The sequence below is a fragment of the Amycolatopsis sp. cmx-11-32 genome (assembly GCF_047608695.1).
In the GTDB taxonomy this organism is placed as follows: domain Bacteria; phylum Actinomycetota; class Actinomycetes; order Mycobacteriales; family Pseudonocardiaceae; genus Amycolatopsis.
Window position 1 is genome coordinate 1 of sequence record NZ_JADNQN010000021.1, and the last position, 56,955, is coordinate 56,955.

53 protein-coding genes and 1 pseudogene (1 of these 54 only partly in view) are annotated in these 56,955 nt (G+C 68.1%); 31 read left to right on the top strand and 23 right to left on the bottom strand.

The features are described 5' to 3' along the window. A pseudogene (locus ACM6LR_RS37415) lies at window positions 1-149 on the top strand (C4-dicarboxylate transporter DctA); the annotation flags it as partial. A 38-nt stretch (window positions 150-187) separates the two neighbouring features. Further along, the gene (locus ACM6LR_RS37420) at window positions 188-955 is read left to right on the top strand and encodes an IclR family transcriptional regulator (protein WP_414941521.1); all 768 of its coding nucleotides are present in this window, start codon (window positions 188-190) and stop codon (window positions 953-955) included. Between the two features lie 480 nt (window positions 956-1,435). Here ACM6LR_RS37420 and ACM6LR_RS37425 read toward each other — a convergent pair whose 3' ends face one another. Together ACM6LR_RS37425 and ACM6LR_RS37430 are read right to left on the bottom strand one after the other, a co-directional pair. Beyond that, the gene (locus ACM6LR_RS37425; RefSeq protein WP_414945480.1) at window positions 1,436-2,743 is read right to left on the bottom strand and encodes a serine hydrolase domain-containing protein; all 1,308 of its coding nucleotides are present in this window, start codon (window positions 2,741-2,743) and stop codon (window positions 1,436-1,438) included. Window positions 2,744-2,949: 206 nt separating this feature from the next. Further along, window positions 2,950-3,492 (bottom strand): hypothetical protein, encoded by a 543-nt coding sequence (locus ACM6LR_RS37430; protein WP_414941676.1) that lies wholly within the window; start codon window positions 3,490-3,492, stop codon window positions 2,950-2,952. A 315-nt stretch (window positions 3,493-3,807) separates the two neighbouring features. Between ACM6LR_RS37430 and ACM6LR_RS37435 the strand changes: the two genes are divergently transcribed. From ACM6LR_RS37435 to ACM6LR_RS37445, 3 genes are all read left to right on the top strand, one after another. Beyond that, window positions 3,808-4,599, top strand: coding sequence for an ArsR/SmtB family transcription factor (locus tag ACM6LR_RS37435; protein ID WP_414945481.1), 792 nt, complete (start codon window positions 3,808-3,810; stop codon window positions 4,597-4,599). A gap of 41 nt (window positions 4,600-4,640) precedes the next feature. Further along, on the top strand, window positions 4,641-5,411 hold the full coding sequence (locus ACM6LR_RS37440; protein WP_414941525.1) for a DUF3800 domain-containing protein: 771 nt from the start codon (window positions 4,641-4,643) through the stop codon (window positions 5,409-5,411). A 105-nt stretch (window positions 5,412-5,516) separates the two neighbouring features. Further along, window positions 5,517-7,760, top strand: a complete 2,244-nt coding sequence (locus ACM6LR_RS37445) for a terpene synthase family protein (RefSeq protein WP_414945482.1) — start codon at window positions 5,517-5,519, stop codon at window positions 7,758-7,760. Here ACM6LR_RS37445 and ACM6LR_RS37450 read toward each other — a convergent pair. After that, a complete protein-coding gene (locus ACM6LR_RS37450) occupies window positions 7,757-8,944 on the bottom strand; it encodes a beta-1,3-glucanase family protein (RefSeq protein ID WP_414945483.1) in 1,188 nt (395 codons plus the stop codon). The two genes, ACM6LR_RS37445 and ACM6LR_RS37450, sit on opposite strands and share 4 nt — an antisense overlap. 300 nt (window positions 8,945-9,244) lie before the next feature. Here ACM6LR_RS37450 and ACM6LR_RS37455 point away from each other — a divergent pair, with 300 nt between their 5' ends. Then, window positions 9,245-9,868, top strand: coding sequence for a sigma-70 family RNA polymerase sigma factor (locus ACM6LR_RS37455; protein WP_414941528.1), 624 nt, complete (start codon window positions 9,245-9,247; stop codon window positions 9,866-9,868). A 259-nt stretch (window positions 9,869-10,127) separates the two neighbouring features. Next, entirely contained in the window at window positions 10,128-11,027 is a 900-nt protein-coding gene (locus ACM6LR_RS37460) for a LysR family transcriptional regulator (RefSeq protein WP_414941529.1), read from the top strand. A 313-nt stretch (window positions 11,028-11,340) separates the two neighbouring features. On the opposite strand, the gene ACM6LR_RS37465 is transcribed toward ACM6LR_RS37460, so the two are convergent. After that, window positions 11,341-12,327, bottom strand: a complete 987-nt coding sequence (locus tag ACM6LR_RS37465) for a small ribosomal subunit Rsm22 family protein (RefSeq protein ID WP_414945484.1) — start codon at window positions 12,325-12,327, stop codon at window positions 11,341-11,343. Between the two features lie 152 nt (window positions 12,328-12,479). Between ACM6LR_RS37465 and ACM6LR_RS37470 the strand changes: the two genes are divergently transcribed. Next, entirely contained in the window at window positions 12,480-12,896 is a 417-nt protein-coding gene (locus tag ACM6LR_RS37470) for a YciI family protein (protein WP_414941531.1), read from the top strand. Window positions 12,897-12,926: 30 nt separating this feature from the next. Further along, window positions 12,927-14,195, top strand: a complete 1,269-nt coding sequence (locus ACM6LR_RS37475; protein ID WP_414945485.1) for an RNA polymerase sigma factor — start codon at window positions 12,927-12,929, stop codon at window positions 14,193-14,195. 180 nt (window positions 14,196-14,375) lie between these two features. Here ACM6LR_RS37475 and ACM6LR_RS37480 read toward each other — a convergent pair whose 3' ends face one another. The 5 genes from ACM6LR_RS37480 to ACM6LR_RS37500 form a co-directional block, all read right to left on the bottom strand. Continuing rightward, window positions 14,376-14,771, bottom strand: coding sequence for a sigma factor-like helix-turn-helix DNA-binding protein (locus ACM6LR_RS37480; protein ID WP_414941534.1), 396 nt, complete (start codon window positions 14,769-14,771; stop codon window positions 14,376-14,378). Window positions 14,772-14,892: 121 nt separating this feature from the next. After that, entirely contained in the window at window positions 14,893-15,765 is an 873-nt protein-coding gene (locus tag ACM6LR_RS37485) for a nuclease (protein ID WP_414941535.1), read from the bottom strand. A gap of 236 nt (window positions 15,766-16,001) precedes the next feature. After that, a complete protein-coding gene (locus tag ACM6LR_RS37490) occupies window positions 16,002-16,784 on the bottom strand; it encodes an IclR family transcriptional regulator (RefSeq protein WP_414941536.1) in 783 nt (260 codons plus the stop codon). Between the two features lie 281 nt (window positions 16,785-17,065). Further along, window positions 17,066-17,473 (bottom strand): CoA-binding protein, encoded by a 408-nt coding sequence (locus ACM6LR_RS37495; RefSeq protein WP_414941537.1) that lies wholly within the window; start codon window positions 17,471-17,473, stop codon window positions 17,066-17,068. A 366-nt stretch (window positions 17,474-17,839) separates the two neighbouring features. Then, window positions 17,840-18,412, bottom strand: coding sequence for a hypothetical protein (locus ACM6LR_RS37500; protein ID WP_414941538.1), 573 nt, complete (start codon window positions 18,410-18,412; stop codon window positions 17,840-17,842). A gap of 130 nt (window positions 18,413-18,542) precedes the next feature. Between ACM6LR_RS37500 and ACM6LR_RS37505 the strand changes: the two genes are divergently transcribed. Then, window positions 18,543-19,340, top strand: coding sequence for a 2-keto-4-pentenoate hydratase (locus tag ACM6LR_RS37505; protein WP_414941539.1), 798 nt, complete (start codon window positions 18,543-18,545; stop codon window positions 19,338-19,340). Further along, complete coding sequence (locus ACM6LR_RS37510) at window positions 19,337-20,098, top strand: 2-keto-4-pentenoate hydratase (protein WP_414941540.1); 762 nt, start codon at window positions 19,337-19,339, stop codon at window positions 20,096-20,098. The genes ACM6LR_RS37505 and ACM6LR_RS37510 overlap by 4 nt, the downstream gene beginning before the upstream one ends. Here the strand turns inward: ACM6LR_RS37510 and ACM6LR_RS37515 are convergent. Together ACM6LR_RS37515 and ACM6LR_RS37520 are read right to left on the bottom strand one after the other, a co-directional pair. Further along, window positions 20,079-20,963 (bottom strand): alpha/beta fold hydrolase, encoded by an 885-nt coding sequence (locus ACM6LR_RS37515; protein WP_414945486.1) that lies wholly within the window; start codon window positions 20,961-20,963, stop codon window positions 20,079-20,081. The two genes, ACM6LR_RS37510 and ACM6LR_RS37515, sit on opposite strands and share 20 nt — an antisense overlap. 13 nt (window positions 20,964-20,976) lie before the next feature. Beyond that, window positions 20,977-22,878, bottom strand: a complete 1,902-nt coding sequence (locus ACM6LR_RS37520) for an ABC transporter ATP-binding protein (protein ID WP_414945487.1) — start codon at window positions 22,876-22,878, stop codon at window positions 20,977-20,979. Between the two features lie 192 nt (window positions 22,879-23,070). Here ACM6LR_RS37520 and ACM6LR_RS37525 point away from each other — a divergent pair, with 192 nt between their 5' ends. From ACM6LR_RS37525 to ACM6LR_RS37540, 4 genes are read left to right on the top strand one after another with little or no spacing between them, the layout of a single operon-like run. Next, window positions 23,071-23,508 (top strand): hypothetical protein, encoded by a 438-nt coding sequence (locus ACM6LR_RS37525; RefSeq protein ID WP_414941543.1) that lies wholly within the window; start codon window positions 23,071-23,073, stop codon window positions 23,506-23,508. 32 nt (window positions 23,509-23,540) lie between these two features. Next, window positions 23,541-25,133 carry a 2,3-epoxybenzoyl-CoA dihydrolase gene (gene boxC / locus ACM6LR_RS37530; protein ID WP_414945488.1) on the top strand — a complete coding sequence of 531 codons (1,593 nt, stop codon included), beginning with the start codon at window positions 23,541-23,543 and terminating at the stop codon, window positions 25,131-25,133. Between the two features lie 4 nt (window positions 25,134-25,137). Beyond that, window positions 25,138-26,559: a benzoyl-CoA 2,3-epoxidase subunit BoxB gene (boxB, locus tag ACM6LR_RS37535; RefSeq protein WP_414941545.1), complete on the top strand. Its 1,422-nt coding sequence runs from the start codon at window positions 25,138-25,140 to the stop codon at window positions 26,557-26,559. Between the two features lie 19 nt (window positions 26,560-26,578). Further along, window positions 26,579-28,186, top strand: coding sequence for a benzoate-CoA ligase family protein (locus ACM6LR_RS37540; protein ID WP_414941546.1), 1,608 nt, complete (start codon window positions 26,579-26,581; stop codon window positions 28,184-28,186). Between the two features lie 146 nt (window positions 28,187-28,332). Here the strand turns inward: ACM6LR_RS37540 and ACM6LR_RS37545 are convergent, their stop codons facing one another. Beyond that, the gene (locus ACM6LR_RS37545) at window positions 28,333-28,782 is read right to left on the bottom strand and encodes a MarR family winged helix-turn-helix transcriptional regulator (RefSeq protein WP_414941547.1); all 450 of its coding nucleotides are present in this window, start codon (window positions 28,780-28,782) and stop codon (window positions 28,333-28,335) included. Window positions 28,783-28,881: 99 nt separating this feature from the next. On the opposite strand from ACM6LR_RS37545, the gene ACM6LR_RS37550 reads away from it, so the two are divergent. The 4 genes from ACM6LR_RS37550 to ACM6LR_RS37565 are packed head-to-tail and all read left to right on the top strand — an operon-like array spanning window position 28,882 to window position 32,038. Continuing rightward, window positions 28,882-29,841 (top strand): ring-cleaving dioxygenase, encoded by a 960-nt coding sequence (locus ACM6LR_RS37550; RefSeq protein WP_414941548.1) that lies wholly within the window; start codon window positions 28,882-28,884, stop codon window positions 29,839-29,841. After that, window positions 29,838-30,452 (top strand): alpha/beta hydrolase, encoded by a 615-nt coding sequence (locus tag ACM6LR_RS37555; protein ID WP_414941549.1) that lies wholly within the window; start codon window positions 29,838-29,840, stop codon window positions 30,450-30,452. The genes ACM6LR_RS37550 and ACM6LR_RS37555 overlap by 4 nt, the downstream gene beginning before the upstream one ends. 36 nt (window positions 30,453-30,488) lie before the next feature. Beyond that, window positions 30,489-31,637 carry a dipeptidase gene (locus tag ACM6LR_RS37560; protein WP_414941550.1) on the top strand — a complete coding sequence of 383 codons (1,149 nt, stop codon included), beginning with the start codon at window positions 30,489-30,491 and terminating at the stop codon, window positions 31,635-31,637. Between the two features lie 38 nt (window positions 31,638-31,675). Continuing rightward, window positions 31,676-32,038, top strand: a complete 363-nt coding sequence (locus tag ACM6LR_RS37565) for a LapA family protein (protein WP_414941551.1) — start codon at window positions 31,676-31,678, stop codon at window positions 32,036-32,038. A gap of 6 nt (window positions 32,039-32,044) precedes the next feature. On the opposite strand, the gene ACM6LR_RS37570 is transcribed toward ACM6LR_RS37565, so the two are convergent. Then, window positions 32,045-32,971 carry an AraC family transcriptional regulator gene (locus tag ACM6LR_RS37570; protein ID WP_414941552.1) on the bottom strand — a complete coding sequence of 309 codons (927 nt, stop codon included), beginning with the start codon at window positions 32,969-32,971 and terminating at the stop codon, window positions 32,045-32,047. Window positions 32,972-33,053: 82 nt separating this feature from the next. Between ACM6LR_RS37570 and ACM6LR_RS37575 the strand changes: the two genes are divergently transcribed. Next, the gene (locus tag ACM6LR_RS37575; protein ID WP_414941553.1) at window positions 33,054-33,464 is read left to right on the top strand and encodes a pyridoxamine 5'-phosphate oxidase family protein; all 411 of its coding nucleotides are present in this window, start codon (window positions 33,054-33,056) and stop codon (window positions 33,462-33,464) included. Here the strand turns inward: ACM6LR_RS37575 and ACM6LR_RS37580 are convergent. After that, on the bottom strand, window positions 33,427-34,287 hold the full coding sequence (locus ACM6LR_RS37580; RefSeq protein WP_414941554.1) for a maleylpyruvate isomerase family mycothiol-dependent enzyme: 861 nt from the start codon (window positions 34,285-34,287) through the stop codon (window positions 33,427-33,429). The two genes, ACM6LR_RS37575 and ACM6LR_RS37580, sit on opposite strands and share 38 nt — an antisense overlap. Before the next feature lie 88 nt (window positions 34,288-34,375). Here ACM6LR_RS37580 and ACM6LR_RS37585 point away from each other — a divergent pair, with 88 nt between their 5' ends. The 8 genes from ACM6LR_RS37585 (at window position 34,376) to ACM6LR_RS37620 (ending at window position 46,291) form a co-directional block, all read left to right on the top strand. Further along, on the top strand, window positions 34,376-35,158 hold the full coding sequence (locus ACM6LR_RS37585) for an Abi-alpha family protein (RefSeq protein WP_414945489.1): 783 nt from the start codon (window positions 34,376-34,378) through the stop codon (window positions 35,156-35,158). A gap of 7 nt (window positions 35,159-35,165) precedes the next feature. Further along, a complete protein-coding gene (locus ACM6LR_RS37590; RefSeq protein ID WP_414941557.1) occupies window positions 35,166-36,410 on the top strand; it encodes a DUF445 domain-containing protein in 1,245 nt (414 codons plus the stop codon). 227 nt (window positions 36,411-36,637) lie between these two features. After that, window positions 36,638-39,607, top strand: coding sequence for a patatin-like protein (locus ACM6LR_RS37595; RefSeq protein ID WP_414941558.1), 2,970 nt, complete (start codon window positions 36,638-36,640; stop codon window positions 39,605-39,607). A 214-nt stretch (window positions 39,608-39,821) separates the two neighbouring features. Further along, window positions 39,822-40,313: a diaminobutyrate acetyltransferase gene (ectA, locus tag ACM6LR_RS37600; protein WP_414941559.1), complete on the top strand. Its 492-nt coding sequence runs from the start codon at window positions 39,822-39,824 to the stop codon at window positions 40,311-40,313. 38 nt (window positions 40,314-40,351) lie between these two features. After that, window positions 40,352-41,602: a diaminobutyrate--2-oxoglutarate transaminase gene (ectB, locus tag ACM6LR_RS37605; protein ID WP_414941560.1), complete on the top strand. Its 1,251-nt coding sequence runs from the start codon at window positions 40,352-40,354 to the stop codon at window positions 41,600-41,602. 34 nt (window positions 41,603-41,636) lie between these two features. After that, window positions 41,637-42,026 (top strand): ectoine synthase, encoded by a 390-nt coding sequence (locus ACM6LR_RS37610; RefSeq protein WP_414941561.1) that lies wholly within the window; start codon window positions 41,637-41,639, stop codon window positions 42,024-42,026. 23 nt (window positions 42,027-42,049) lie between these two features. Next, window positions 42,050-42,949, top strand: a complete 900-nt coding sequence (gene thpD / locus ACM6LR_RS37615; RefSeq protein WP_414941562.1) for an ectoine hydroxylase — start codon at window positions 42,050-42,052, stop codon at window positions 42,947-42,949. A 552-nt stretch (window positions 42,950-43,501) separates the two neighbouring features. After that, complete coding sequence (locus ACM6LR_RS37620) at window positions 43,502-46,291, top strand: BTAD domain-containing putative transcriptional regulator (RefSeq protein ID WP_414941563.1); 2,790 nt, start codon at window positions 43,502-43,504, stop codon at window positions 46,289-46,291. A 276-nt stretch (window positions 46,292-46,567) separates the two neighbouring features. On the opposite strand, the gene ACM6LR_RS37625 is transcribed toward ACM6LR_RS37620, so the two are convergent. The 6 genes from ACM6LR_RS37625 to ACM6LR_RS37650 all read right to left on the bottom strand — a co-directional run bounded on the left by ACM6LR_RS37625 (window position 46,568) and on the right by ACM6LR_RS37650 (window position 51,240). Next, on the bottom strand, window positions 46,568-47,218 hold the full coding sequence (locus ACM6LR_RS37625) for a DUF4190 domain-containing protein (protein ID WP_414941564.1): 651 nt from the start codon (window positions 47,216-47,218) through the stop codon (window positions 46,568-46,570). Between the two features lie 162 nt (window positions 47,219-47,380). Further along, window positions 47,381-48,265, bottom strand: coding sequence for a hypothetical protein (locus ACM6LR_RS37630; protein ID WP_414941565.1), 885 nt, complete (start codon window positions 48,263-48,265; stop codon window positions 47,381-47,383). Further along, complete coding sequence (locus ACM6LR_RS37635) at window positions 48,262-48,738, bottom strand: DUF6932 family protein (RefSeq protein WP_378242244.1); 477 nt, start codon at window positions 48,736-48,738, stop codon at window positions 48,262-48,264. The genes ACM6LR_RS37630 and ACM6LR_RS37635 overlap by 4 nt, the downstream gene beginning before the upstream one ends. A 91-nt stretch (window positions 48,739-48,829) precedes the next feature. Next, on the bottom strand, window positions 48,830-49,258 hold the full coding sequence (locus ACM6LR_RS37640; RefSeq protein WP_414945490.1) for a hypothetical protein: 429 nt from the start codon (window positions 49,256-49,258) through the stop codon (window positions 48,830-48,832). Between the two features lie 7 nt (window positions 49,259-49,265). Then, window positions 49,266-49,994, bottom strand: a complete 729-nt coding sequence (locus tag ACM6LR_RS37645; RefSeq protein WP_414945491.1) for an OmpA family protein — start codon at window positions 49,992-49,994, stop codon at window positions 49,266-49,268. Between the two features lie 406 nt (window positions 49,995-50,400). After that, the gene (locus tag ACM6LR_RS37650) at window positions 50,401-51,240 is read right to left on the bottom strand and encodes an SGNH/GDSL hydrolase family protein (protein ID WP_414941568.1); all 840 of its coding nucleotides are present in this window, start codon (window positions 51,238-51,240) and stop codon (window positions 50,401-50,403) included. Between the two features lie 273 nt (window positions 51,241-51,513). On the opposite strand from ACM6LR_RS37650, the gene ACM6LR_RS37655 reads away from it, so the two are divergent. Beyond that, entirely contained in the window at window positions 51,514-52,218 is a 705-nt protein-coding gene (locus tag ACM6LR_RS37655; protein WP_414941570.1) for a DUF3159 domain-containing protein, read from the top strand. Between the two features lie 107 nt (window positions 52,219-52,325). Here ACM6LR_RS37655 and ACM6LR_RS37660 read toward each other — a convergent pair whose 3' ends face one another. Beyond that, complete coding sequence (locus tag ACM6LR_RS37660) at window positions 52,326-53,276, bottom strand: N-acetylglucosamine kinase (protein ID WP_414945492.1); 951 nt, start codon at window positions 53,274-53,276, stop codon at window positions 52,326-52,328. After that, window positions 53,273-54,316 carry an SIS domain-containing protein gene (locus ACM6LR_RS37665; RefSeq protein ID WP_414941572.1) on the bottom strand — a complete coding sequence of 348 codons (1,044 nt, stop codon included), beginning with the start codon at window positions 54,314-54,316 and terminating at the stop codon, window positions 53,273-53,275. Before ACM6LR_RS37665 ends, ACM6LR_RS37660 begins: the two co-directional genes overlap by 4 nt. Before the next feature lie 140 nt (window positions 54,317-54,456). Between ACM6LR_RS37665 and ACM6LR_RS37670 the strand changes: the two genes are divergently transcribed. Next, entirely contained in the window at window positions 54,457-55,236 is a 780-nt protein-coding gene (locus ACM6LR_RS37670; RefSeq protein WP_414941573.1) for a GntR family transcriptional regulator, read from the top strand. A 67-nt stretch (window positions 55,237-55,303) separates the two neighbouring features. Further along, window positions 55,304-56,839 carry an MFS transporter gene (locus ACM6LR_RS37675; RefSeq protein ID WP_414941574.1) on the top strand — a complete coding sequence of 512 codons (1,536 nt, stop codon included), beginning with the start codon at window positions 55,304-55,306 and terminating at the stop codon, window positions 56,837-56,839. Window positions 56,840-56,937: 98 nt separating this feature from the next. On the opposite strand, the gene ACM6LR_RS37680 is transcribed toward ACM6LR_RS37675, so the two are convergent. Then, window positions 56,938-56,955 carry the 3' portion of a threonine ammonia-lyase gene (locus tag ACM6LR_RS37680; RefSeq protein ID WP_414941575.1) on the bottom strand. Its footprint extends 921 nt past the window's final position, so the window shows 18 of its 939 coding nt (coding positions 922-939); its start codon lies off the right edge, out of view; it ends in the stop codon at window positions 56,938-56,940.

Sequence of the window (56,955 nt, forward strand, 5' to 3'; positions counted from 1 at the left end):
TGTCCGAAGCCCGCGCCCTGACCAACTTCGCCGGCAACGCCGTCGCCACCATCCTCGTCGGAAACTGGACCAACGAATTCGACCGCGAACGAGCCAACCAGGTCTTCAACGGACAAGCACCGTTCGAGGAGGCGCCGGACGGGTCGTGAACTTCCAGTCGCGCTGGCGGCATCGTTAGGGTGGCAGCGTGCCAGAACGGATCCAGTCGGTCGAACGCGCGGCCACCATCCTGCGACTGCTCGCCTCAGGGTCGCGCCAGCTCGGCGTCGTCGAGCTGGCCCACGCGATGAACCTGCCCAAGGGCACGGTGCACGGAATCCTGCAGACGCTGCAGTATGTCGGGTTCGTCGAACAGATCGGCGCCGGCGGGAAGTACCGGCTTGGTCCGACGCTGCTGCACCTGGGCAACGTCTACCTCGACGTCAATGAACTGCGCTCCCGAGCCCTCAGCTGGGCGGATTCCCTGGCCACTCGCTCGGGTGAAAGCGTCCGGATCGGCACCGTGCACGAGAACAAGGTGCTCGTCATCCACCATGTCTTCCGCCCGGATGACAGCCTCCAGATCTTGGAGGTCGGGGCGCTGCTGCCGCTCCACGCCAGCGCGCTGGGCAAAACCCTGCTCAGCTTCGACCTGCGCGGTGACGTCCTGGCCGGCAGCATCGACCTGCCCGGCAAGACACCTGCCACCATCATCCAGCGCGACGAACTGCTCCAGCAGATCACCCTGATCCGGGCAGCGGGCTGGGCGATGGATCGCGATGAACTCGTTCACGGGGAAGCTTCCATCGCCGCGCCCATCCACGACGAGCGCAACCTCACAGTGGGCGCGATCGCGATTACGGGCGCCATCGAGCGGATCTGCGACGAAGACCGACAGCCCCGTCGCGACCTCGTCGCGACCGTTCGTGAGACCGCCCGCTCGATCTCCCGCAGCCTCGGTGCCCCGACCTGGTGACCAGCACGCACGCCAAGACGGTTTTCGCGGTGAGTCTCGGCTCCCGTCCGCGACCGAGCTTCCGACGTCGCTCGCGATCTCCGGTGCCCATCAGGAAAACACCGACGGCCAGTACGTAGATACCAGGACAACAGGTTCCCGCCGTCGCAGGGAGCCTTGGGCGATAGGGGTACTCGCAGGGACCCCACGACCAGCGAACCTTGGCGTCGATGCTCGGCTTGTGGCCCGACGGCGACGAACAGCCGGTGAGGGTTAAGATCCCGGGCCCGTGGGGTAGGCGAGCTTCGAGATATGAGGTCCAATCGTGTGCCGCCCGTTGATTCCACTTCACGACGGTCGCCTTGGCGGGTCGGTCGACAGGCGAGCGGCCCGGGTCGGTTGCGCTCGAGAGGTCCGGCCCAGAAGATCGCCGCCTGGACCGGACCTGACAGTCCTAACAGGACATTCAGTGCTCGTACTCAGTTGTCGGGTAGTCGCCTGTCAGCCGAGGCAGGCGCGGACGGCCTTGGCCAGGTTCGCGGCCCTGGGGTCGTCGGGGCGGAAGTTCCACAGGTTGGTGACGTAACCGAAGCCGACACCGGCGTCCGGGTCCGCGAAGCCGATCGATCCGCCGGAGCCCGGGTGGCCGAACGAACCCGGTCCGGTCATCGGCATCGGCGGGCATGCCCGGTGGAATCCGAGTGACATGTAGAAGGAGCGGTCAGCCGGGATGTTCAGTCCGGGTGGCAGTCCGTGCATCGGCGTCTTGTCGGTCTGGACGGTGGTCATTTTCTTGACGGTCGCCCGATTCAGCAGGCGGACCCCGTCGACGGTACTCACCGTGGCGGCGTACATCCGGGCTACCGATCGGGCGTCGGCGAGCATGTTCGCGGCCGGGAACTCCGCGGCGCGCCAGGCGCGGGAGGTGAAGTAGTCGGTCGTGGGGTCGAGGGCGCCGCCCAGTTCGCCTGCCCGGGCTTGCACGGAGCCGGGCTCCCAGAGGGCTTTGACCCACCTGGTGACGGTGTCCGCGTCCAGCCCGGTCAGTGTGATCATGCCGGCGATCAGCTCTTCCAAGGTGAACGGGGCGGCGTAGTGGAGTTTGGCCACCCGGTTCTCGTGTTTCTCGGGCAGCCCGATCCAGGCGCTCAGCCCGAGCGGACGGGCGACCTCCTCGGCGAAGAACGTCCCGAGTGACTTGCCGGTGATGCGACGGACGACTTCCCCGACCAGGAATCCGTAGGTGACGCTGTGATAGACGTGTTCGGTTCCCGGCTTCCACAGCGGTTTCTGCGCCTCGAGTGCCCGGATGACCGGGTCCCAGGCGCAGGCCTGCTCGAAGGTCAGGGGTCCGTCGACGATCGGCAGCCCGGCCTGGTGAGACAGCAGCCAACGCACCGGGATCTGCTCTTTGCCCGCGTTGCCGAATTCCGGCCAGTACCGGGCGACCGGGGCGTCCAGGTCCAGTTCACCGCGTTGCGCCAGCATGTGCGCGCAGATCGCGGTGGCGCCCTTCGTGGTGGACGCGACCTGGACGATGGTGTTCTTACGCCACGGCCGGTTCGCCTCGCGGTCGGCGAGGCCGCCCCACAGGTTGACGACCTGGCGGCCGCCCACGTAGACGCTGCACGCGGCGCCGACTTCGCCGGGGTTTTCCTTGAAGTTCCTGCGGAAGACGTCGGCTACCTTGCCCCAGCCGTGCTCGACGCCATTGCCGTCATGGCTGTCCTCGGCCGCGTTGCCATGCCCGGCGAGGCCGACGAGCGCGCCTGCGGTCAGTGCTCCGGCCAAGACTGTCCTGCGTCGCACGTTCCCCTGCTCGGATGTTCCGTCCACCATGTCGTGACCCCTTCTGGTGAAGACCTGTGCTGATGACTTGCGGGGATCACGATCGCCGAATGTGCTGACGCGGCACTGACACCACCCTGACACGGCCTGGATGTCGGCTACCTGGGAACGGATCGGCGCGTCGGCCGGCAGGTCGACTGACGCTGCCGAGCACGGGCAAGGGGGAATCAGACTGGGCTTTGTGGAGCGTTGGTCACTCCGTGTACGAGCAGGTCCGCGAGGCCGAGCCCGGTGACGATGGTCGCGCTCTTCTCCGCGTCAAGGAAACGCAGGCCCATGAAGTTGTCGCCGACCGTGAAGCCCGGTAGTGCCCACACGTGCTCGTAGGGGATCGCCGTCGGATGATAGGTGTGGAAGGTGTAGACGTTGCGCCACAAGCAGCGAGCCGGGTCCGGGTTCCACAGTCGGCGGGCCAGCTCGTCGTTGCGCAGGCAACGGCCTACGGTCCCGGCCGCGCGTACGTGCTTCTGCCCGGTGAGGAGCACGAAGTCACTTGTGTCGAGGTTGTCCATTTTTCTGTCGTGCTGTGCGGTCGCACCCCAGAAACGGGCCTCACCGCCCGGGTGTGCGGCTATCAGCTCGGCACGCTCATCCGCGCTCAGCGCCTCGGCATACCGGGGTCGCAGGAACGATATCGGCCGGTCCAGCGTCTCCGCCCAGTGCCGCCGCGCCTCCTTCGTGCCGTAAGACGGTTGAATAATCACGCGCATAACCGTGGCTGCCCGCATCGTGCCCTGCCGAAACCGGGTACTGCCGCGGCAGGGACTCGTCGAAGATCTCGGCAGGCTTCGCAACCTTCAGACGCGGGGATTCGCCAGTGACGGTTCCCTGGTCTTCGCCGAGGTCGTGGTGCGCAGACGGCCATGCGGGCGACGATGATCACCGCTGTCGTGGGCACGGTCCAGTTGATGGCTTCGCCGAGCAGCAAGCCGTAGCCCCTGTCGAGGACGGCAGCGCTTGACATGCACCCGTACGGCTGCCTAAAGTTAAAGGCAGCCGCGAGGCTGCATATCGAGGAAGGCGACATGGACGAGGTCTTCAAGGCACTGGCCGACCCCAGTCGCCGCCGGTTGCTCGACGACCTGAACGCCCGCAACGGGCAGACCCTGCGCGAGCTGTGCGCGGGGCTGGAGATGGCGCGGCAGTCGGTCAGCAAGCATCTGGCCGTGCTGGAGGCGGCCAATCTGGTGACCACGGTGTGGCGTGGCCGCGAGAAGTTGCATTACGTGAACGCGGAGCCGATCAACGCGATCGCCGAGCGCTGGATCGACCGGTACCACCAGGGCCGGGTCGGCGCGCTCGCTGGTCTGAAGCAGGCATTGGAGCAGGAACCCATGAGTACCAACGAATTCGTCTACACCAGCTACATCAAGACGACGCCGGAGCGGCTTTGGCGGGCGCTGACCGACCCGGTCTTCACGAAGCAGTACTGGGGCTGCGAGTTCACTTCGGACTGGAAGCCAGGGTCGACGATGGCCTGGGAGCAGCACGGCGTGAAGCAGGAGGACGCCGAACAGGTCGTGCTGGAGTCCGACCCGTACCGGCGGCTGTCCTACACGTGGCACACCTTCACCCCGGAGTTCGCCAAGTCCGTGGGGCTCGACGACGACGTGTCGGCGAAGGTTCAAGCCGAGTCGCGGTCGAAGGTGACATTCGACCTCCAGCCGGTCGGTGACACGGTGAAGCTGACCGTGGTGCACGACGGTTTCGACGGGGGCAGCACGGTGCTGGAGATGGTCCAGGGCGGGTGGCCGTCGATCCTGTCGAGCCTCAAGACGCTGCTCGAGACCGGCGAGCCACTGCCCGAACCCGCGTAAGTGGGTCGACGCCGTCGATCTCATCAGGCAGTATCCGCGGCGTGCCCCTGGAGATCGCTTGCGACGAGTCCGGGTCCGAGGGCGAGAAACTGATCGGCGGGCAGACCGACGTGTTCGCCCACGCGGGAGTCCGGCTGAGCATCGAGGACGCCGCGGCCTGCCTGGTCGAGCTGCGGCGCAGGATCCGCTCGCCGGCGGTCGAGTACAAGGCCAACCACCTGCTCCGCACGAAGCACCGGCGGGTCCTCGAATGGTTCCTCGGCCCGTCGGGCCCGGTCCACGATCGCGCGCACGTGTACCTCGTGGACAAGAAACTGCTCTTGGCGAACGAACTCCGCACGCTCGTCGGCCGGGGCGTCTCGCCGGACGGCGAACTCCTGGCCGCGTTCAACGACGTGTTGCGGACCAGGAACCGGCGGGATCCGGCGGCGGGGTCGTTCTACGCCCTGGTCGGCGACACGGCACAGCTGCGGGCGAAAGTGGCCGGGTTGCGGGCCGCCAAGGTCCTCGATCCGCTGGTCCCCGCGATCCTCCGCGCCGTCGGACGCTGGAGCGAGGACGGCGAGCCGGTCTTCCTCGTCCACGACGAGCAGCCGTCGCTCAAGGGGGAACGGCTCGCCGAAATCGAGGCGAATCCAGGCCTTGCCGGGCTGGAGTTCGTGGACTCGCGGACCGATCCGCGAGTACAGGTCGCCGATTTCCTGGTCGGTGTCGCCCGGCGGATCGCCGAGGACGAACTGAACGGGAACGGTGACGCGGTATTGACCGCGTTGCTCGCGCCCTACGTCGACTCGGCGTCCCTCTGGGACTGATTCACTCCTTGGTACGCCGAATCGCTCAGGTGGCTGTTGCCCCGCGCACCGGTCGGCTGGAAATGTCGAGTCTTATTCGACACCGCGTACGGGAGGCACTCGCAGATGCAGGCTTTCACCTTGCCCGAGTTCTACGTGCCGCATCCGGCGCGGATAAACCCGCACTTGGCAGCGGCGCGGACGCACAGCATGGCTTGGGCAAGGCAGATGGGCATGCTCGATTCGCCGGCCCCGTCCGGCGACGTCGTCTGGACGGAGCAGGCGCTGGCGAAAATGGATTACGCGCTGCTCTGCGCGCACACTCATCCGGACTGTGACGGCCCGTCCCTCGATCTGGTCACGGACTGGTACGTCTGGGTGTTCTTCTTCGACGACGATTTCCTCGCGCAATTCAAGTACACCCGGAACACCGAAGGCGCCAAGGCCTATTTGGACCGGCTGGAACTGTTCATGACCGGGCCAGGGGAAACGCCGCCGGAACCGGAGAATCCCGCCGAAGCCGGGCTCAAGGACCTTTGGGCGCGCACCATCCCGTCGATGACGGAGGCCTGGCGGCGGCGTTTCGTCGTCAGTACGCACAACCTGATGGTCGAATCGCTGTGGGAACTGGACAACATCGACCGCGGCCGTATCGCGAATCCCATCGAGTACATCCAGATGCGCCGCCGCGTCGGCGGGGCACCGTGGTCGGCCAACCTGATCGAGTACGCGGTCGGCGCCGAAGTGCCGGACAAGGTCGCGGCGACCAGGCCGCTGGAGGTCCTGCGCGACACCTTCGCCGACGCCGTCCACCTGCGCAACGACCTGTTCTCCTACCAGCGCGAAGTCCGTGAGGAAGGCGAGAACTCCAACGCCGTCCTCGTCTTCGAGAAGTTCCTCGACTGCTCGACGCAGGAGGCCGCCGAACTCACCAACGACCTGCTGACCTCGCGGCTGCAGCAGTTCGAGAACACCGCGCTCGTCGAGGTGCCCGCGCTGCTGGCCGAACACGACGTCCCGCCGCCCGAACAGATCGGGATCGGCCGGTACGTCAAGGGCCTGCAGGACTGGCAGTCCGGCGGCCACGAATGGCACGCGAAGTCGAGCCGGTACATGAACGAGGGCCCGGTCTCGGGCGCGAACGGCGTCGGCGGCGTGCTGGGCGGCCCGACGGGACTCGGCACGGAGTCGTTGCGTCTCTCGCCGAACAGGCTGGGCCTGGTCCAGCGGACGCGGCAGCAGGCGCCAGCCCCGTTCGCGCCGGTGGGACATCTGCCGCTGCCCGAATTCCGCATGCCGTACCCGGTCCGCACCAGCCCGCATCTCGCCGCCGCGCGGGAGTACGCCCCGACCTGGGCGCGGGCGATGGGCATGTTCGACGCGGTGCCGGGCCTCGAACAGGGCGGGGTCTGGGACGAACGCCGGTTCCGCGGTTTCGACTTCCCGCACTGCGCGGCGATGATCCACGCGGACGCGGACTTCGAACGGCTGAAACTGTCGTCGGACTGGCTCGCTTGGGGCACCTACGGCGACGACTACTTCCCGCTGCTCTTCGGGCTGCGGCGGGACCCCGCCGCGGCGAAGCTCTGCAACGACCGGCTCTCCCTGTTCATGCCGCTCGACGGCGAACCGGTGCCGGAGCCCGCGAACCCGGTCGAAGTCGGCCTCGCCGATCTGTGGAACCGCACCGCGGGACCGCTGAGCCCGCACGCGCGCGCGGAGTTCCGGGTGGCGATCGAGAGCATGACCGCGAGCTGGGTCTGGGAGGTGCTGAACCAGGCGCAGAACCGCGTCCCCGACCCGGTCGACTACGTGGAGATGCGGCGGCGGACGTTCGGTTCCGACCTGACGAAGAGCCTCGCCCTCCTCGAACTCGGGGACGTCGTGGCGCCGGAGATCTTCCAGAACCGGGTCCTGCACGAACTCGACACCGCGGCGCAGGACTACGGGACCTTCACCAACGACCTGTTCTCGTACCAGAAGGAGATCGAATACGAGGGCGAGGTGCACAACCTCGTCCACGTCGTCGAGCGCTTCCTCGACGTGGACCGGTTCCAGGCCAGGGACTACGCCGCCAAGCTGATGAACGCGCGGATGGAACAGTTCGAACAGCTCGCGGACGAGGACCTGCCGCGGATGTGCGACGACCTCGGGCTCGACGACGACGCCCGCGCCTCGCTGACCGGATACGCCGACCACATGAAGTACTGGATGTCGGGAATCCTGGAATGGCACCGGAAATGCGTGCGGTACATGCCGCACGAGCTGGAACGCACCCGCACTCCCGAACCGCCGGTGTTCTCGTTCAAACCGAGCGGTATCGGCTTGTCGGCCTGGCGGATCGGGAGCGGGGCGGGAGTGAACTCCTAGAACGCGGTCAAGGCGATCCGCGCGGCGCGCGGATCGCCGTCGTGTACCAGCGACTCGAAGTGCCCGACGTCGTCGAAGGCGAATCCGTACGCCTTCCCGTCGACCATCTGCTCGTGGACGATCCGCGAGTAGTGGTCGGTGACGGACTGCTTGTAGAACTGGCCGGCATCGTAGGTCGGCTGCGTGTGCAGGGAACCGAGGGTCGACCGGTGCAGCGCCGCGCACAGCGTCCGCGCGATCGGGCCGACGACCTGGTCGTTCGGTGCCTGCAGCCTGCCGTCGCAGTCGAAGACGTCACGAGTGCTCGGCTTGCCGAACGACGCCACCGTCGCGCCCGAGGTGTTCGTGAAGCGCATGACATCGTCCCCGCCGGTCCGGCCGGTGAACTTCCTGCCGGGTTCGGCCTCGAACGGGACCACGGTCAGCGGTGTCGACTTGTAGGTGTTCCAGGCGTTCGTGACGTAGCCGTCGAGGTAGCTCCCGCTGAACTTGCCGGAGTCGAGACCCTTGCCCGGCGCGAGGACCCGCAGCCGGTTGTAGGCCAGGTTCGAGAAACCGGACTGGCCATGGACGGCGTTGAAGATGTTCTCGCGGCCGCCCGCCTTGAGGCGTCCGGCCTCCTTGTTCACGCCGGCGCCATTGGTCAGCCCGACCGCGTGCGGAACGCTGAACATGTCGACCTGCGAGCTGTTGATGAACAGGCCGCCGTTGTCGTAGGTGAACTCGCTCCAGTCGAACAGGATGTCCCGGTTCGGGTCACCACCCGCCCACGGCGCCGGCTGCACCAGCCCGTCCGGGGTCAGGAAGAACTTGATCTTCTGCCCGAACGACAGGTAGACGCGGCCCGAGAGCATCCGCGGGATCTTGATCGTCGTCGAGCCACCGTTGCCGGGGCCCGCGATCGCGACGTCCGGGGCTGGGCTCGGCGGGTTCGCGCCGGGTGGCCACGGGGTGAAGGCGCCGCCGGCGTCGACGTAGCCGAGCCTGCCGGTGTTGAGGTTCGTGCCGAGCACGTAGAGGTAGACCGCGTCCGAGCGGTTCGAATCGTTGATGACGGTCAGCGGCAGCGGATCGGGGCCCGCGGCGACCGCGGTGGGTGCCGAAAGCGCCGAAACCCCGGTGACCAGTGGGAAAGCGACCGCCAACGCGGTCAAGACGCGCCGGATCTTCTGACGGATGCGCACAGTTCACTCCTCGGCTGAATCCCGCCGCGCGAACGCTGGGCGCGACGGTGCTCGCGGATGTCGGCCGGGGGCGCGTTCCCGGTCTTGGCGAGACCTTGGCGAGGGGTCTCAACACGGAAAGTTACGTCGCGAATACCAACATGTCCAGACCACATGTGGGAACCTGTCCGGTTTCGCGCCGAGGCGGACAATTCATCGCCGGCCTTCGTCGATTGAGGTGGCCGGATTCCTCGACTACCGTTGTCCGCGTTGCGTCCTGGACCCCGGCGACAGAGTTCTCTCGTCCATGGGGAGCAGGGCATGAGTGACGACGTTTTCGAGGTGCGAAGAACCGGCGAGGGCGAGCCGTGGATTTCCCCCGCCGGCTGGGACGATCTCGCCAAGTCCGCGGCGGGCGGCGAGTGCCACGCCATGGACGACCTCATGGCCGCCCTCACGCCATGGGCGCGGCAGTACGCCGAAACCCGGCTCGGCGGTCACGACCTGACCTACCTCGAACCGGCCGACGTCGCACAGGAGATCTGCCTCGCGGTCTTCGTCGCGGTTCCCGGCTACGGCCTGCGCGGCGGTTCCTTCCTGTTCCTCCTGCGTGCCATCGCGGCGAACAAGGTCGCCGACGTCTTCCGGAAGGCGGCGCGGAACAGGCAGGTCCCGACCGGTGAACTCCCGGAGCACCCGGCCGTCGCCGCGGAGGAACCGGAAGAGCGCGCCCTGCGGGACGATCTCGGGGTCCGGCTCGGCAGGCTGATGCGGATGTTGCCGGTCTCCCACCGGGAAGTGCTGGGAATGCGGGTGATCGGCCAGCTGACGTCGAACGAGACCGCCGCGGCGCTCGACACGACCTCGTCACGGGTGCGGGTGACCAAACACCGGGCGATCAGCAGGCTGCGCGCCTGCGCTCAACGCCAGGACGCCTTGAGCTGAATACGGATCAACAGCCGGAAAAGCGGATTTTCCCGCTTGGCCCGGGTTTCGAGAATGCGAACGCACATGCCCCCTCCAGAGCTCGCCGTCGGCGCCGTCGCCGAGGGCCTGAGCCACGAACGCTGGTTTCCAAGCCTAGGCGCGGACGGGGAAGCCGGAACCGGCTGAACGGGCGATTGGTGTTCTTTCGAGCCGGATGCGGCGGGAACGATACCGATTCGGCGCTTGTTCGCCATGGATCGATACTTAAACTGGATAGGTGTTCTCCCTGGAGCAACTGGTGAGTTTCGTCGCGGTGGCCGAGGAACTGCATTACGGCCGTGCGGCGGAGCGGCTTTCGATGACCCAGCCGCCGTTGAGCAGGCGGATCCAGTTGCTGGAACGCGAACTGGGGGTCGAGCTTTTCGACCGTACGCACCGCACGGTCCGGCTGACACCCGCCGGAAGGGTTTTTCTCGCCGAGGCAAGGAAAATACTGCGCTCGTCGCAGGAGGCGACGCTGTACGTCCGCCGGGCGAAGAAGGGCGAGGTCGGGGTCGTCACGCTCGGTTTCACCGCCACCGCGGCGTATTCGTACCTCGAACGCGTACTCGCCGCGGCGAGCGCCGACTTGCCCGGCGTCGATCTGGTGCTGCGGGAAATGGTGACGTCGGCGCAGGTGGAGGAAGTGCTGGCGGGCGGGATCGACGTCGGCATGATCCGGCCGCCGGTCACCGGCGGCGACATCGTGACCCTGCCGCTGTGGCGGGAACCGCTGCTGGCTGCCTTGCCGTCGGCACATCCTTTGGCGCGGCGTAAGAAGAATCCCGACGTCCGCGACTTCGACGGCGAGCCGTTCATCATGTACTCGCCGTCGGAAGGCCGGTATTTCCACGATGTGCTCGTGGCGGTGTTCCGCGCGGCGCGGGTGTTGCCGGAGTACACGCAGTACCCCAGCCAGGTGCACACGGTGCTCGCACTGGTCAAGGCGGACCTCGGCGTCGCCTTGGTGCCCGCCGCGGCGGCCGCGCTGCGGTTCGAGGGTGTCGTGCTCCGTCCGGTGGACGGTATCGAGGGCCGTCCGGTGGAACTCGAACTGATGTGGCGGCGGGGCAACGACAATCCGGCGCTGGGCGCGTTGCTCACCGTCATCGGCGGCCTGGCGCGTCGCGTCTCGTGAGTGGCAAGGCAAAGCCACCCCCTCCCGGATCTCCTCGTGCGGGACACGGCCCGCGGCCCGGCAGCGGGACCGGTCACCGGCACCGCGCTCGAACACGACAGCTTCGCCTACCTCTCAATAACCGTCCCTGACACTTACGAAACCCTTGCCTGGCTGGCCGTTTCGCGTGACGGGATGGACGACACGCGTGACTGGACGACGACACGCGGGTCGTCCATCTGGTCACGTGAGTCGTCCCGCCAATCACGCGAAACCGCCATCCGCGCACCGCGTAGGTACCTGAGCCACCTTTGGCTCTAACCGGTCTTACCGCTCACGAGGGGGACTGAACTGGCCAGGCGTCGCCCCATTCGGCGTCGCGGGCCGCGCGGTAGGCCTGGCCGTGCCGCTTGGTGACGATCGTTTCGGTGAGCCCGGATTCGGCGCACAGGGACAGGCTGACCATGCCCTTGCGTTTGACCGGATGCCGCAGGATCCGGCCCTCGGCGCGCTCCGGCGTCGTGCGTGAGGCGACGACGTAGGAGAACTTCTCGTCCTCGAAGCCGAGCGTCCCGGACTTGAGCTGGCGGTGCAGGACGGTGCGCGGGAGGCGGGCGGAGAAATGGCACCAGTCCTTGCCGCGCGGGATGGGGCAGGCGCCTTCGTGCGGGCAGGGCGCGACCAGGGAGAGGCCGAGTGCGACGAGTCGGTCCCGTGCTTCGACGATCCGTTCGTGACCCGCGGGGGTGCCGGGCTCGATCAGCACCAGCATCCCGGCCTTCGCCGAAAGCCAGCGGACGGTGTCGGCCCGGCGGGCTTCGGGCAGTTCTCCGAGGACGTAGGAGAGGGTCACCAGGTCGGCGTCCGGCGCGGGCCCGGCCGGGTCGATCAGGCCGCGCTGCCAGGTCGAGCCGCGGACGGCCTTGCCGCCGGCGTTCCCCGCGAGCCGCCGCCCCAGTGCGATCGCGCCGGGGACCTGCTCGACGACGGTGCTCTCCTCCAGCGACGGCCACACCTCGGCCGCCGCCCAGATCGCGGCACCGGTCCCGCCTCCGACGTCGATCTGCGTGCGCGGAGCGAACCCAGGAGCGCGGAGGGCGGCTTCGGCAAGAACAGTGTGTACGGCCGCGTAGGTGGCCGGCATCCGGTAACCCGCGTACGCGACGATGTCCGCGTCGGTGGACAGGATTGGAGCCGTCGCCGGGTTGTTCTCGCGGTAGCGCGAGCTGAGCCGCTCGACGGTCTGCGTCAGCCTGGTCTGCGGGTACTTGTTCAGCTCTGCGTCGAGGGCGGAGCGGAGATCTGAGGGGAGTGCGGCCACGACGGCAGATTGTTTCATGTGCGGTTGACCTGGGGTTTTCCGGCTGCTCGAATACTCGCGGAAAAAGTTTCGGGGACCGTGTCGAAACCGGGGGTGCCCGATCGACGCGTAGATGTGGCAGGGACGAGCCCCGCCGGGAACGGAGACGCGAAATGCGGTTCATGGTGATTGTCAAGAGCGACGAGCAGACCGACGCGGCAGGCGCGCAGCCGAGCGCCGAGGACCTGCAGGAGATGGGGAAGTTCAACGAGGAGCTGGTCAAGGCCGGTGTCATGCTCGCGGGTGAAGGGCTGCTCCCCAGCGCCGAGGGTTTCCGTATCCAGTACTCCGGCACCACCGAGGCCAGGGTGGTCGACGGACCCTTCGCCGAGAGCAAGGAACTCATCGCGGGTTTCTGGATCCTGCAGGTCAAGGACAGGGCCGAGGTCGTCGAGTGGATGAAGCGCGCGCCGTTCCGCGAGGGCGAGATCGAAATCCGCCAGATCGCCGAGCTGGAGGATTTCGACAACGCCACCCCCGAGATCATCGAGCACGAGCAGAACCTGCGGAAGCAGGCCGAGGCGAACTAGTGGTTGCGGTCGTCGCGCCGACGATGTTGATTGGTCGGCGTGACGGCAACAGCAGACCCCCGGTCGGCGATCGACGCGGTGTGGCGGATCGAATCGGCCCGCCTCATCGCCGGTCTCGCGCGGATGACGCGCGACGTCGGCCTCGCCGAGGAACTGGCGCAGGACGCGCTGGTCGCCGCGCTCGAACAGTGGCCTGATTCAGGCGTCCCGAGGAATCCGGGCGCCTGGCTCATGACCACGGCGAAACGCCGCGCCGTCGACACCTTCCGGCGCAACGAACGATACGAGCGGAAACTCGGCGAGATCGGCCGCGACCAGGAGTTCGAGGAGGAACCCGACTTCACCTCGGGCCTCGACGACCACATCGAGGACGACCTGCTGAGACTGGTGTTCACCGCCTGCCACCCGGTGCTCTCGACCGAGGCCAGGGTGGCTTTGACGCTGAAGATGATCGGCGGACTCCAGACGCACGAGATCGCGCGGGCGTTCCTCGCCAAGGAAACCGCCATCGCGCAGCGGATCGTCCGGGCGAAGAAGACCCTCGGCGATGCCAAGGTGCCGTTCGAGGTGCCCGAGGGCGAGGACCGGGTCGCGCGGCTTTCGTCCGTGCTCGAAGTGATCTACCTGATCTTCAACGAGGGTTATTCGGCGACGGCGGGCGAGGACTGGATGCGGCCGGGGTTGTGCGAGGAGGCGCTGCGGCTCGGCCGGATCCTCGCCGGGCTCATGCCGAAGGAACCCGAGGTGCACGGGCTCGTCTCGCTGATGGAGATCCAGGCTTCGCGGTCCGCCGCGCGCGTCGGGCCGAACGGTGAGCCCGTCCTGCTGATGGATCAGGACCGGGCCAAATGGAACCGGCTCCTGATCGGCCGCGGTCTCGCGGCGCTGGACCTCGCCGAGTCGCTCGCGGACGGCGCTTTCGGCGTCTACGCGGCCCAAGCCGCCATCGCCGCCTGCCACGCGCGGGCCCGGACGGGTGAGGAGACCGACTGGGGCCGCATCGCGGTCCTGTACGAAGGGCTCGGGAAGCTGAACCCGTCGCCGGTGATCGAGCTGAACCGGGCGGTGGCGCTATCGATGGCCTTCGGGCCGGAGGCGGGGCTCGAGGTCGTCGACAAGCTGACGTCGGAGCCCGCGCTGAAGTCGTATCACCTGCTGCCGAGCGTGCGCGGCGACTTTCTGGCGAAGCTCGGCCGTCTCGACGAGGCCCGCGCCGAGTTCGAGCGCGCGGCCGAGATGACCGGGAACGACCGGGAGCGCACCCTGCTGCTGAACCGCGCTGCCGAGTGCGGTGCGTGACGGCTCCCTTGGGGCCGGTCAACGTCTCAAAGGGGGCCTTCAGGACACGGGCCATCAGTCACTGAGAGCCACGCGACTCCCTACTCACGACCCGCCACCGACCTTGGGCCGAAGGCGTCCTTCGCCACATCAGACGAGGCGAAGGGCCCCATCACCCCACCGTCGGCCACGCGAGCAGGGTCAGGCGGGGGCGGGGCGCAGGGCGGTCAGGGCGCGGTGCTGGCCAAGCCGGACGGCCTGCACGGAGCACCCGAGCGCCAGCGCGGTGTCGTCGGTGGAAAGCCCGACGAGCGACCGCAGCACCATGATCTCGCGTTGCTGCCCCGGCAGCCCCGAAAGCGGATTCGGCAGTTCGGCGGCGGTCCGGTGGAAATCGTCGACGTGGCCGCGCGCGACGTCATAGGCGAACGCGAGGGGCGCGGGCGCCTCGCCCGCGCTGGCGACGATCGCGAGACAAGTGTTCTTCGCGACCGCGTCGGCGGCGTCGTAAGTTCCCGATCTTCGTCCGATCCGCGCCCGGCAGTAGCGCACCACCAGGACGCGGATGGCGTCCCTGAGTTTCGAGGCTGTCTCCATCCGCCCGCCGGCCTCCTCCGACCGCCGCGAACCGTGTACTCGCATCGGCTCCCTCTCCACCTTTCAGATGAGCACGGCGGAGGGGGACGCAGGTACGGTCTTTTTGCCCACACCGGGCGTTTCAGGCCTCGATGAAGACGATCCGCTCCGGTTCGATCGTCAGACGCACGGTCTGTCGTTTCACGCTCACCAAGGTCTCGAATTCCGTGGCGTGCCCGTCCGGGACGGTGAACAACCGGTCGTCGCGGGAATCGAGGAAGTCGGAGAACCCGGTCAAGGAGACCCCGCCGCTTTCGTCGAGCGCGAGGTAGTCGACGAGCCGCCGGAACAGTTTCGGCAGGATCACCAGCTCGTCGGCCAGCTGCCGCCGGGACGAGAGCTTGAACCCGGAGTTCGTGACGTCGTGCGGCCACAGCCCGAGTCCGTCTTGACGTGCCTTGCCCGCCGCTTCGGCCAAGGCGTCACGGAGATCGGGGAAAAGCAGTGAATAGAACGTCGGGTAGGCGAGTCCGTCCGCGACCTGGCGGTGGTTCGCGGAGTTCTTCAGTGTTTTGACGTCGAGATGGACCCTGGAAAGGTCCGCCGACCTTCCCGGCCGTTGTCCGGGAAAGGCGAACGCCACCGCTCGTCCGTATTTGTCCGCGAATCGCGTCAGTATGTGACCCGATACCTTGATCGGGGTCGAGGAGGTGACTCTTCCCCGTTCGTCGCGTTCGACGGTTTCGAAGCCGAGAGCCTTCAGCAGGTTCGCCGCGGCGGCGTCGGCGAATTCCGCGGGCTGGTGCCACATCCCGCCGGTTCCCCTGGCCTGGTAATGCGTTTCGAGCGCGTCGATCGCGTCGAGCCGCAACTGCATCCCGCCCCGGGAATTGAGCCGGACCTTCAGGCCCGCTTTCTTGGTCGCCTCGGGGTCTTCGGGATAGAACCGCACCGAATCGCCGTCCGGTGAGGCTCCGGCAAGCTGGAACGTACCTTTGATCAGCGTCATGGGCATGAGGACGACGGTAGTTCTCATTCGGGTGAACGAACCATCCGTTCATCCATCCAGACCAGTCGCCGGTAAAGATCAGATGACCATTGTGGACATTCTCGGAGATCTTCCAATGATTGACGCGAAATGATCATTTCGGGGATGCTGCCCGGATGACCGACTTCTCGTACCGCTGGCGTGACCCGGTCACCGACGACGAACTGCCAGGAGCACGATGATCGGCAACGCCGCCGGCCACCTCAGGCCCTTCGCGCCCGCACGTACCCCAGCCGGAGCGACAACGCGGCGGCCGTGCCCGCCACGGTCGCGCCCAGTTCGTCGGTTCGGCGGAGCACCCGGCCCGCCGGGCCCGCGATGCTGATCGCCGCGATCGGCCGTCCGGTGTGGTCGCGGACGGCGGCGGCAACGCAGCCGACGTCGGGCTCGTTCTCGACCTCGTCCACGGCCCAGCCGCGACGGCTCGTCCTGGCCAGGTCGTCGAGGAGCCGGGCCGGGTCGTTGATCGTCTTGAGCGTGAGGCTGTCGAGTTTCATCCGGCGGATGCGTTCGACCCGGTCCTGTTCGGGCAGTGCCGCCAGCCACGCCTTGCCCAGCGAAGTCGCGTGCTGCGGGCGGCGGGTGCCGAGGCGGCAGGCGAGGGTGACGGCGTTGGCGCTGCGTTCGGTGGCGACGTAGACCATCGTGTCGTTGTCCGGGACGGCGAGATACGTCGTCTCCCCACTCCGTTCGGCGAGCGACGCGAGATACCGCGGCGCGCACCGGTGGAGATCGGTCGCCGCCATCGCGCGGGCGCCGAGTTCGACCAGCCGGGTGCCGAGCCGCACGCGGCCGGTGGCGCGATCGGCTTCGAGGTATTCGAGGTTCTTGAGGGTGCCGACGATGCGGTAGGCGGCGCTCCGGGAGAGACCCAGTTGCCTGGCGATCGCGTTGGTGGAAATCTCCTGGTTCTGGCCGACGTGCTCGAGAACCGCTAGTCCGCGCTCGAGTGTGCCACTGGAATCCAGGCCCCGTGGTGTGCCCACTTCGCCCCTCCGTTGGACCGGGGTACCGATGGCCGGTACCTGTTGCCGCTAAGCGGATTCGGACGTTAACAGCTCGATCCGACGTTGGGAAGGTTTCTTAACAAACTGTCGACCGGACAAGTTTTCCCAGCTCGGGGCATCTGGTCAAGATCACCGGTTTGGACCAATCCATTCGTCGGTCCCGGTTCGGTGTATGACTTCAGGGGTCATTTTTCTGTTCACGGATATGAAAGAACCCTCGCCGGAAATCGCGGCGAGGGTTTCGGTCGTGGAGTCCGTTTCTAACGCACCGAGAGGTTCGAGACCGCTCGGACGACCGCCGTGCAGCGGTCTTCGACGTAGTCCAAGCCGCCTTCTTCGGCGATCCGGCGGGACTCGGCGGAGACGATCCCCTGCTGCAGCCAGAGCGCCTTCGCGCCGATCGCGACGGCCTGTTCGGCGATCGGCGGAGTGTCCTCGGACGGGCGGAAGACGTCGACGAGGTCGACGGGCTCCGGGATGTCGGTGAGCGAGCGGTAGGCCTTCTCGCCCAGCAGCTCGTCGGCCGAAGGATGGACGGGGATGATCCGGAACCCGTGTGCCTGCAGCACGGCGGCGACCCCGTGCGAGGACTTGGCCGGATCGCGGCTCAGCCCCACGACGGCGATCGTCTTCGATCCGGCGAGGATTTCGGTGGCGCGATCGGTCATACCGGGTTCAACCACGGTGGGCGTACGGGAATTCCTGGAGGCTGAAGGGGGCTTCCTCGCGTGCGAGTGCTGGCTGGTCGTGAGTGGTGAACAGCGTGAGTGCGGACGGTATTCGCCTACCCTCGAGTGCCACCCGCGTCCATGGAGGAATCGGGACATCGAGCGTCCCGATTCCTTCATGAACAAGCCCCAGACCACCTACGAAATCCGCCTCGCTGTGGCCGTCGCCACGAAACGGCGAGGAAGCCTTCGGCCTCCTCGCCAGCAGCCGAAACGCCACTCACGACCCGCTTGACTTGCGAGATCTCGACTTTGCCGTTGCCCTGGCGAGAGACGAGGGGAAATCCCCTTCAGCTCCTGGTCTTCCTAGAGCTTCCACAACCGGAGGCCGCGCACCCGGTACACCGGCCAGACGACGTGCCAGGCGCGGCGCCGCAGGAAGACCGCGGAACAGGTCAGGACGCTGCGCGCGGACGTCGACGCGACGTCGTGGCGGTCCGGCCAGCTCTCACCGTGCCTCCCGGCGGCGATCCGGAAGACGTTGACCAGGCCACGGCCCTGCATGTCGTACTTCGCGCCGGTGTCACCGGAATCCGGGGCCAGGGAGGCGATCTCCTGGCCGAACGCGGTCGCGGGAGCGGGCCCCGCGTCGGCGGGGAGGTCACCCACGGTCCCCGCGAGCGCCTTGCCGTACAGGCGGCGGGTGTAGCGGCTGAGCAGCAGCCGTTCCCACAGCGGCAGGACGCGGCGGTGCTTCAGCAGCGCTGAACACTCCGCGTGCCCGATGGCGAAGATGTCGGTCAGCTCGTCGTAGGCCGTGTGCGCCGTGGGCTCGTTGAGATGCACCCGCACCTCGTACCGGATGCGCGCGGTGAGCTCGTCGAGCTCCTCACGCCGGTCGATCCTCGTCTTCGCCCGTGAGAGGGACCAGTCGGACATGGGAGCAGGCTAGGTGATGATCGCGGTCGCACAAGACACTTTCGGCCCAATCTCGCCGTACCGGCCAGTGGAACGGGCGTCTTGTGCGGGCCAGGGTGAGGGGGCAGAGTTCGGCTGTCGGAAGGAGCCCATGGACACCAGCACGCTGCAGGAGGCCGCGGCCGCGCTGCTCAGCGCGTACGAGACCGGCAAGCCGATCGCGCCGCTGATCGAGACGTATCCCGCCGCGACCCTGGAGGACGCGTACCGCATCCAGCAGCGGCTCGTCCGCCATTGGGCCGAACGCGGCGACGGCGTTCGCGGGCACAAGGTCGGTCTCGCTTCCGCCGCCATGCAGCGGCAGATGGGTGTCGACCAGCCCGACTACGGGCAGTTGACCGGCTCGATGTTCCACCTCGAACACCAGCCGATCCCGATCGGCGGTTTCCTGCAGCCGAAGATCGAACCGGAGATCGCGTTCGTGCTCGGCTCGCGGCTGCGCGGCCCCGGCGTCACGGTGGCGGACGCGCTGCGGGCGGTGGACTTCGTCGTCCCGGCGCTGGAGATCGTCGATTCTCGCATCCAGGACTGGAAGATCAGCATCGTCGACACCATCGCGGACAACGCGTCCTCGGGCGGGGTCGTCCTCGGCGGCAGGCCGACCGCGATCGGCGACCTCGACCTGCGGCTGGTGGGGTGCGTCCTGCACCGGAACGGCGGGATCGCGGCCACCGGTGCCGGTGGCGCCGTCCTCGGTTCACCGGTGAACGCGCTGGTGTGGCTCGCGAACACGGTCGGGCCGCTCGGTGTCGCACTCGAACCGGGGCATGTCGTCCTGCCGGGTTCGATGACGCGCGCGATCCCGGTGAGCCCTGGCGACACCGTCGTCGCGACGATGGCGGGGCTCGGCAGTGTCACCGCGAAGTTCTCCGGGAAGGAGCGGCCGTGAGCCTTGGTGTGCGAGAGGCGGCGGAAGCGCTGCTGTCCGGGGAAGAACGCGAGCCGCTGACCGACGCGTGGCCCGCTTTGGATGTCGATACCGCGTACGCGATCCAGGACGAGGCTTTGCGGCTTCGGCGGGCGCGCGGTGAGACCGTCGTCGGAGTCAAGCTGGGCATGACCTCACGGGCGATGCGGCGAAGCATGGGTGTCGACTCGCCGTTGCTCGCGTGGCTGACCGACGCGATGGTCCTGCCCGCCGGCGCCGGAGTGCCGTCGTTGATCCACCCGCGTGCGGAGCCCGAGCTGGTTTTCGTGCTGGGGAAACGACTCGCGGGCCCCGGCGTGACCGCGGCGACCGCGATGGCGGCGGTGGACCGGGTCCACGGGGGCGTCGAGATCATCGACAGCCGGTACCGCGACTACCGGTTCAAGCTGCCGGACGCCGTGGCGGACAACGGTTTCTCCGCGTACTTCACGCTCGGTCCGGTCGGCGTCGCGCCTTCCACGCTGGATCTTTCGCTGGAGGCGGTGCTTTTGGAGGTCGACGGGGCCATCGTCGACACCGCCACCGGCGCCGCCGTGCAGGGCCATCCGGCGGAGGCCCTGGCGCTGGCGGCCAACGCCCTCGGTGCGCGCGGGCTCGCCTTGGAGCCGGGTTGGATCGTGCTCACCGGCGGGATGACCGACGCCGTCGAGCTGCGCCCGGGTTCACGGGTGGCGGCGCACTTCTCGCATTTGGGCTCGATCACGCTGGCCGGGTCTTGACCTCGGCGCGGCCGGCCGGCCGGACCAGGCCGCGTACCAGCCGCGGCCAGATCGCGCGCGGGAGATCGTGCCCCATGCCGGGGACGACGTCCAATTCGGACTCCCGCAGCGCGCGGGCGGTGGCCCGGCCGCCGGAGACGTGGACGAGCGGGTCTTTCGAACCGTGCACGACGAGGGCGGGCACGGTGAGTTTCCGCAACGCGCGGAAACGATCCCGGCTCGACACGATCGCCGCCAGCTGCCGCGCGGTGCCGCCGGGACTGACGCCGCGATCGAAGGACCGTTCCGCGCGTTCACGCATCCGGGACTCGTCGAAGGGGTAGCCCGGCGAACCGATGACGCGGAACGTGCGCACCAGGGAGTCGACGTACTGTTCGCGATCACGCGGAGGAGCCGAAAGCAGCATCAGCATCGCCTTGGCGCTCGGGCGCCCGACGAACCGGTTCCCGGTGGTCGACATGATCGACGTCAGCGAACGCACCCGTGCCGGATGCTCGATGGCCAGTGTCTGCGCGACCATCCCGCCCATCGACGCGCCCACGACATGCGCGCTCTCGACGCCGAGTTCGTCCAGCAACGCGGCGGCGTCGTCCGCCATGTCCTTCAGCGAGTACGGCGCCGTGCGCAGGGCGTAGGCCAGCGGCAGGCTCACCCGTCCGGACATCCGGCTGGACCGGCCGGCGTCCCGGTTGTCGTAGCGGATGACGAAGAACCTCCTCGCCGCGAGGTTCTCGCAGAGTTCGTCGTCCCACCAGATCATCTGCGAGGCCAGGCCCATGATCATCAGCAACGGCCTGCCTTCCGGCGATCCGAACGTCTCGTAACACAGCTCGTTGCCGTTCACTTCGGCGATTGTCTCCGGCATCGGGACAGTGTGACTACCCGCCGCGATACGCGCGAGCCTGGATCTCGTAAAGCTCGTGGTAGAGACCCCCTTCCTCGATGAGTTCGGCATGCGTGCCCTGTTCGATCAGCCGCCCTTTCTCCAGCACCAGGATCCGGTCCGCGGAACGGATGTTGGCCAGCCGGTGGGTCACCAGGACCGTCGTGCGCCTGCCCGACCCGGAGACGCTCGCGTGCCGCAAACCGGCGAAGACCCGGGCCTCGGCTTTCGCGTCGAGCGCGGCCGTCGGCTCGTCGGCGACCAGGACGGCGGCGTCACGGTAGATCCCGCGGGCGATGCCCATCCGCTGCCATTGCCCGCCGGAGAGGTCCTGCCCGTCGTTGAACTTCTTGGACAGCACCGTTTTCTCTTTGGTGGGCAGGGATTCGATCACCTCGTCGGCGCCGGAGGAGGTGATCGCGTCGTGCCAGGCGGCGCGTTCCGGGTCCTCCCGGCCGAGTCTGCCGACGGTCACGTTGTGCTCCGCTGTCATCGGCCATTCGGCGGGATCCTGGGCGATCACGGCGATGTTCGCGTGCACCGACTCGTGATCGGCGCCCGCGAGATCGACGTCGTCCCAGGACACCTTTCCTTCCGAGGGCGGGTACAGCCCGGTGAGCAGTTTGCCCAGCGTGGTCTTGCCCGAACCGTTCTCGCCGACGAGGGCGATCACCTCGCCGCGCCGGATGGTCAGCGAAACCTCGCGCAACGCGGGGGTTTCCTGGCCGGGATAGGTGAAACTGACGTTTTCCAGCCGGATCTCCGCCGGATCAGGCGGAGCGGTGACCCCGTCCTTCAGCGGGCTGCGTTTTTCGGACTCCCAAAGCAGCCGGTGGAAGAAAGCGATGTAGAACGACTCCTCGTACAGGGCGTTCACCGCGCGCATCGTGATGGACAGCGAGTTCGACGCCGTCCGCATGGCGAGCGCGGCCGTCCCGGCGAGGGCGAGCTCCATCTGCCCGTTGTAGAGCAGGAGACCGAGCACCAGATACGCGATCGCGGTGCCGACCCCGGCCGCCGCGCGGCCGGTCAGCCGGACCAGGTTGCTGCGATGCGCGAGCCGGACCTCCTCGCGCATCAGGCTTTCGGTGATCCGCCGGTATTCACGGAGCAACGGCTCCTGCAGGGTGAGCGCGTGCCGTTCGAGGGCGAAGGTGCGCCAGGTGGCCACCTCTTCGACGATGCCCTTCCGGATGTTCCGGCCGACGGTGTCGAGGTAGTGGCGGTAGTTCAGCCGCGCGACCTTGGCCGCCGCCCAGCCGTCCGCCGCCGCCGCGAGCAGCAGCACCGGCGCGAGCCACGGGTTGAGCAGGCCCGCCGCCACCAGCGCGGCGATCAGCGAGATCAGCGCCGACGTCAGATCCGCGATCCAGCGCAAGCTCATCTCGATCGACCGGACCCCGTACCGCGCGCCCTGTCTGGCCAGTTCCCGGAAGTCGGCGTCCTCGAAGGCCAGCAACCGGACCCGGACCATCGCGGCGGTGACCTCGTCGCCCGCCGAAGTGACGACCCGCGGCCGGAGCGCGCCCTCGACCGCGGCGACCACCGTGTCGAGCAGCGCGCGGACCGCGTAGGTGCCGACGACGATCGCCAGCGCGGGCAGCGATTCCACCACCCTGTCCGGCGTGGGCCCGTTCTCCAGCAGCGCGGTGAACACGTTCGCCGTGGCCAGCAGGCCGAACGCGGTGACACAGCCGGAAAGGACGTGGACGACGGCGGCCAGCAGGGTCAGCCGCGCCGACGTCCGCCAGGCCAGCCGCAGCACGATGGCCATGGCGGACGGGAGCGCGCGGATGGCCTTGACCATCCCCGCGTCGGCCACGTTCTCGTCGGGCGTGGCCCACTCGGGCATCTTCAGGTTCTCGACCCCGATCAGGGGCACGGTCGCTTCGGGCACTCCTCTTTCTTTACGCGCCCCCACCGACATTTCCGACCGCCCGCCGGTGGGGGCTGAAGGACGCCATGCCCGCGTCTCAAGCGGTGAAGGGCGCTTTCCCCGCATCGCATGCGGGGAAAGTCCCCTTCAGCTCCAGCCCACCATGCGCTACGCTCTCGCTAGAGCGATCTATCAAATCGCAAGGGGGCGAACATGGACGTTCTTCAGGGCAAGGGGCTCACCGCGCTGCGGCTGATCCTGGCCTTCACGCTGCTGTCCACCACGCTGCACTATGCGCACAACGTGCTCAGGGCGGCGGACTACCCGCAGGTCGAAGGGATCTCGGTCGGCGTCACCGCCACCCTGGTCGTCGTCGCCTACATCCTCTTCACCACGTTCGGCGTGCTCGGCTACCGCGACTACCTGCGCGGACGTTATTGGCGGGCGCTCGCCTTCCTGATGGTCTTCTCGCTGTCCGGGCTGGCGAGCCTCGGCCACTTCCTCGTGGCCGTGCCGCAGATTCCGGCCTTCTGGTTCGCCACGATCTACACTGACACGGCGGCCGCGCTGCTGCTCTGGGCCTTCGTGACCTGGGCGGCGGCGAAGCTCAACCGGGTGACCGTGACTGACCAACTTTCTACACAACATTGACGATGATCAGTGCGATGTAGACAATCGGTGGGGTGACGCGGACCACATCGGTGACGTTCGAACGTCATCCCAGCGGCTACCGGCACTGGAACCTGTCCACCGACGGCGACGTCGCGTGGCTCGAACTCGATGTCGACGCCGACGGTGGTCTCGTACCGGGTTACGAGCTCAAGCTCAACTCGTACGACCTCGGTGTCGACATCGAGTTGTACGACGCGACACAGCGGCTGCGGTTCGAACATCCCGAGGTCCGCGTGGTCATCGTGACCAGCGCGAAGGACAACGTCTTCTGTGCCGGCGCGAACATCCGCATGCTGGCGTCGTCGTCGCACGAGTGGAAGGTGAACTTCTGCAAGTTCACCAACGAGACCCGCAACGCCATGGAGGACGCCACCGCGCACTCCGGGCAGCTCTACGTCGCCGCGGTCAACGGCACCTGTGCCGGCGGCGGTTACGAGATCGCGCTCGCCTGCGAAAAGATCCTGCTGGTCGACGACAACTCCTCGACCGTCGCCCTGCCAGAGGTCCCGCTCCTCGGCGTTCTCCCTGGAACCGGCGGGCTCACCAGGGTGGTCGACAAACGCGGGGTGCGGCGGGATCTCGCCGACGTCTTCGCCACCCGTCCTGACGGCGTGAAGGGGCGGACCGCCGTCGAGTGGCGGCTCGTCGACGAACTCGTGCCGCGGCAGGGATTCCGCGACGCCGTGCTGGCCAGGGCGCGGGAACTCACGCGGACGAGCGAGCGGCTCGACGGCGTAGGTGTCGAATTGGCGCCGCTGACACATCGCTATGTCGACGTCGCCCTTGGTTCGGCCGAAGCGACGATCACCGTGAAGGGGCCTGAAGACGACGACGGCTGGTTACTGGACGTCACCCGCGAGCTGGACGACGTCATCCTTCGCCTGCGTGCCAACGAACCCGAACTCGGTACCTGGGTGCTCCGCACCGAAGGCGACCCCGCCGAGGTCCTCGCGCACGAACGCGCCGCGTTCGACGCGAAAGACTGTGTGAGCAACGAAATCGTCCACTACTTCAAGCGGACGCTGAAGCGGCTCGACGTCACCGGTCGCAGCCTGATCGCGCTCATCGAGCCTGGCAGCTGCTTCGCCGGGATCCTGCTAAAACTCGCGCTCGCCGCGGACCGGCAGTACATCTTGGACGGTCCGCCGATCGACGACGAAGACAGTGAAGAACGTGCGTCGGTCACGTTGTCCGAAGCCAACTTCGGCCGCTTCCCGATGGGTAACGGCCTATCCCGCCTCGAGTCCCGGTTCTTCGGCGACCCGGATCACGTCACCAGGCTCGCGGAAGAGTGCGGCAAACCGCTGAGTCCGGCCGAGGTGAACGAACTCGGCCTGGTCACCGACGCCCCGGACGACCTCGATTGGGAGGACGAGATCCGGATCGCGCTGGAAGGACGGGCCTCGCTCAGCCCGGACGCCTTGACCGGAATGGAGGCGAACCATCGGTTCGTCGGCCCTGAGACGCTGGAAAGCAAGATCTTCGGCAGGCTCGCCGCCTGGCAGAACTGGATCTTCACCCGTCCGAACGCATCCGGTCCCGAAGGCGCGCTGCGTCGCTACGGTACTGGTCAGAAGGCCGTCTTCGACAGGAAACGGGTCTGAACCCATGCCCACCAAGATCGATTATGACGCCAAGATCCCCAACAACGTCGATCTCTCAAAGGACCGGCGGCTCCAGCGGGCGCTGGAGGGATGGCAGCCGAAGTTTTTGGACTGGTGGGGCGAAATGGGTCCCACGCTGCGGACCCAAGGGGTGTACCTGCGCACCGCGATCAGCGTCGGCAGGGAGGGCTGGGCGCACTTCGACCACGTCAACGTGCCCGACTACCGGTGGGGGATCTTCCTCACGGAGCGCGATCCGGACCGTGTCATCGGCTTCGGTGAGCACCAGGGCGAACCGGCCTGGCACCAGGTTCCCGGCGAATACCGTGCCGAACTGCAGCGGCTCATCGTCATCCAGGGTGACACCGAACCCGCGTCGGTCGAGCAGCAGAAACTGCTGGGGCTGACCGCGCCGAGCCTCTACGATCTGCGGAACCTCTTCCAGGTCAACGTCGAAGAAGGCCGCCACCTGTGGGCGATGGTGTATCTGCTGCACGCCTACTTCGGCCGGGAAGGCCGCGACGAAGCGGAAAGCCTCCTGCTCCGGAATTCCGGGAGTCCGGACGCCCCGCGCATCCTCGGCGCCTTCAACGAAGAGACCGCGGATTGGCTCGCGTTCTACATGTTCACCTATTTCACCGATCGCGATGGCAAGTATCAGCTCGGCACCCTCAAGGAAAGCGGCTTCGACCCGCTTTCCCGCACTTGTGAATTCATGCTCAAGGAAGAGGCGCACCACATGTTCGTCGGCACCACCGGTGTCGACAGGGTGGTCACCCGCGGTGCCGAACTGATCCGCGAGCACGACACCTTCGACATCGCCGGGCACGGCGGGATCCCCCTGGATCTCATCCAGCGCTACCTCAACTTCCACTACACCGTCTCGCTCGACCTGTTCGGCAGCGAAACTTCGACCAACGCGGCGAACTACTACACCGCCGGGCTGAAAGGCCGCTGGCAGGAGGCCCGCCGCAAGGACGACCACAAGCTCACCGACGCCGCCGGGTCGCTGTCGAGGCCGAGGGCCGACGGCACCTGGGAGACCGAAGAACTGCAGGCCATCCTGTTGCTGAACCTGGACCTGCGGGAGGAGTACCGCGCCGACTGCCAGACCGGGGTCAACCGCTGGAACAAGATCCTGGCCGACGCCGGGATCGACTTCCGATTCGTCCTCCCGCACCCTGGATTCAATCGCGAAGTCGGCATAAACTCCGGCCACCATGTGACGCCCGACGGCACCGTAGTCGACGAGCGGACCTGGTCGGCCGGCAAACGCAAGTGGCTGCCCACCCCCGAAGACCTGACCTTCGTCCGATCGCTGATGCACCCGGTCTACGAGCGAGGAAAGATCGCGAGCTGGGTGGCGCCGCCACGCCAGGGCATCAATGGGAAACCCTTCGACTACGAATACGTTTACCTGAGCTGAGCCGATTGAAGGTGCGCCCGTGACCGCTGCAGCTACCGGGTTCAACGCGACGAGCTACCTGCTCGACCGGCATCTGACGGAAGGACACGGTGCGAAGGCCGCGGTCACTTCCCCGAGGCGGAGTCTCACCTATGCCGGGCTCGCGGCCGAAACCCGCCGGGTCGCGGCAGGACTGAAGGCGATCGGCGTCCGCCCGGAGGAGCGGGTCCTGTTCTGCATGGTCGACGACGTCGAACTGCTCTCCGGGATCCTCGGCGCGATGCTGGCCGGAGCGGTCGCGGTGCCGGTGTCCACCATGGTCACCGGGCTGGACCTCGGCAAGGTGCTGGCCGATTCACGGGCAAGGGTCCTGTGCGTTTCCGGCGAGTTCGCCGCGCAGGCGACGATCGCGCTGGGGCTGGCACCGGAGGTCACCGACGTCGTACTGGACAGGGCGAAGGCGGCCGAACTGCAGTCCGGGGTCCGCGCGCACGACTGGGGCGATCTGTCCACAGTGGATGACGGCGGCTTCGAACCGGCGCCGACCTGGGAGGACTCGCCCGCGCTCTGGCTGTACACCTCGGGGACGACGGGCAAGCCGAAGGGCGCGATGCACCGGCACGCGGGCATCCGCGCGATCTGTGAGACGTACGCGCGCGGCGTGCTCGACACCGGACCGAACGACCGGTTCCTTTCCGTCCCGAAGTTGTTCTTCGCCTACGGTTTGGGGAATTCGGCGTTCTTCCCGCTCGCGGCCGGCGGGACGGCGCTGCTCGAACCGGCCAGGCCGACCCCCGGACTGATCGCCGCCAGGGTCCGTGCGGAGCGGCCCACGCTGTTCTTCGCCGTCCCGACCTTCTACGCGGCGCTGCTCGCCAGTGACCTCCCGGACGACACGTTCTGCTCGGTGCGCCAGGCCGTTTCGGCCGGGGAACCGTTGCCTTCCGTGCTGTACGAACGGTTCCGTGATCGGTTCGGCGTCGAGATCCTCGACGGGATCGGCTCGACGGAGGCGTTGCACGTCTTCCTGTCCAACCGGCCGCACCAGGTGCGGCCGGGCAGCACCGGAGTGCCGGTGCCCGGTTACGAGGTCGCCCTGCGCGACGAGCAAGGCGCGCCTGTGCCGGACGGACAGCCCGGTGAGCTGTTCGTCGCCGGGCCGTCGATCGCGACCGGGTACTGGGCGCGGTACGAGACGACGAAGCAGGTCTTCCAGGGCGAATGGCTGCGGACGGGCGACAGCTTCGTGCGCAACGCGGACGGGAGCTACACCTGTCTCGGCCGCTTCAACGACATGCTGAAGCCGGGTGGGATCTGGGTGTCGCCCACCGAGGTCGAAGAGCGGCTGCTGCAGCATCCGGCGGTCGCCGAGGTCGCGGTCGTGGCCGCTTTCGACGCCGACGGTATCGAGAAACCGGTCGCCTGCGTGGTCGGCGTACCCGGCAGCCCGCTGGACGCGGACGAGCTGATCGAGTTCTGCCGGTCCGGGCTGGCGTCGTTCAAACGGCCACGCGGCGTCGTCGAGCTGGGCGAACTACCCAAGACGGCGACCGGGAAGATCCGGCGCAACGTGATCCGGGAACTCGTGCGGGAGATGTACGAGGTCCGGGCCTACCAGTCAGACCCCGCCTCCCCCCTACCCGGCTGATCTCCACCCGATCACGCGTGTTCTCCATCTGATCACGCGTGATCGCCAATGTCGCAAGCCAAGCTCGCGTGGCTGGACGGGCGACTCGCGTGATCAGATGGACAACTCGCGTGATCAGATGGCGAACACGCGTGATCAGATGGACATCACGCGCCGTTGACGGTGCGCAGGGTCCGCATGGCCTCGGCGAGGCCGGGTGCGTCGTCACCGAGTGGGGTCAGAACGATACGCCGCAGGATCTCCGCGCACGCCTCCCGTGCCTGCTGCGCGACGTCGAGACCGTGTTCGGTGAGCGCCGCGAAGGTGACGCGGCGGTCGTCCGGGCTGGGCACGCGGCAGATGAGGTCCGAGGCCACCAGTCTGTCCGCGACCTTGGTGAACCCGCCGCTGGACAACGCCGCCTCGACGGCCAGCCGCGTCATCGGCATCCGGTGCTCCGGCGACCGCACGAGCCGCAGCAGGATGTCGAACGACGCCGGCGCCAGGCCGAACCGTTCGGCGATCTCGCCCATCAGCTTGTTCTGCGTGGCCAGGTAGCCCTCGATCACCAGGCCCCACCACGTGACCACTTCGTCGTCGTTCGGTTCCGCTGTCACGCGGGTGAGAGTACACCAGAAACTCTTGCCGGAATATATCTTGCGTGCGAGAGGTTATCGGGTTAGCTTGAGTTCACCGGACTTCGGAGGAGGGGCACCATGTCGATCAAGACTTCGGGCCTGCACCACGTCACCGCCATCGGTGGCGATCCCCAGCGCAACGCGGACTTCTACACCAGGGCCCTCGGCCTGCGGCTGGTGAAGACCACCGTGAACTTCGACGACCCCGGCACGTACCACCTCTACTACGGCGACCAGTCCGGCAAGCCCGGTTCGCTGATGACGTTCTTCCCGTGGAAGGACGCGCCGAAGGGGCGTCACGGCACCGGCCAGGCCACCACGACGTCGTTCTCCGTGCCCGAAACCTCCCTCGGCTGGTGGAAGCGGCACCTAGCCGAGAGCCACATCGAGACGAGTCAGATCCGCGACTCCGACGGCGAGGAGACGCTCACCTTCCTCGATCCGGACGGCTTGAAGCTTTCGCTCGTCGCGCATCCGCAGGGCGACCCGCGCGACCCGTGGGACACGAAACTCGTCCCCGCCGAGTACGCCATCCGCGGCCTGCACTCCGTCACGGTCTCGGTGTCCAAAGAGGACGCGACGGCCGGGATGCTGACCGACGGGCTCGGCCTGGCCTTCGAGCGCCAGGAGGGCAATCGCCTGCGTTTCTCCGCCGGTGAAGGCGGTCCCGGCGCGCTTGTCGACGTCCTCGTGACGCCGGACGCCCCGCGCGGCCTGGTGGCGGCGGGCACCGTGCACCACGTCGCCTGGCGCGCGCCGGACGAGGAGACCCAGGCCGCGTGGCGTGCCGAACTGATCGACGACGGCGTGCACGTGACGTCCATTTTGGACCGTCAGTACTTCCGCTCGATCTACTTCCGCGAGCCGGGCGGCACCCTGCTCGAAGTCGCGACCGACGAACCCGGCTTCGCGATCGACGAACCGCTTCTGGAACTGGGTCGTGCGCTGAAACTGCCGCCGTGGCTGGAACCCAAGCGCGAGGATATCGAAGCCATGCTGCCGAAGCTGGACCTCCCGAGCGAGAACAACCCGCGATGACGGCGCCGGAATCACTGGAGTACAAGTACGTCGAAGGGGCTCCGGACGAGCCGGTGCTGCTGCTCCTGCACGGCACCGGCGGCGGGCCGGACGACCTCGTGCCGCTCGCCCGCCAGCTGAGCCCGGCCTCGGCGCTGCTCGCGCCCGCCGGGCCGGTGTCGGAACACGGTGCGGCGCGGTGGTTCCGACGGCTGGCGGAAGGCGTTTTCGACCACGAGGACGTCGTCTTCCGCGCGAACCAGCTGGCCGACTTCGTGGTCGCCTCGCGCGAGCAGTACGGCCTTGGTGACCGGCGGCTGGTCGCCATCGGCTTCTCCAACGGCGCCAACATCGCCGCCGCCGTCACCCTGCTCCGCCCGGACGCCGTCGGGGAGGCCGTGTTGTTCGCGGCGATGTCGCCTCTTCCGTCGCCGCCACGACTCGATCTGTCCGGTACCCGGGTCTTCCTGTCGAACGGCGAACACGATCCGATGGCGCCGATGGCGTCGGCGGAGGGACTGGCCCGCGACCTGCGCGAGCGCTCCGCGGACGTCGTCGCGCACCGCCATCCCGGTGGGCACCAGGTGACGGGCAACGGTTTGGTCGCGGCGGCGGGGTGGCTCAACCCGTAGCGGTGAGAGCAAAGTAGCCGAACGTAACATCGGCGGATGACTAACGGTGACCTCGTCCGAGCCCAAGCCCTGCTCGAAACGGTGCTCCTCGCGGACGGGCACAACGATCTACCGTGGGAGCTGCGGGTCACGACCGGGCCGGATCCGGTCGAGGCCGTGGCGGGCACGGATCTCACCGTCCGGCAGCCGCATCTGCACACCGACTTCCCGAAGCTCGCCGAAGGCAGGCTCGGGATGCAGTTCTGGTCCGTCTACGTGCCGTGCCAGTTCGAGGGGCACAGCGCGGTGACGGCGGTACTGGAACAAATCGAGATCGTGCACCAGCTGATCGAGCGGTACCCCGGCAAGCTGGCCTTCGCGGACACCGCGGACCAAGCGGAAGCCGCGTTCCGCGACGGCAAGATCGCGTCGCTGCTCGGCGCCGAAGGCGGCCACAGCATCGGCGAATCCCTTGGTGTGCTGAGGATCCTGCGCCGTCTCGGGGTCCGCTACCTGACGCTGACGCACAACTACAACACCACCTGGGCCGACTCCGGCACCGACGAACCCACGCACAACGGGCTCACCGGGTTCGGCCGGGACGTCGTCCGCGAGATGAACAAGATCGGCATGCTGGTCGACCTCTCGCACGTCGCGCCGAGCACGATGCGCGACGCGCTGGAGGTCAGCTCCGCGCCGGTGATCTTCAGCCATTCCTCGTGCGTCGCGGTCAACGACCACGCCCGCAACATCCCCGACGACGTCCTGGAAACACTGGCGGCCAAGGACGGCGTCGCGATGGTGACATTCGTGCCGGGCTTCATCTCCCCGAAGGTCGCCGAGTGGGACGACCGGTTGCGCGAGGACATGGAAACCGCCGGGCAGGACTACTGGAACCTCGACCAGCGCACGAAGTTCGCCGCCGATCGAGGCGGGCCCGAGAAGCCGAAGGCGAGCATCGACGACGTCGTCGCCCACATCGAGCACGCGCGCGAAGTGGCCGGTGTCGACCACATCGGCCTCGGCGGCGACTACGACGGAGTCGCGACACTTCCCGAAGGCCTGGAGGATGTTTCGAAGTACCCGGTGCTGTTCGCCGCGTTGCTGGAACGCGGCTGGAGCGACGAGGATTGTGCGAAGCTGGCCGGGAAGAACACCTTGCGCGTCTTGCGCGCGGCCGACGAGGTCACCCGTTCGGACGCTTGAGAGCGCGCTCAAGCGCACTTCGGCGGACACTATCGGGTATGACTCAGCCGCAGGAAGGTGCCGCCGAGGTCCCGGTCGAGCCCGCCTCATCGTCCGAAGCCGGCGGCGCGCGCCACAGCGGCAAGGTCGAAGCCGTCCCGAAACTCAAGCGCACGCGGGTGAGCGGGACCTGGGTCGCCGTCATCGTGGCGTTGGTCGTGCTGGTGTTCCTGCTCGTGTTCATCCTGCAGAACCAGGACACCGCCAGCGTGCACTTCCTCGGCATGTCCGCCGTGATGCCGCTGGCCGTCGCGATGCTGTTCTCCGTGATCGCCGGTGGCGCGCTGGTCGCGCTCGTCGGCGGTGCCCGGATCCTGCAGTTACGCCAGCAGGCCAAGAAGTCCCGCCACCTGCAGCGCTGAGCCCCGTCAGGGAGCGGCGGCCCGCCGGAACTCGCTCGGATTGACCCCGCGGACCCGTTTGAACGCCGCGCTGAAGCCGAACGGGTCGGCGTAGCCGACGGTGCGGGCGATGTCCGAAAGCGTCGCGGATCCTTGATCGGCCAACAGATCCGCCGCGAGGGTCATCCGCCAGCGGGTGAGATAGGTCAGCGGTGGTTCGCCGACCAGGTCGGCGAACCGCTTGGCCAGCGTCGAACGCGACACCCCGGTCCGCCCGGCCAGTATGCCGACCGTCCACGGCGCCGCCGGTTCGGCGTGCAGCAGGCGCAGGGCGTCGCCGACCACCGGATCCCGCTGGGCGGCCCACCACGCCGGGGGCTCGCCGCCGGGCCGGTCGAACCATTCGCGCAGTGAGCAGACCAGCATCCAGTCCAGCAGCCGGTCGAGGACCACCTGCTGACCCGGCGCGTCGACGGCGACCTCGGCGGCGAGATGGTCCAGCACGGGATCGCCCGCGCCGCCGGCGTCCACCCGGACAACGACGGGCAGCGCGTCCAGCAGCGGGCGGCTGATCTCACCGCGGACCGGGTACGCGCCGACGATCAAGGTCGTCTCGCCGTCGGCAGGGTCGTCGGCCCACCCGAGGCGGTGCCGGGTCCCGCCCTGTCCGGGCGTCGCGCAGTGCTCGCCGCACGAGATCGGTTCGGCCCGGGTGCCGATCTCGTCCACGAAGGTGAACGTCGCGGGGCCGCGCACGATGATCGTCTCGCCCGCGCGAAGCGGTTCGGGCGGACCGCCCTCCGGCACGATCCAGCCCGCCCCGGTGAGCACGGCGCACAGGGTCAGCGGCGCGCCGTCCACGAAGTGCAGCGCCCAGGGCGGGGACAGGGTCGAACTGCCGAACAACGAGCCGTGCGCCCGCACTCCGCGGATCAGGTCACTGAACACATCCACCTTGCCGACGTTAGACGAATAAACAGGCGACCCGGTGCTTCACCTATGGGCACGTCCGATCCGGGCGGGTTGAATCGTGGTCATGCTGACCACCGAAGACCTCGAATTCCTTCGTCGTCCCCTGCACGGGTTCCTGACCGTCGCCGACGGGCCGGTGCCGCCGCAGCCCCGGCCGGTGTGGTTCGAGGCCACCGACGAAGGCACGGTCCAGCTGTTCACGCCGCGAGACTCGGCCAAGGTGCGCCGGCTGGACAGCGACCCGCGCGCGTCGATCGTCATCGCCGCGCCGGTGGGTGAACGCGAGCGCTGGGTCTCGGTCGCCGGCCGCACCACGGTGGAGCCCGACGGAGCGCACGAACTGGCCGCCCGCCTCGGCGCCCGCTACTGGGACCTCGACGACCCGGCCCACGCCGGTGAACTCGCCGGGATCCAGGAACTGGATCTTGTCCGGCTCGTCATCCATCCGGAGAAGGTCGGTCGCTACTCGATGTGATGATCGACGTCATCCCGAGCACGGTGGCGCAAACGTTTTCGTCACCCTTGGCGGTGACCCGGTCCCGGTCCGCCGGGTTCCGGGTGCACAGCCGCCAGAACGTGTCGGCGTCGGTGGTCACCGAGGCCAGCGGCGACCGTGACGTCGGCGCGATGCGGTCCAATTCCCAGCCGTCGGCGGTCCGCTGAGCCGTCCATTTCCCGCCACCCTGGCCGGTGACGGTGTAGACGACCTGCCTGCCGGTCCGCGCGTCGACGTCGTGCAGAGTGTGCGGCAGCGCCCGCATTAAAATGTCGACCACCGGCCCCCGGAACTCGGAGCCGTCGAGCGTCCGAGCGCCGACGGCCTCGCGGATCTGCTGCTGGTGCACCCAGAACTCGGTGTACTCGCGGGCGACGTCGAGCCACACCGGCGCCGGTTCGTCCCCTGCCCAGCTCACCGGCTCGCCGATGGCGTCGAGGTCGGCGCGGCCCCACATCTCGGCGAGTTGCGAGGTGCTGTCGACCAGCATCGCGAACAGCACTTCGGGGGACAGCCGACGGCACGCGACCACCCATTCGTCGTTGATCCGGTCGAGGAACCGCCCGAAGGGTTCGCCCTCGCGGGGCGCCGTCGTCCGGTAGCCGTCGCGATCGCGCGAAAGCCTGCCGAGTTTGCCGCCCAGGAGGTGGGCGGCGAGATCGTGCACCGTCCAGCCCGTGCACACCGTCGGCGCGCCCCACTGCTCCGCGTCGAGACCGGTGAGGACGTCGAGCAAGGCCTGCTCCTCCCGCGCGAACAGCGGGAGGACGTCGAGCGGTGGACCCCAGCGCGTGAAGCTCATGTATCCATCCAAACACCCACGTCGATCACAATCTCGGCCGTTCTGCCTACTCGCAGGTAGCATCAGCGCGAACGCGAGGGGAGTGCCCGTGAGCAACGATCGACCCGCTGGTGACGACCTGACCGCTTTCGCCAAACGCGCGGGGCGGCTCGCGGGCTGGGCCGCTCGCACGGGAAGGGAATTCACCCGCAAACTCCCCGGTGTCGACATCGCGGAACAGGTCATCAAGCAGGGTGAGCGGCAGCTGCTTTCGGAGTTGCGCCGCCGTCTCGACGAGGTCGACGACCCGTACCACGCCGCGCTCGCCGCCGCGTCCGCGATGAACCGTCCCGACGCCAACGGTTCGCGCCCGGTCGAAGCGACGATCACCCTCGTGCACACGCGCGCCCGGCTCGAGCCGCTCCGCGCGGCGATGGCCGAACTGCTCAACCATTCGATCGGCTTCGGGCGAGAGCGGGCCCGCGAGTACCTCTACGCGATCATCCTGCGGCAGCTGACGCCGGACGAGGCCCGCATCCTCTCCGCGCTTTCCGACGGTTCGCCGTTCCCCGCCGTCGACGTCGCCGAGCGGACCAACCTCGGCGGGGCCGGGCGGTTCGTACTGCGCAACGCCTCCACCGTCGGCAAGGCCGCCGGGGTGACGCTGCCCGACCAGGTGCCCGGCTACCTCACCAGGCTGATCGGGCTCGGCCTGGTCGAGCTGGGCGAAGAGGTCCTGTCGCTGGAGACGCAGTACGAAATCCTGCTGACCGATGAGACCGTCCTCGAGGCGGAGAAGTCGGTCAAGCGGGCCAAGTTCGTCAAGCGCACAGTCCACATTTCCCGGCTCGGCGCCCACTTCTGGCAGGCCTGCGACCCGAGCGCCGGCTGAATCCGGCATGGGTGCGTTCCTCGACGGGATCCTCGCCGACTTCGCCGAGCATTGGCCGATCTACGTCTCCATCCCGATCGTCGCCGCCCTGATCGGCTACACCACCAAACTCGTCGCGATCCGGATGATGTTCCAGCCGGTCGAGTTCGTCGGGATCAAACCGTTCCTCGGCTGGCAGGGCATCGTGCCCAAACGCGCCGCGCGGATGGCGAGCATCGCCTGCGACACGATGACCGAGCAGCTGATCAAACCGGCGGAGGTCGTCGCCCGGCTCGATCCGCGGAGGATCGCGCGTGAGCTCGAGAAACCGCTTCAGGCCGCTGTCGAGGACATCGTGCGCGACGTCGCGGGTCACTACCAGCCGGGGCTGTGGGAATCGCTGCCGGTCGGGATGCAGCGGCTGGTGATCCAGCGCGTCCAGGCCGAGTCGCCGAAGATGGTCGCGGCCGTGCTGGAGCTGATCAAGTCCGATGTGGACAGTGTGTTCGACCTCAAGGGCATGGTGGTCACCGCGCTGGTCAAGGACAAACGGCTGCTGAACCGGATCTTCCAGGAGGCGGGCGACCAGGAGTTCAAGTTCATCGCCCGCTCCGGCATCTTCTTCGGCGGGCTGATCGGCGTAGTCCAGATGATCGCGTGGGTGCTGTTCAAGTTTCCGCTGATCATGCCGCTGTTCGGGCTCTTCACCGGCTGGTTCACCGACTGGCTCGCGCTGCGGATGATCTTCTACCCGATCGAAGAACGCCGGTACTTCGGCGTCCGCTGGCAAGGCCTGTTCCTGAAGCGGCGCGGCGAGGTCGCGGAGGCGTACGGCGCGCTGATCGCGAAGGAGATCATCACCCCGCACAATGTGATCGAGGCGGTGCTGCACGGGCCGCTGTCGGACCGGGTGCTCGGCCTGATCCAGCGTCAGCTCGACGAACAACTCGGACGCCGCGTCGGCGTCGGGAAGCCGTTGGTGGTGTTCGCCGTCGGCAGCAGGCGGTACCAGGACATGAAGCTGAACATCGCCGAGAAGATCATGGACAAGCTGCCGGAGACCATGCGATACATCGAGGACTACGCGACCGATGCGATGGACATCCGGAACGTGCTGGTGACGAAGATGAAGGAACTGTCGCCGCGCGAGTTCGAGGGCTTGCTGCGGCCGGCGTTCCAGCAGGACGAATGGCTCCTGATCGCGACCGGCGCCGTCCTCGGTTTCGCCGTCGGTGAGGCCCAAGTCCTCCTCCTGGAACACTTCGCCGCCTGACCCCCTCCCGCATTTAGTCCTCTAGTTGCGGTAGTTGCGCGTGCAACTACCGCAACTAGAGGACGAAACGCGGGGGCGTCGCGTATCCAGGCACAGCGAACGGGCACCTGATTGCGGGGGCGTGAAACCGCCCTTACGGGCGAACGAATTTCGGCACTGACGGTGGTACGCCGGTTCGGCCGTCCGGTCTAAGGTGCACGGTGCACAAAGCCTCGGGGAGGGCGTACATGGCCGACGCGGGAAGTCCGTGGCCGCAGGAGATCCGGCTGGCGATGACCATGGTGGGCGGGGCGAGCCTCGCGGTCTGGATGGGCGGGGTCGCCACCGAGACCTCACATCTGCTGCGGGCGTCGAGAACGCCGGAATCCGAAGGGCCGTACCGGACCCTGCTCGATCTGCTCAACGCCACCGTCTCGCTCGACGTGCTCACCGGCACGAGCGCGGGCGGTATCAACGCGGCGTGCCTCGGGCTGGCCGAGGCGTTCCGGTCGAGCCCGCAGGTGCTGCGCGACACGTGGATCAGCACGGGTTCGCTCGACAACCTGATCCGCGACCCCGGCGAGAAGGGGCCGAGGTCGCTGCTGAACGGCGACAAGGTGCTGCTGGCGGATCTCAAGGACGCCCTGCACCGGATCACCGACAACGCGACGGTGAAACCGGACTGTCCCGACATCACCGTGTTGCTCACCGGCACGATGATCGACGGCGAGACGACCAGGTTCGACGACGCGCTGGGAAACCTCGTGCGGGACACCGAACATCGTCTGCTGTTCCGATTCGATGGTCCTTTGTGGACGGATGACGTGGTGGGACCGCTCGCGCTCGCGGCACGCTCCACCGCGTCGTTCCCCGGCGCGTTCGAACTTTCCCGGATGCCGATCGGCGAGAAGACCGGGCCGCTGCATCCGGACATGACCAGGTACACCGACGTCACGCGGTCGCATTGGCTCACCGACGGCGGCGTGTTGCTGAACAAGCCGTTGCGCCCCGCGTTGCGGGAGATCTTCGAACGGCAGTCGCATTCGGATGTCCGGCGGCTGCTGTTGTACGTGGTGCCGACGGCGGAACGCGAAGCCGAGCGCGTCGAGGTCGATCCGGAGCGGCCGCCGCTACTGGGCAGTGCGATGAGCAAGGTCGTCGGCACCGTGCTGAGCCAGACGATCAGCGCCGAACTCGAAGACCTGACCCGGCACAACGACGCCGTGGTCCGGACCAGGGGAACCCGCGTTTCCCTTGCCGCGATGGGGGTTCGTGGCGGGCCGGAGACACTCGTCGATCAGCGGCTGATGAACGACTACCGTGACCGGCGGGTGCAGGAGGACGCCACCGCGCTGGTCCGCGAGGCGACCCGCAGGCTCTCGCTGTCCGATGTGGAGGATCCGGGCCGCCAGTGGGCGTCCGGTACGGCGGCGCAGTTGCGCGCGGCCGCGGCGACGGGACTGCGCGACGGTCTGCCGACCGAGCCGCCCGAGGACACCTGCGAGGTCGAGAACCTGGTCGCCTTCCGCACCACCGCGCTCGACGATTCGGTGGCCACCGGTCTCCAGCTGGTGAACGCGGGTTTCCGGCTCGATCCGGCGCCGGAGCAGGCGGTGCGGCTCAACCGCTGCCGCGTGCTGCTGCACGAGGCACGCCGCAGGTCCGCGCGGGGCACCCGGCTCGCGAGCTGGGTCGCCGAGCAGGACCCGCCGCCCGCCGACGTCACGCTGGCCGCCTGGATCGAAGGTCTCGCCAAGGAATGGGCGGCCCTCGGCCGATCGGAAACGCTGAAGGAGGCGTGGCCGATGGTGGTCGCCGCGCTCCGGCAGGCCACGCCGATCCTTTTGCCACTGGCACGGGCGAAACCCGATAGCGAAGCCGCCGACACGGTCAGCACGCTGCTGGCGTGGACCGGGCTCACGTCCGACGACGCGAGCGCCGCCGATCCGATCGTCACCTCGCGCTTGGTGCGCCTGCACATCGCGACCCGCGGCCTGCTCGCGCAGCCGCCGTCGGTCGATCAGCGGGTCGATCTCGTCCAGGTGAGCGCGGATTCGCGGACGCTGCTGGACATGAAGCGGCGCCGCTCGTGGGACAAGCTCACCGGCATGCAGGCCGACTACTTCGGCGCGTTCTACAAGGCGTCATGGCGCGCGAACGACTGGATGTGGGGCCGGGTCGACGGCGCGGGCTGGCTGTTCCAGTGCCTGCTCGACCCGAAACGCCTGCGGCAGCTGCGCGACGTCGTCGGGCGGGAAGCCTTCCGCGCACAGGTCCGGGACGCGTTCAGCAAGATCGGCTGGCGGCAGCCGGGCACCGAAGACGGGCTGTCCCAGGCGGAGGCGGAGGCGTTGCGTGCCCAATTGGCCGGTGAGCTCGCTTTCCTCGGTCTCGACGGCGAACTCGGCGACGTGGACGGGGGGCCCACCCTGCCGATCAGCATGCCGGTGACGGCGATGGTGCTCGCCAGGGTCCGGCAACTGGAGATCGCGCGCGAGGAACTGCCCTGCGTCGGGCTCCATTGCGGATACGACGCGAAAACGGCCAAGGGGAACGGGAAACCGTCGGAGCGGTTCCGGAAGCTGATCGAGCACGAGCCGAAATCCGACGAGCAGGCCCAGCGAGCGTTCCAGGCGTGCCAGGTCTCCGGCGAGCGGTTCGAGCACGAACGCGGGACGATGCTGCTGACGAAGACGCTGGTCAAGGCGGGCGCCGCCGGGATCAACGCGGCCGCGGGGGCGACGCGGGTGCCGAAGTCGGTCCAGCCCGCCGCGACCTTCGCCAAGGCCGCGGGCCGCAGCGCGTGGTGGATCACGCGCGGCGCGGCCACCCTGCCGTCCCCGTGGAACGTGCTCGCCGCGCTGATCACCGTGCTGGCGGGCTTCGTCCTCGGTGGGCAGGGCGGGCCGGTGCTGCAGTGGGTGGGCGTCCCGGTCGCCGCGGGCGCCATCGTGTTCCTGGTGGTCAGCCTGATGACGTTGCGCAAGACGTGGCGGATGGTGCTCACGGTGCTTGGCGTGCTGGCGGGGGCGGGGCTGCTGTTCGCCGCGTTCCTGCCGCCGGTCCGCGACCCGCTGTTCGGCTGGCTCGGCGACGTCGTCGCGGGCTGGCGGCGCGGTGAGGCGCCGGTCTGGTGGCTGATCGTCTGCCTGCTGCTCCTGCTGCCCGCCGTCTGGACGCCGCTGGGTTCCGTATTCCGGCGGCGACGGCGGCGCTGAACGCCAAATTGTGGCCTGACGCTGCGACCGAGTGGTGACCGTTGGTATCGTCACATCCGGTGAGACCGCATCGACGCGGCCTTACCCACGAGTGCTGCGCTTCAAACGTTACCGTTACCTTTGTCACGTGTGTTTCAGGGTTGTCGCAGGTAGCCGCGTTGTCGCCGTCGCGCTGAACTGACCGCGCCCGAATACTCCGGTACGTTTCTTGGACATGTCCGGAAAGCACTTGATCGAATACCCGACCAAGGCAGACGGTGCCGAGCTCTGGCGAATCGCCCGCGATTCGAAGAAACTTGATCTCAACTCGGCCTACGCCTATTTACTGTGGTGCCGCGATTTCGCGGACACCTCCGTCGTAGCGAAAGTCGACGGCACACCGGTCGGTTTCGTGATCGGGTATCGGAAGCAGGACACCGGCTTTGTCTGGCAGGTCGCGGTCGACGCGTCCCAGCGGGGAAAAGGCCTGGCCGGGGCACTGCTCGACGAGCTGTTCAGCCGTCTTGTCGCCCAGGGCGTGCGGTACCTCGAAACGACGATCACCCCGGACAACGAGGCTTCGATCCGGTTGTTCGCCTCGTTCGCCAAGCGGTGGAACGCCACCTTGGAACGGCAGGGCCTGTTCTCCGCGGCGGATTTTCCGGCCGAGGACGGAACGCATGAGCAAGAGGACCTGTACCGAATCGGTCCGCTCAGCAGTCAGTAGAACGTTAAGCCGGGGATCTCAGGGAGAAAGAAAACGTGATGAGCATTTTCGAGGAACTCGAATCCGAAGTACGCAGTTACAGCCGTGGCTGGCCCGTGGTGTTCGACCGGGCTCAGGGGAGCTACCTGTACGACGAAGACGGCAAGGCCTATCTCGACTTCTTCGCCGGCGCCGGCGCGCTCAACTACGGGCACAACAACCCGGCGATCAAGCAGGCCCTGATCGACTACATCGCCCGTGACGGCGTCACGCACGCGCTCGACATGTTCACCGTGGCCAAGCGGGACTTCCTCGAGACGTTCAAGGAAAAGATCCTCGCGCCGCGCGAACTCGACTACAAGATCGTCTTCCCCGGCCCCGGTGGCGCGAACGCGGTCGAGGCCGCGCTGAAGCTCGCGCGCAAGGTGACCGGCAAGGAATCCGTCATCAACTTCACCAACGCCTTCCACGGGATGACGCTGGGCGCCCTTTCGGTGACCGGCAACTCGATGAAGCGCGGCGGCGCGGGTGTCCCGCTGGTGCACGCCACCCCGATGCCGTACGACAACTACTTCGACGGGGCCATCCCGGACTTCCTCTACTTCGAGAAGCTGCTCGAAGACTCCGGCAGTGGCCTGAACGAGCCAGCCGCCGTCATCGTCGAAGGCGTACAGGGTGAAGGCGGCATCAACGCCGCGCGCGTCGAGTGGCTCAAGGCGCTGGACGACCTGTGCAAGAAGCACGGCATCCTGCTGATCCTCGACGACGTCCAGATGGGCTGCGGCCGCACCGGCCCGTTCTTCAGCTTCGAGGACGCGGGTATCAAACCCGACATCGTCTGCCTGTCGAAGTCCATCGGCGGCTACGGCATCCCGATGGCGCTGACGCTGATCCGCCCGGACCTCGACGTCTGGGAGCCGGGTGAGCACAACGGCACCTTCCGCGGCATCAGCCCGGCGTTCGTCACGGCGACCGAGGCGCTGCGCGTCTACTGGAGCGACGACGAGCTGGAGAAGTCGACCAAGGCCAAGGGTGAGCGCATCGCCGCCGCGTTCGAAGGCATCGTCGAGGCGTACTCCGAAGCGAAGCTGCTCGCGAAGGGCCGCGGGCTGGCCCGCGGTCTCGAGTTCGCCAACGGTGACCTGGCGGGCAAGGTCTGCGCCGCCGCGTTCGAGCGCGGACTGCTGATGGAGACCTCCGGCCCCGACGGCGAGGTCATGAAGCTGCTGCCGCCGCTGACGCTGACCGACGAAGAACTCACGAAGGGCCTGTCGATCATCGACGAGTCCATCGCCACCGTCCTGAACTGACCGCCCTCAACCGAGAACGAGAAGGAGTTTTCCGTTGCTTGTCCGCACACTCGACGAGGTCACCGACACCGACGCCGACATCAAGACCCCGAACTGGCGAAGCAAGCGCGTCGTGCTGGCCAAGGAGGGCGTCGGCTTCTCGGTGCACGAGACCACGCTTTACGCCGGGACGGTCAACGACTTCTGGTACGCGAACCACATCGAGGCGGTGTTCATCACCTCCGGTGAAGGCGAGCTGGAGAACACCGCGACCGGCGAGGTCTTCCAGCTGAAGCCGGGCACGTTGTACCTGTTGAACGACCACGACAAGCACCAGGTCCGGCCCAAGACCGAGATCAAGTGCGTCTGCGTGTTCAACCCGCCGATCACCGGCCGTGAGGTCCACGACGAAAACGGCGTGTACCCGCTCGTCACGGAACCCTGAAATCGCTCGAGGAGGCGACTGCATTGACGCTGACCGACACCCGAGTCGACGACAACTACCCGACCCGCGTCACGGGTAAGCCCGAACACCTGCCCAGGACGCACCCCACCGTCTGGGGCGGCGAGGCCGACGGTCCCATCGACGCGGCCACGCTCGCCAACCACGAAACCCGCGGTTACACCGTCGTCGACCGGTTGTTGTCGCCTGGCGAGGTCCAGACGTACTGGCAGGAACTCGTCCGCATCTCGTCGGGGGACCACCACGACGACGAACGGGTCATCACCGAGGCCAAGACCGGTGAGGTCCGCTCCATTTTCGACGTCCACGAGACCAGCGAGCTGATCGCGGAACTCGTCCGCGACCCCCGCGTGCTCGACCGGGCCAGGCAGATCCTCGGTTCCGAGGTCTACGTCCACCAGAGCCGCGTGAACTACATGCCCGGCTTCAAGGGCACCGGGTTCTACTGGCACTCGGACTTCGAGACCTGGCACGCCGAGGACGGCATGCCGTCGCCGCGAGCGGTCAGCTGTTCGATCGCGCTCACCGACAACTACCCGTTCAACGGCGGGCTGATGGTGATGCCCGGTTCACAGCGGACCTTCGTCCAATGCGCCGGGGAAACCCCCGAGAACAACTACAAGAGTTCACTGAAAGAGCAGCGGGTCGGTGTTCCCGGCGAGGATGACATCACCGAACTCGCCGCCGAATACGGAATCGATCAATTCACCGGACAGGCCGGTTCGGCGCTCTGGTTCGATTCGAATGTGATGCACGGTTCGTCGAACAACATCACCCCGTTCCCGCGGTCGAACATCTTCGTGGTGTTCAACAGCGTCGAGAACGCGCTGCGGGAGCCGTTCGCCGCGATCGAACCGCGTCCGGCGTTCATCGCCGGTCGTGACTCGACCCCCCTGTCGCGCTGACGAACCGCAGGTCGTGAAGGCCATGCTGGGGCGCCTGTAGTCGTCGGTGTGCGCCCTGTTACGTTGTCGTCTACGTGAGCGGGCCAGTGGGCTCGCACGCGTTGGTGTTGTCGACGGACGAACGGGTTCTTCGCTCGGGGTGAGCCCACCCGGACGGACGTGGACGCCGATGTCCGGTGTGGGTCGCGCCCCCAGGCGGCCCAAATCGGACATCCCCCGGCTCCGTGTCATCAGATCGGGACTGATGGCGCGGAGCCTTTTTATTGTCGCGCGCTGACGAAGACGTTCCGCAGGGCGCGCGGGGTGAAGTCTCCCCGTCGCGCTAGACGGGTCCGCCGGTCGTCTTACCTTGGCTCGCGAGAGCGTCCGGGATTCCATCAGATGTCCCCAATGCGGCATTGGAGACGCCCAGTGTCCCCAATGTGGCATTGGTGGCGTGGGGCTCCGGCGCCCGATATACCGCCCTTTCCCTCGCGTTTTCTGGTTGGCGGCGTCTTCGCGCGGTAGGTTGGCTACTCCGGTAAGGGGAGAGATCGGGAGAGGGGGTTCGTCATGGGCGAAAGCGGTTCCCCTGCCCGTTTCCAACTCCTCGGTCCCGTCCGGCTCCTCGACGGTGAACGGCCGATCCCCGTCGGTGGTCCCGGCGTCCGCGGCCTGCTCGCACTGCTGGCCTTGAAGGTCAACAAGGTCGTCGCGCTCGACGAGATCATCGACGCGCTCTGGGGCCACGACCCGCCTGCCACGGCCCGCACGATCGTCCACGGCAACGTCTCCCACCTGCGGCGCGTGCTCCGGGAAATCCAGGGCGGCCATCCGCGCGGCGCCCGGATCCTCACCGCGCCACCCGGCTACCAGCTCACCGTCGAACCCGGCCGGATCGACGTCCACCGCGCCAGGGCACTGCTGGATCGGGCGTCCGCCGAAGATCCGGACAAGGCTTCCGAACTGCTCGCCGAGGCCCTCGCGCTCTGGCAGGGTCCCGCGCTCGCCGGCGTGCCGGGTTCGGTCCGCGCTCCAGAACTGGAGGATCTGCGGCTCGCCGTCCACGGTGCCAGGGTCGACGCGGATCTCGAACTCGGCAGGCACGCGGAACTGATCGTCGAACTCAGCCCGCTGGTCCGGGCCAACCCGCTCGCCGAGCGCACGGCGGGCCAGCTGATGCGCGCGCTCTACCACGCCGGGCGCCGTGGCGACGCGCTGGAGCTGTACCGCACGGTGTCCAGGGCGACCCTGCGCACCCTCGGCGTCGAACCCGGCGCGGATCTGCGCTGGCTGCACGAACGCGTCCTGAACGACGACCTGCCGGTCAAGGTCGTCGCGGAACCGAAGCCCGAAGCGCAGCCTGTCCAGCAGTTGCCGCCCGCGGTGCCGAACCTCGCCGGCCGCGAAGCCGATCTCGCCTGGCTCGACGAACTCGCCGAGCGGGCCGAGGCGGGCGAGACCGCGGTCGGCCTGGTCACCGGGACCGCCGGGATCGGTAAGAGCAGCCTGGTGGTGTGGTGGGCGCATCGCGCCGCCCGCCGCTTCCCCGACGGCATCCTTTTCGCCTCGCTGCGGGGTTTCGACCCACATCACCCGCCGCTGGAGCCCGCCGACCTGCTCACCCAGTTCCTGCTCGGACTCGGTGTCCCCGCCGACGGTGTCCCCGAGCAGGTCCACGAACGCATCGCCCTCTACCGCTCGATGATCGCCGGGCGCCGGATGCTGGTGATCCTCGACAACGCCCGCTCCGCCGAGCAGGTGCGGCCCCTGCTGCCGCCCGGGTCGCGGTCGATGGCCCTGGTGACCAGCCGCTCCAGGCTCGACGGGCTGGCCGTGTCCAACGCCGCCAAACTGCGTGTCCTCGGCACGCTCGCGCCCGGTGACGCCGTCCGGCTGATCGAGGAATTGGCCGGGCCCGCCGGGTTCGACCTCAACCACGCGCTCGCCCGGCTCTGCGGTTATCTCCCGCTCGCGCTGCGGATCGCGGGCGCCCGGCTCGCCGCCAGCGCGCAGTGGTCCGCGCAGGATCTGGTCGACGAACTCGGCAACGAACGGACCAGGCTGGCCGCGCTCGACGTCGAGGGCCCGGACGACGGGGTCCGCGCGGCGTTCGACGTCTCGTTCCGCGGGTTGCCTGCCGAAGTCGCGAACACGTTCCTGCGGCTCGGCGTGGTCCAGTGCGTTTCGGCCGGTTCGCATCTCACGGCCGCGATCGGCGGGATCACCGTCGCCGAGGCGCGGCGGCATCTGCGGGTGCTCGCCGCGCACAACCTGCTCGCCGAAACCGGCCGCGACACCTTCGCCCCGCACGACCTCGTTCGCCTGTTCCTGCGTGAGCTGGCGGAGAACGAACTCGACGAGGCTGATCGGGAAGACGTGCTGTGGCGCTCGGTGCGGTTCTATCAGGCCGTCGCCGACCGGGCCAGGCGGAAGATGCTGCGCATCGTCGACCCCCTCGACTTCACCGACGTCCTCACTGACGCGCAGACGCCGCCGATGAACTCCTTCGCCGAAGCGCAGGACTGGTTCGCCGCGGAGTGGGAGAACCTGGTCGAGGTCCTCGAAGCCGCCCGCGCCGGCGGGCGCCACGACGACGTCTGGCGGCTGGCGAGGGTCGCGCACACCTATCGCGCGGTGTACCCGCTGCTGGACGAATGGACCCGGCTGGTCGAGATCGGGCTGGAGGCCGCCGAGCGGTCCGGCGACGTCCTCGGCCGTTGCTGGATGCTGATCTCGCGCTGCGCCATCGCGCTCACTTTCGAGCTGCCACAGGGATGTCTCGCCGACGCCGAACGCGCGCTGGAACTCGCGAGCGCGATCGGCGACAACCGGCTGATGGTCTCGGCGAACATCCACCTCGGCTCCGCGCTGACCCTCCTGGGACGCCACGACGAGGCCATCGCGACGTTGCGGCAGGCGGTCGAGGAGACCGAGCGGACCGGTGACCTCCAACTGCGCGGGCAGGCGCTCAACAACTGCGCCGAGGCCGAAAAACGGGCCGGGCGGTTCATCGAGGCGATCGGGCACCAGGTCGCTTCGCTGGAGATCGACCGGACCCTCGGCGACGAAAGCTACGCCGTCGTCTCACTGAACAACCTGGCCGAGCTGAGCATGCGGATCGGTGAACTCGCCGCCGCCGAACGGTATGTCTGGGAGGCCGTGGACCTGACGATCAGCAGGCGGTTCGTCCTCCAGGAGGGCGTGCTGCGGTTGACCTTGGGCAGGGTGCTGCGAGCCGGGTCGGATGTGGACGGTGCCCGCGAGCAATTCGCGCTCGCGCTGAAGATCCTCTCCGACGCCAATCCCAAGCTCGCCGGGCTGGTCCGTGCGGAACTCACGGACCTCGGCGAAAGTCCGTGAGTGATCCTTAGCGGATTCTTAGTGGCCTCGCCTCTTGCGCGCGTAGGGTCCCGTTCAGTGTCGATCGAGCCCTAGGGGAGGGGCATGCGGTAGCGATCGGCGCTCGGGCGGTTCCCTTCCGGGGCCGTCTGAAGAGTCGCCAGGAGCGGCTCGTGGCGGTCCGGCCGGTGGAGGTGGGGGCGATACCGGCCGGCCGCCAGGCGGCCTCCCGCGTTTAGTCCTCTAGTTGCGGTACTTGTCCGTGCAACTACCGCAACTAGAGGACTAAACGCGAGGTCAGCCGGTGCTCGCGGTGCACAGGGCGATGGTCTGGCCCTTGCTCTCCGCCACCTTCCGGCCGTTGACCAGTATCGTGCAGGCGATCTGGTTGCTGACCGACGAGTTCCGGGTGTCCGCGGTGACGGTGAGCAGGTAGTCACCCGAGTTGAAGGACGCCGTGCCACGCCATTCGTCGGTGCTGGCCGGGGTCGTTTCGGTCCGCTGCTGGTTGAGCGAGCCGAACCGGACGGTCGCGCCGCCGGAAGCGCTGACGACGAACTCGACGGTGTTCTTGTCCGCGGCGACCGCCGGGATGCGCAGTCCCGACTCACCAGTAGCGAAGAAACTGGTGTAGACCAGTAACCCGGCAGCGGCCACCAGTCCCGCGATGGAAAGCGCGAGCCCCGCTACTCCCATTCCCTTTTTGTCCGCTTCACCCTTCTTGATTTTGGTAAGACCGATCACGGAAAGAGTTATTCCGATCACGGCGAGCGGCCACGCGGCAATCCCCGCGAGGGGGACGAAGGCGACCCCCAGTGCCGCGAGCCCGACCAGGAAACCGGCGATGACCAGGCCGTTCTTGGGCTTTCGGTGCCGGGTCCCGTGCGTGGTGAAGCCCGGGCCGTAGCGGGTGGCCGGTGGATGCGGGAGAGGTGGATCGGTCGGCATACATGCCCTTTCGGAGGCTTCCGTCCGAAGACGTTAACCCATCGTTCGGGGCAATGGCCGAAATTGTTACCTGCCGGAAAAAGTCATCATTAAACGATGATCAAGCGGTTATTGATATTTTCTGACGAGAATTGTGGCACCGCCCGAATGTCGGAAATCCGATCACTGATCGAACAGACTGACTTCGGGGGTGATCTCCAGCAGTTCGTGCACCGGGCGGCCGCGGCGGCCGTCGATGGTCGTGGTGCGCACGACGCGCAGCCGCGCGGTCACCGGCCGGTCCAGGTTCTCCTTGATCTCGTCGAGCAGATCCGGCGCGACCGCGCCCTGGATCGTGCCGCCCGATTCGCGTTCGAGATAGAAGATCCGGCGCCGGGTGCGGACGCCGTCCAGCCTGCCGCTGACCGTCTCGTAGCCGACGGCCTCCCGTGACTCACGCAGGCTCCCGGACAGGACCCGCGCCTGCTCGGTGGTCATGCTGCGGGTCAGTTCCTCGCCGGCGGTCGGGGTCAGCGCCATGCCGATCCCGGAGTGTTTGCTGACCGCGTTGACGATGTCGCTGACCGCGTTGCGGACGGTGTCGCGCTGCAGCAGCACCGCGTCCAGCGCGCCGTCGTCGGAACCGTTGGCAGGCAGGAAGTCGCACAGTTCCTTGACCGCGCGCTCGGACAGCGACTCGATGCCGTCGTGGATGAGCGCGTCGTCGAGCGCCGGTTCCGGGAAACCGAAGAAGATCGCGTTGCCCGCCTGGCCGCGCTGGATCAGCGGGGCCTTCTCCCGGTCCGCGGGCTGGACGATGGTCACCTCACCCGACGGGTTGCGGATGATGTGCCCGATCTTCGCCGTCGCGTCCTGCAGCGCGCGGCTGATGTCAGAGAAGGTGTACGCGTCGAGATGCGACTCGCCGATCACGGATACGCGAAGCAGCGGCGAACGGGACGTCCGCTCGAACTTCGCGTACGCGGCCATCGCCGACGCGCGGGCGAGGTCGTCGAGCCAGGTGCCGCCGGGGATCTCGTCGGCGATGCGCCGGAATTCGTTTTTCACCAGATCACTTCCGGAATCCCCCTGCCACCCGATGCCCACACTTCCTCCCAGATCTCCTCGTCGCCGGGGCGGCAAAGGAAGCCGTCGAGCATGCCGCCCACGGGCTGGACCTGGTCGAGGTACATGGCGGGCTGCCCGACGATGACCCCGCGCAGCGTCAGCAGTCCGTACAGCGCCGAGCGGCCCGTGTCGTCGAGCCGTTTGAGCGCACCCCATTCGTCCGGGATCAGCACCACGTCGAGCCCGAGAGGCGCGTGCGGGGTCCTGGCGGTCAGGGCGCCGCCGATCCACGCGCGGCCGGTCGGCATGATCCGCCGGGCCACCCCCAGGTAGCTGTTCAGCGCGCTGAACAGGATCTCACGATCGTTCTGATGCGGTGCGTCGAAGACCAGCCGCTCGTAGACATCGGCCAGATCGGCGGGATGGCGGCCCGGAGGCAGCAGGTTGTGCGGCGTCCAATAGGGGAGCGCCAATCGGAGCCTCCTTCGTGTGCCGGGGCTCCCGATCGAAGAAACGTACCCGGCGTCACGCTCACAGTGCGTAGCCGAATTTACCAGGCGGGTGTCAGCCGCCCTGCCCCGGCCGGTGCTCCGGCACCCGCCTGGCGGGCGGCCAGTCCTCGTCACTCGGCCAGACCGGCTCGGGTTCGTGGCCGTGGGTGCCGTTCCGGCCCGCCGGTTCCGGCTCCTCCGGGTGGTAGACCGGTCGCACCGGTTCCGGCGTCAGCTGGCCCTCGCGGTGGCCTTCTGCCTCCTGGTCGAACAGTTCGTCGTCGTCCTGGATCCGCGCGGGCGGGAGGAACTGCGTCTGCTCGGCGGACAGCAACTCGGGCACGGGCTCCGGCTCCGGCTCGACATGGGCCGGGGCGGCGCGCTCCGGTTCGGGGGCCGTTTGCTCTTGCCGTTCGCCACGCGTCAGCAGCCAGGTGACACCGCAGCCGAGGGCGAAGGAGATGAGCAGCCAGAGCCAGATCTGCCCGAAGAGCCAGAGCATTCAGCCATCACCTCTGTTCTGCCGTGATGTCGACGCGGCGGCCCTCGCCACTCGCACCGCCGGAGTTCTCGCGTTCGGTGGAGTACGCCTGGTCGCGCTCGACCCCGTTGCGCTCCAGCAGCCGTTCCACCGTCTTCGCCCGGTTGAGCGAAAGCTTCTTGTCCGAACCGGTCGCCACCTGCCCGGTGATCCGGAACCGCAGTTCACGCGGAGCCTCCGTGAGCAGCTTCGCGATCTCCAGCGCGCCGCGCTCGCCGTCCGCCGTGAGTTCGGTGTTGTCCGGTTCGAACGTGATCGGCGTGGCTGTGAGCAGACGGTCGATCTCGGCCTGGAAACCGGCCTTGTCCGTCGGCTTGACCGAAGTCGGCGGCGGGCTGGGCGGCGGGCTCGGCGGCGGGCTCGGCGGAGCGGGGCTCGACGGCTCGCCGCTGGTCGTCACCGGTCCGGCAGGCGGGGCGGTGTCGCCGGAGATCTCGACCGTGCGCACCCCGTCGACCCGCTGGATGGCGTCCATCGCCTGCACGGCCTTGTTCGGCGCGAAACCGGTGAGGTTCGCGTCGCGGCCGGAGAAGCTCACCTGACCGCCGGATACACCGACGTCGGCCAGCGCGTTTTTCGCGCGCGCCGTCAGCTCGGCCTCGATGTCGTCCGAGGCCGACCATACGGAAATCGCCGTCAAAGCGAGCGTGACCAGCAGCGCTGTAGGCAGCAAGCGGCTCCAGCGTGTACCGGGCATGAAGGAACTGTAAGCCGCGTCCGGCCGGTTAGCGACCCGGCTTTCACACCGTCCGGCCCGACGTCAGGGGACCGTTGGGACGAATCCGCGGGTGTTTTCCGGTGCGCTGTCGATCGTCTTCGGCCAGTGGTGCGTGTCCCTGGCCTGCGACGTCGGGGGCGAGGTGGCCAGTCGGCGCGCCGGACCCGTGCCGCTTCCGGCGTGGGGTCACCGGCGGGTCGGGACACAACCCTCTTGAGTGACATCGCTCGGTCTCATCGGAGCGCGCGGTGGTCGCTTGAGTGTGTCGCGCCAGGGGCAGCCGGAGAGCGGGTCGCCGCGACGCACAGGGGACTTTCCCCGCATGCCATGCGGGGAAAGTCCCCTTCAGCCCCCGTCAGGATGCGCAAGGCTCAGTGCTCCGGAGTCAGCTCGCGTGGTGGTGGATCTCCCGCAGCGTTTCGGCCGGGATGGCGACGCCCGCCGACTCGATCTGCTCCAGCGGGAGCAACGGCGCGAGTTCGGGGCGCTTCGGCGACAGGCCGTCGCCCATGGACTCACCCCTGAGCTGACGCCGGATCCATGGCAGCAGGTGCGCCTTCGTCCATTCGAGGTCCGAGCGGCGCGACGTGATCCAGGTGCTCGGCTGCTCGGACGCCGGCCACGGCTCGCGCCAGTCGTCGGCGACCGGGACGCCGACCACCTCGGCCGCGCGCAACGCGATCCGCCGGTGGGCCTCGGGGGTGAAGTGCAGCCGGTCGCCGCTCCAGGCGCGGCGGTCGTGCAGCGGGGCCATCGCCCACAAGTCGACCAACTTCGCGCCGTGGCGGTCGGCGATCGCCCACAGATGCGCGTTGTAGATGCCGACCTTGCCGCGCAGGACGTGCATCACGGACAGGTACTTGGTGTCCGGCCCGTTGAAGATGAGCACCGGGATCCCGGCCTCGCGCAGCTTGGCGACCCCCGCCTCCAGCCGCGCGGCGACGGCGTCCACGTCCGCGCCGGGCACGATGATGTCGTTGCCGCCCGCGCACAGCGTGACCAGGTCGGGTTTCACCTCGAGGGCGATCGGCAGCTGCTCTTCGAGGATCTCGTCGAGCGTCTTCCCGCGGAGGGCGAGGTTCGCGTACTGGAAATCGGGCCTGCCTTCGGCCAGGATCTCCGCGAGCCTGTCCGCCCAGCCCCTGAAGGTGCCGTCCGGCAGATCATCGTTGAGTCCTTCGGTGAAGCTGTCACCGATCGCCACGTAGCTGTCGAAGCCGTACACGTTGGGTCCCCTTCCGTCCGTGTGCCCCCGGTGGGTACTTGTACACCACAACGAACAGCTGAGAGCGCCCCTGCCATCCCACCCGAGCGAAACCCGTGGTTCAGTCCGTTGACACAGTCTCTTATTTTGTCGGACTTCCCTGCATCTCCATTACTGGGACGTACACTCCTGGGCTGCGGAGATTCCCCTCAAGTGGACGTAAAACGGACACGTGATGTGGCGAACGTCTCCCCGCCCGGGTGTTCGGGCTCATGGATCCGGCAGGCTGTAAGGGTGACCTATCGACCCCCGCGCGAGTCGCTCGCCCAGATCCTCGGCGGGCGGCGTGGCGCCATCGACGCGAGTGCCCCGCCCGCGGCCTTCGTCATCGGCTGGCTGATCGCGGGCCAGTCGATCGCCTGGGGCGCCGGGGTGGCCATCGGGGTGGCGGTGCTGCTCGGCGCGTACCGGGTCGCGCGCGGTGACAAGGCGCGCGCGGTCGTGGTGAGCCTCGCCGCGGTGATCGCCGCCGCGCTGATCGCCCTGCACACCGGCCGCGCCGAGGACTTCTTCCTCATCCAGCTGCTGTCCAATGTGGCCAGCGCGCTGCTGTGGGCGGCCAGCATCGTGATCCGGTGGCCGTTGCTCGGCGTCGTCGTCGGGCTCGTCATCGGGCAGAAGACCCGCTGGCGCCACGATCCCGCGCTGCTGCGCGCGTATTCGCGGGCGAGCTGGGTGTGGGTCTTCCTGCAGTACACGCTGCGAGTCGTCGTTTACGGCTCGTTGTGGTGGAGCGGGCAGGTGGTCGCGCTCGGCATCGCGCGGACGGTCCTGTCCTGGCCGCTGGTCGCGGTGACGGTCGCGGTGAGCGGCTGGGTGCTTTACCGCACACTGCCGCCGGAACATCCCGGTCTGCGGGTCGCGGAAGGCGACGCGGGCGCTGACGCGGCTGGCGAGAACCCCTCCGGCTCCGAGCCCGACGGGCTACCCAGGACATAAGGCGGCCCCCGGCGAGGGGGGAGGGTCCGGGGGCCGGGTCCTACGGTACCCGGAGTTCGGGCCCGGAGTCGATGGTTTGGTCTTTTGGGGCTCTTTTTTGGTGTTTTTCACGGGTGCGCCGGCCGCGGCGCACCTTCCCCGTACGCGTCGACGGCGGCGAGCCACGCGGCGCCGAGTACGCCGTCGGTGCTGGTCAGGACCTCGAGCCCGGCGAGTGCGGCGCGGACTTTCGCGCCGACCGGGCCGTTCGGCGACAACACACTGCCCACGAGGACGACCGGCGTGTTCTCGCCGGGATCCCGCGCGGTCATGAGGTTCGTCACCAACAGGGCGGCCGCGCGGGTGGTGATGTCGTCCGCCGCCGGGTCGCCGTCGCGGTCGGCCTCGCTGACGAACGGGGCGAACCTGGCGAGCCGGATCGGCGCTTCGGCGTTGACGCTCGTGATGAGCGCGCGCCACAGCGCGGCCCGGTCGCCCGCCGGGTCCACTGCGGACGGTCCAAGCGCTTCGGTGAGCACGGCGCCCGCGAGCGGGCCGGGTTCACCACCGAGACCCAAAGTATCCAAAGTGGAGCGAACGGCCTCGCGGCCGAGCCAGTAGGCCGAGCCTTCGTCGCCGAGCAACCAGCCGTAACCGCCGGCGGTGGAGATCATCCGCCTGCCGCGGACCCGTCCGGCGATCGACCCGGTGCCTGCCACGAGTACCGAACCGTCCGGCGCGGAAGTGGCCGACGCGTAGGCGACTTCGGAGTCGGGGACCGTCCGCACAGGACTGATTCCCGCGTTCTTCCACGCGGTTTCGAAGATTTCCGCGATCGTCGGATCACTCAGTTTGCTGACGCCCGCCATGCCGACGACACACGCCGCCGTCGCGGCCGGGTCCGACCTTCCCAGCGCATCGGTGATCGCGCTCGTGATCCGCGCCGCGGCTTCGGCAGGCGGATGGGAGTTGGGATTCGCCCCGCCCGCGCGCCCGGAGCCGAGGACGGCGCCGGAGGCGTCGACGACGATCGCTCGCGTCGACGTGCCCCCGGCGTCCACCCCTATGACATGACTCACCGGGTCTTGGTCACCTTGAGCAGCCCGCGGGGGCTGTCCGGGTCACCGCCGCGCGCCAGTGAAAGGCCGAGCGCGATCCGCTGGATGGGCAGGATCTCCAGGATCGGGGCGACCTCTTCGGCCGAAGGGGCGACACCGATCCGCAGGGCCGCGGGAACGTCGGCCGAAGCGGAACCGACCGCAAGCACGTCCGCGCCGCGCTTGCCGACGGCCTCGAGGACCTCCTGCATCGCGCCCACTCCGTGTCCCTGGCTCGTCACGGCGAGCACCGCTGTCTCGCCGTCGACAGCGGCGACCGGACCGTGCAACAGGTCCGCGCCGCTGTACGCGCGGGCCGCGAGGTAACTGGTTTCGGCCAGCTTCAGGGAACCTTCCAGCGCCGAGGCGTAGGAGTAGCCGCGGCCGGTGGTGAGCACCCGGTCGACGAACCGGTAGCGGTCCACCGCGCGCTGTACGTTTTCTTCGGCGCCTTCGAGGGTCTGCCGCGCGAGTTCGCCCAGCTTCTCCGCGTCCTCGCCCTTGCCGCCGCGGACCGCGTCGATCAGCAGGTAAAGGGAGAGCAAGGTGGCCGAGTACGTCTTCGTGGCGGCCACGGCCTTTTCCAGCCCCGCGCCGATGTCGACACCGAGTTCGGCGGCGGCACGCAGCGGCGACTCCGGGGTGTTGGTGACCGAGACGGTCAGCGCTCCCTGGCGACGCGCGGTTTCGGTGACCTCGATGAGATCCGGGGAACCACCGCTTTGGCTTACTGTGATGAAGAGAACGTCCCGCAGATCGGGACGGGCGCCGTACAACGTCGCGGTGGAGGGCGAGACGAGACCGCAGGGGAGACCGAGGAGTACTTCGATCAGGTACTTCGCATACAGGGCGGCGTGGTCGCTGGAGCCGCGGGCGGCGAGCAGTGCGAACCTGGGCGGGCGCTTGGAGATGGCTTCGGCCACCTCGGCGATTTCGGCCTGTCGCTCCACGATTCCTGCCAGAATGGCGGGTTGCTGGGAGATCTCCGCGGCCATGTGCTCGCCGGGGCGCTGTTCGGTCATCTCGTTCCCTTCCACCGGGACGTACTTCGTCCCCCGAGTAGGTCTAGACCAATGCTAGCCCGAATGGACGTTTGTGGTGAAGGGTACGTTTCCTAGCGGGGCAGGTGCGCGTTTGAGTGGGAAGGCTTAGGGAGTCGGTCATGCTGGAGACAACCACCGCGGGTGAGGCGGGCACTACGGCAGGGATGCGCGGGCAGCGCGAACCCAAGTACTGGGCGCTGAAACAGCATCTGCTCGATCTGCTCGACGCGTTGCCGCCGGGTTCGCCGATTCCGACGGAACGGGCACTGGCGGGGGAATTCACCGTTTCGCGCACCACGGTCCGGCAGGCGCTCGCCGACCTGACCGCCGAGGGCAGGCTCCACCGCGTACAGGGCAAGGGCACTTTCGCCGCCGAGCCGAAACTCGCGCAGCGCCTGCAGTTGTCGTCCTACACCGAGGACATGCGCAAGCAGGGCCTCAAGCCGTCGTCGAAGCTCCTGGAGATCGACGAACTGCCGGTGGAGGCCGATCTGGCGAAACTGCTCGGAATCCGGGTCGGCGCGAAGATCCTTCGCCTTCGCCGTCTCCGGCTGGCCGATTCGCAGCCGATGGCGCTGGAGACCACACATCTCCCGCTCGGCCGGTTCCGCGGTTTGCGCAAACACGTTTCCGCAGGTGGTTCGCTGTACGCCGTACTGAGGGAGTACTACGGCGTGGAGCTGGAAAGGGCCGAGGAAACGATCGAGACAGCGCTTGCCGGGCCACACGAGGCGGAGATGCTGGGCGCCGATGTCGGAATGCCGATGTTGCTCCTTTCGCGGCATTCTTTCGCCACCGACGGAAAACCGGTCGAGTTCGCCCGAGCGATCTACCGGGGCGATCGTTACAAGTTCGTCACGACGCTACTGCCTGACGAGTCAGGTATTTCCGGGAAATGACCCATTCCCGGAAAACGCCGGGAATTCCGCGGTGGCCCGGTGTCCCCGGTCATGATTCAGTCGTCCCATGACTGACACGGCGGCGGGCATCCGCTGGGGGACGCCGGTGGCGCGCGGCGTGCTCGCGACCACCATCGTGGGTTCGGGCATGGCGATGCTCGACGGGACGATCATCAACGTCGCCCTGCCGAGGATCGGCGAAGAACTCGAAGCGTCCGTCGCGGGCCTGCAATGGATCCTCGACGGCTATCTGCTCGCGCTCGCCGCGCTGATCCTCGTCGCCGGTTCGCTCGGCGACCGCTACGGACGCCGCCGGATGTTCATCGTCGGCGTCGTCTGGTTCGGGATCGCGTCCGGGCTGTGTGCCGCCGCGACGACGACCGAGCTGCTCGTCGCGACCCGGATCCTCCAGGGGATCGGGGGAGCTTTGCTCACGCCCGGCTCGCTCGCGATCCTGCAGGCGTCCTTCGCCCACGACGACCGGGCCCGCGCGATCGGCGCGTGGTCCGGGCTCGGCGGGATCGCGGCGGCGATCGGCCCGTTGCTCGGCGGCGTGCTGGTGCAGGTGTGGTCGTGGCGGCTGGCGTTCCTGATCAACCTGCCGCTGGCCGCCGTCTGCGTCCTGCTCGCCAAGCGCTACGTGCCCGAGTCCCGCGACGAGGAGGCGACCGGGCATCCGGACTTCACCGCGGCCGCCGTCGGCGCGATCGGGCTCGCCGGGCTGACCGGCGCGCTGGTCGAGGCGCCCGGACGCGGCATCGGGGACATCGTCGTCCTGGTCTCCATCGTCCTCGGCGTCGCGGGGCTGGGGGCGTTCCTGGTGATCCAGCACCGCTCCGCCGACCCGCTGGTGCCGCCGAAACTATTCCGCGACCGGACGTTCAGCCTCGCCAACGCGCTCACCTTCGTCGTCTACGCCGCGCTCGGCGGCGTGATGATGCTGATGGTCATGCAGTTGCAGGTGTCGCTCGGCTATTCGCCGACCGAGGCGGGGCTCGCCGGGCTGCCGATCACCGTCATCATGCTGGTGTTCTCGGGCCGGTCGGGTGCGCTGGCGCAGCGGATCGGCCCGCGGGCGCAACTGGTCGCCGGCCCGATCCTGGTCGGCGTCGGGATGCTCCTGCTGATGCGTGTCGGGCCGGGGTCGACGTACCTCGGCTCGGTGCTGCCCGCCGTAGTCGTGTTCGGTGCCGGGCTGGCGACGGTCGTCGCGCCGGTGACCGCGACCGTGCTCGCCGCCGCGCCGGACCGCTACGCCGGGGTGGCGTCCGGCGTCAACAACGCCATCGCGCGGTCCGGCGGGCTGCTCGCGATCGCCGTGCTGCCCGCCGTGGCCGGACTGTCCGGTGCCGCCTACACCGATCCGGTGGCGCTGACCTCGGGCTGGCGGACGGCGTTGCTGGTGTGCGCGGCGCTGGCGATCGGGGGTGGGCTGATCGCGCTCGGCATCCACAACGGTGTGCTCGACACGCCTTCCAATGACGACCCCGACGACCCCGACGACCCCGCGGACACCGACGAATCGCCCCACCCGGGTGAGTGTCTCCACTGCGGGGTCGACGCGCCGCCGACGCACGTCCGTCCCACCGGCCACCCGACCTGAGTGCCGCGACCGGACGGACGTCACGCGTGATGTCCACCCCATCACGCGTGTTGTCCACCCCATCACGTGTGTCTTCCGTTTGGACACACGTGTCGGCACTAAGCCAGGATCCCGGC

What these genes read in the sequence shown, in the direction of transcription:
- ACM6LR_RS37525 (WP_414941543.1), top strand. Translation starts at nt 23,071, where the DNA reads ATGGACGTTCTTCAGGGCAAGGGGCTCACCGCGCTGCGGCTGATCCTG.
- ACM6LR_RS37555 (WP_414941549.1), top strand. Translation starts at nt 29,838, where the DNA reads ATGACGGCGCCGGAATCACTGGAGTACAAGTACGTCGAAGGGGCTCCG.
- ACM6LR_RS37575 (WP_414941553.1), top strand. Translation starts at nt 33,054, where the DNA reads ATGCTGACCACCGAAGACCTCGAATTCCTTCGTCGTCCCCTGCACGGG.
- ACM6LR_RS37560 (WP_414941550.1), top strand. Translation starts at nt 30,489, where the DNA reads ATGACTAACGGTGACCTCGTCCGAGCCCAAGCCCTGCTCGAAACGGTG.
- boxB (WP_414941545.1), top strand. Translation starts at nt 25,138, where the DNA reads ATGCCCACCAAGATCGATTATGACGCCAAGATCCCCAACAACGTCGAT.
- ACM6LR_RS37505 (WP_414941539.1), top strand. Translation starts at nt 18,543, where the DNA reads ATGGACACCAGCACGCTGCAGGAGGCCGCGGCCGCGCTGCTCAGCGCG.
- ACM6LR_RS37645 (WP_414945491.1), bottom strand. Translation starts at nt 49,994, where the DNA reads ATGCCCGGTACACGCTGGAGCCGCTTGCTGCCTACAGCGCTGCTGGTC.
- ACM6LR_RS37485 (WP_414941535.1), bottom strand. Translation starts at nt 15,765, where the DNA reads ATGCCCATGACGCTGATCAAAGGTACGTTCCAGCTTGCCGGAGCCTCA.
- ACM6LR_RS37430 (WP_414941676.1), bottom strand. Translation starts at nt 3,492, where the DNA reads ATGCGCGTGATTATTCAACCGTCTTACGGCACGAAGGAGGCGCGGCGG.
- ectA (WP_414941559.1), top strand. Translation starts at nt 39,822, where the DNA reads ATGTCCGGAAAGCACTTGATCGAATACCCGACCAAGGCAGACGGTGCC.
- ectB (WP_414941560.1), top strand. Translation starts at nt 40,352, where the DNA reads ATGAGCATTTTCGAGGAACTCGAATCCGAAGTACGCAGTTACAGCCGT.
- ACM6LR_RS37470 (WP_414941531.1), top strand. Translation starts at nt 12,480, where the DNA reads ATGCGGTTCATGGTGATTGTCAAGAGCGACGAGCAGACCGACGCGGCA.
- ACM6LR_RS37595 (WP_414941558.1), top strand. Translation starts at nt 36,638, where the DNA reads ATGGCCGACGCGGGAAGTCCGTGGCCGCAGGAGATCCGGCTGGCGATG.
- ACM6LR_RS37640 (WP_414945490.1), bottom strand. Translation starts at nt 49,258, where the DNA reads ATGCTCTGGCTCTTCGGGCAGATCTGGCTCTGGCTGCTCATCTCCTTC.
- ACM6LR_RS37565 (WP_414941551.1), top strand. Translation starts at nt 31,676, where the DNA reads ATGACTCAGCCGCAGGAAGGTGCCGCCGAGGTCCCGGTCGAGCCCGCC.
- ACM6LR_RS37580 (WP_414941554.1), bottom strand. Translation starts at nt 34,287, where the DNA reads ATGAGCTTCACGCGCTGGGGTCCACCGCTCGACGTCCTCCCGCTGTTC.
- ACM6LR_RS37675 (WP_414941574.1), top strand. Translation starts at nt 55,304, where the DNA reads ATGACTGACACGGCGGCGGGCATCCGCTGGGGGACGCCGGTGGCGCGC.
- ACM6LR_RS37455 (WP_414941528.1), top strand. Translation starts at nt 9,245, where the DNA reads ATGAGTGACGACGTTTTCGAGGTGCGAAGAACCGGCGAGGGCGAGCCG.
- ACM6LR_RS37500 (WP_414941538.1), bottom strand. Translation starts at nt 18,412, where the DNA reads ATGTCCGACTGGTCCCTCTCACGGGCGAAGACGAGGATCGACCGGCGT.
- ACM6LR_RS37665 (WP_414941572.1), bottom strand. Translation starts at nt 54,316, where the DNA reads ATGACCGAACAGCGCCCCGGCGAGCACATGGCCGCGGAGATCTCCCAG.
- ACM6LR_RS37550 (WP_414941548.1), top strand. Translation starts at nt 28,882, where the DNA reads ATGTCGATCAAGACTTCGGGCCTGCACCACGTCACCGCCATCGGTGGC.
- ACM6LR_RS37495 (WP_414941537.1), bottom strand. Translation starts at nt 17,473, where the DNA reads ATGACCGATCGCGCCACCGAAATCCTCGCCGGATCGAAGACGATCGCC.
- ACM6LR_RS37625 (WP_414941564.1), bottom strand. Translation starts at nt 47,218, where the DNA reads ATGCCGACCGATCCACCTCTCCCGCATCCACCGGCCACCCGCTACGGC.
- ACM6LR_RS37445 (WP_414945482.1), top strand. Translation starts at nt 5,517, where the DNA reads ATGCAGGCTTTCACCTTGCCCGAGTTCTACGTGCCGCATCCGGCGCGG.
- ACM6LR_RS37480 (WP_414941534.1), bottom strand. Translation starts at nt 14,771, where the DNA reads ATGGAGACAGCCTCGAAACTCAGGGACGCCATCCGCGTCCTGGTGGTG.
- ACM6LR_RS37435 (WP_414945481.1), top strand. Translation starts at nt 3,808, where the DNA reads ATGGACGAGGTCTTCAAGGCACTGGCCGACCCCAGTCGCCGCCGGTTG.
- ACM6LR_RS37515 (WP_414945486.1), bottom strand. Translation starts at nt 20,963, where the DNA reads ATGCCGGAGACAATCGCCGAAGTGAACGGCAACGAGCTGTGTTACGAG.
- ACM6LR_RS37670 (WP_414941573.1), top strand. Translation starts at nt 54,457, where the DNA reads ATGCTGGAGACAACCACCGCGGGTGAGGCGGGCACTACGGCAGGGATG.
- ACM6LR_RS37620 (WP_414941563.1), top strand. Translation starts at nt 43,502, where the DNA reads ATGGGCGAAAGCGGTTCCCCTGCCCGTTTCCAACTCCTCGGTCCCGTC.
- ACM6LR_RS37590 (WP_414941557.1), top strand. Translation starts at nt 35,166, where the DNA reads ATGGGTGCGTTCCTCGACGGGATCCTCGCCGACTTCGCCGAGCATTGG.